Below are 53,688 nucleotides of genomic sequence, written 5' to 3' on the forward strand. Positions count from 1 at the left end.
CGCTGCGCGTGTCGGGCCCCGCGTCCGTCGGGCGCCTCAGCTGCCGACCGGCTCGGTCGGTGGCGTGATGTCCCGGCCGGCGGTGGGCTGTTGGACGGTGGCCGGTGCCGGGTCCTCGGAGGGAAGGCGCAGGAAGAGGGCGAGGACCGCGCTGACGACGTAGAGGGTCACGAAGATCCACATGATGCCGGCGACGCCGAACGGGCCGATGGCCAGACCGACGATGGCCGGGCCGATGAAGGTGCTGAGCCCCGCACCGAGGTTGAGCACGGCCATCGCCGCGCCCTTGTGCTCCGGGGAGAGCGACGGCATCAGCGCGGACAGCGGGACGTATCCGGCGAGGGTGGCGCCGTAGAGCACGCTCACGAGGATCGCGACGCCCATGTGGGCCCCGGTGGCCAGGGGTACGTAGTAGAGCAGCAGGGTGCTGACGGCGCAGCCGAGGCCGCCGCAGTACGCCACGGTGCGGCGCCAGCCGAGCTTGTCGCCGATCACGCCGAACAGCAGGTTCCAGATGATGTTGCTGGTGAACATCGCGCTGAGAATGGTCAGCCAGGAGCCCAGTGAGAAGCCGATGGTCTTGGTGAAGAAGAGGGGGAGGAAGACCAGGAAGCCGAACTCGGGGGCGGTGTTGATGGCGCGTACGACGCCTCCGATGCCGATCTTGGGCTGCTGCCAGATGATGGTGATGCTCTTCAGCAGGGTGGCGACGGGGCGCCCTTCGGTGCGCATCGTGCCGTGCGGTTCGCGGACACCCATGAGGGCGATGGCGCCGCCGAGGACGACGAGGCCGAGGGAGAGCCACAGGGTGACGTACTGGCCGACGACGGGGATGGTCGCCTTGGCGAACAGGGAGCCGAGGGTGGGCAGGCCGCCGGTGAAGGCGAACCAGAACCACCCCACGGCGGCGCCCAGCCGGCGCTGGGGTGTTGAGGATGTGATCCAGACCAGGAATCCGAAGGCGAAGAGGGGGTAGCCGAAGCCGCGGAGCGTATAGGTGGCGAGCATGACCGGGTAGTTGAAGGCCACCACGCCGAAGGCGAGGAAGAGCACCTGACACACGCCCCAGATGCCGAGTCCGGTCCACATCACCCGGCGCGGCCCCCACAGCTCGGACAGCGCGCCGGAGGCCCACGCGGCGACGGCGGCGGTGATGCCGTACGCGGACAGCAGCAGGGCGACCCGCTGTGTGGAAAGTCCGTGGTCGGTCAGATACGGCGAGAGGTAGCCGGACTCGACACCGTCACCGATCATGAAGAGCAGCAGGCCCAGAAAACCCCAGGCCAGGGGGTGCGGTATGCCGAGCCGGTCGGTCAGCTTGGGTGATGGCCCGCTGCGGGTGGGGGACGTGGAACCCACGGGTGCCTCCTTGCGGTAGGTGTCCGGACGGCCGGGTGGCCGTGAGTGAAGCCCGAAGTTCCACGTGAACCTCGTCGGCGCCTACAGCGTCAGCATCTCCATGGGAAATATCAAGAGTCGCGTTAAAATTATCAGTCGGAGTGTTGCCCGGGTGTGGCGTGGCCGGTTCCGGTCAGGCGGTGTCGACCACCCGGACATCGGTCAGTTTGCCCATGGACGCCAGCAGACCGGACTCGACCGGGCCGGTCAACAGCACATGGTCGAAGGCTTCCACGCCGGCCAGCCGGTGCAGGGCGCTGCGGCCGACCTTGCTCTGGTCCATGAGCAGCACGCGGCGCGCACCGGCGTCCCGCATCGCCCGCTTGACCGCGACGATCTCCTGTTCCTGGTGGAAGGTCATGGTGGCCGTCATCGCCGAGGTGGAGAGCACGGTGAGGTCCACCGAGAATCCCGCGACCATCTCCAGCGCGGGCAGCCCGATCCATGAGTCGTGGGTACGGGAGTACTCCCCGCCGATGCACATCAGCCGGATGTTCTCCGCGTCCCGCAACTCCTCAGTGATCAGGCGGTAGTTGGTCACCACGGTCAGCGGCCCCACCTGCGGCAGCAGTCTGGCCAGTGCCAGGGCACTGGTCGAGTCGTCGAGCATCAGGGACATGCCCGGCGTGATGAACTTCAGCGCCTCCTTGGCCAGGGCGTTCTTGTCCGCCACATGGGAGTGGAGCCGGTAGTCGGAGCTGGACTCGAAGACCGTGGACGGCTGCGCGGAGACGCCGCCGTGGTACTTGCGCAGGACACCGCGTTCCACCAGTTCGGTGATGTCGCGGTGCACGGTCATCAGGCTGACGCCGGTCAGCTCGGCCAGGTCGGCCGCGGTCGCGTCTCCGTGCGCCACGACGTGGTCGACGATCTGCTGCTGGCGCTGCTGGCGGGTGGCGCGTTTCCCCTGATTGGTCATGCCGTTCATCCTGCCCCGTCCGGTCGGATGTGACGTCACCGGCCCAAGTTTTTATCACGCGACTAGTGACAGCTAACTCCATGGACGTTAATTTACCGGTACCGCGATGGTAAGGAGTACCGGCCGTGGCCGAAGCAGTGGTATTTGACATGGACGGCGTGCTCGTCGAGAGCGAGCACCTCTGGGAGGAGCTGTGGACGGCCTTCGCAGCCGAACGCGGCGCGGCATGGGGGCCCGAGCAGACCAGGAGCTGCCAGGGCATGAGCGCTCCCGAGTGGGCCGCCTACCTCACCGCGTTCGCCGGTGGCGGCGAGAGCCCGCACGCCACCGAGCAGGCCGTGGTCGACGGTATGGTCCACGCCCTGGAACAGGGCCGGATCGACCTGCTGCACGGCGCCCGTGCGATGGTGGCCGAAGCCGCGGCCTGCGCGCCGATCGCGCTCGCTTCCTCCGCGCCGCGCCGGATGATCGACGGAGTACTGGTGCACCATGGCATCGACCACCACTTCAAAGCGACGGTCTCCAGCGCCGAGGTGGCCCGCGGCAAACCCAGCCCCGATGTGTATCTGGCCGCCGCGGCGAAGCTCGGCGTGCCCGCCGAGGGCTGCCTGGCCGTCGAGGACTCCAGCAACGGCCTGCGCGCCGCCGCCGCGGCGGGGATGACCGTGGTGGCCATCCCCAACCCCCAGTACCCGCCGGCCGCCGACGCGCTCGCCGCGGCCCGGTTCACCGCCGCCGACCATGACGCCGTACGCCGCTACCTGATCAGCCGGCTGAAGGAAGGTGACCGGGCATGACCCAGGTCCTCGCAGCGGGTGATGAATTCGTCGCCCCGGAACTGTTCGTCGACGCCCTGCGGGACGCCGCCCCCGGCACCGACCTCGCCTTCCGCTCGCTGCGCTCGCCCTGGCCGGTCACCCCCTTCGGCCCGGTCGGCGGTGTCGACGAGGCCAGCGGCACCGAGGACGACGTCCTGGCCGCCCTGGGCAACGCCGAGATCGCCCTCACCCAGATGGCGCCGTTCACCGCCCAGGTCATCGAGCAGGCGCCCGCGCTCCAGCTGATCAGTGTCTGCCGGGGCGGCCCCGTCAACGTCGATCTCGCCGCCGCCACCAAGGCCGGCGTCGTGGTCTCCTACGCCCCGGGCCGCAACGCCGCCGCGGCCGCCGAATTCGCCATCGGCCTGATGCTCGCCGCCCTGCGCCGTATCCCGGCCGCCGACGCCGAGCTGAAGAAGGGGGTCTGGCGCGGCGACTACTACGCCTACGACAACGCCGGCACCGAACTCGACGGCACCACCGTCGGACTGGTCGGCTACGGCGCCATCGGCTCGATCGTCGCCCGCGTGCTGCGCGCCTTCGGCTCCCACGTCCTGGTCGCCGACCCGTACACCGACCCGGCCCGGGCCGCCGCCGACGGGGTCGAACTGGTCGCCCTCGACGCACTCCTCCGCCGCAGCGCCGTGGTGAGCCTCCATGCGCGGCTCACCCCTGAGACCCGGCACCTGCTCAACGCCGACAACCTCGGTCTCCTGCCCGAGGGCGCGGTCCTGGTCAACTCCGCGCGCGGCGGCCTCCTCGACTACGCACCGCTGCCCGCCCTCCTGGAGAGCGGCCGCCTCGGCGCCCTCGCCCTCGACGTCTACGACCTCGAACCGCCGCCCGCCGACTGGCCGTTGCACCGCTCCCCCCACGTCATCACCACCCCGCACCTGGCCGGCGCCACCCGCCAGACCGCCCATCGCGCCGCCGCCATCAGCGCCGGTGAGGCGGCCCGCTTCCTGCGCGGTGAGCCGCTGAAGTTCGTCGCCAACCCGGAAGTGCTGCCAGGGGGTGCCCGATGATCGTCGGAGTCGATGTCGGCACCTCCGTCACCAAGGCCCAGCTGATCGGCAGGGACGGGCACACCACCCCCGCCCACGAGGCCCGCAGCACCGTCTACACCCTGCCGGGAAACCGCGTCGAGCAGGACCTGGACGAGGTCATCGGCACCGTGATCACCGTGGTTCGGGCGGTGGTCGCCGATGCCCGGCGGCTCGGCGAACCCGTCGAAGCGCTGGCCCTGACCGGTCAGGGCGACGGGCTGTGGCTGCGCGACGCCGGAGGAGCGAGCGTCGGCCGTGCCCTCTCCTGGATGGACGGCCGCGCCGCCGGCATCCTGGACGGCTGGACGGCCGACGGCGTCGCCCACCACGTCCACCAGCGCACCGGCGCCGGCATGTTCCCCGGCTCCGCCGCCCCGCTCCTCGCGCACCTGGCCAAGCACGAGCCCGAGCGCCTGGCCGACGCCGCCGTCGCCGGATACTGCGTGGACGCCATCGTCCAGCGCTTCACCGGCCAGATCACCGTCGACGCCTCCGACGCCTCCCAGCCGTTCCTGAACGTCGCCACCCGCACCTACGACGAACCGGCCCTCGACCTCTGCGGCCTGAGCTCCTACCGGCGACTGCTCGCCGAGCCCGCGCCGCCCGGCACCCTCTTCCCCCTCCTGCCGGACGTGGCCGCACAGCTCGGCCTGCCGCCCGGACTGCCCGTCTCCGCGGGCCCGTTCGACATCCCCGCCTGCGGATTCGGCTCGGGCCTGGCCCGGCCGGGCGACGGCAACCTGATCATCGGGACCACACTGGCCAGCCAGGTGCTCACCGACGACCCGGCCCCGGTGACCGGCGACGAGCCCGCCGGCATGCTGCTCGCCACCCCCTACGAGCGGCGCTATCTGCGGGTGATGCCCGCCATGATCGGTACCGCGGGGCTCGACTGGCTGCTGAAGCTGCTGGGGGTGCGGATCGCCGAACTCGACGCCCTGCTGACCACCTCGCCCCTGGGCGCCGACGGGGTGAGTGCCCTGCCGTTCCTGTCGGCCAGCGGCGAGCGGGCCCCGTTCGTCGACGCCCGCGCGCGGGGCCGGCTGGACGGCCTGTCCCCGCTGACCTCCCGCGCCGATGTCATCCGCGCCCTGTGCGAGTCCGTGGCGTACTCCGCCCGGCACTGCATGGAGACGCTGGGCGTCACCGGAGCCGTCACCGCCTGCGGCGGCGGCGCCCGGTCCGCCGAATGGGCCCGCGTCTTCGCCGGCGTCCTCGGCACCGACCTGTACGTCTGCGACGACGCGGTCGGCATCCGCGGCGCCGCCCAGGTCGCCTGGCAAGCCCTCGGGCAGCCCGTCGACGCCGGCCGGTGGCACGCCCAGCGCCGCACCGTCACCGCCGACCCCGCCGCGATCGAGTTCTACGCCCAGGGCTACGCCGACTACCGGCACAGCCTGGCCGCCGCCCGCGAGGGCTGGTCCCGGTGACCGCGTCCGGCCCGTGCACCCCCAGGAGCCTTGTATGACCCGCCTGTTCAACGATCCGGCACGCTTCGCCGACGACATGGTCACCGGCTTCGCCGCCGCCCACCCCGAGTACGTCACCGCGGTCCCCGGCGGAGTCATACGGACGGCGCGCCCGCGGCCCGGTAAGGTCGCCGTCCTCACCGGCGGCGGCAGCGGCCACTACCCCGCCTTCTGCGGCGTCGTCGGCCCCGGTTTCGCCGACGGCTCGGTGATCGGGAACATCTTCACCTCACCGTCCGCCGACCGCGCCCGTGCGGTGGCCGTCGAGGCCGAATCCGGCGGTGGGGTCCTCTTCCTCTTCGGCAACTACGCCGGGGACGTGCTGAACTTCGGCCTCGCCGCCCAGCAGCTGACCGCGGACGGCATCCCCGCGCGATGCTTCGCGGTCACCGACGACATCGCCTCCGCACCCGCCGGCGACCTCGCACGGCGGCGCGGCATAGCGGGCGGCTTCGCGGTGTTCAAGACCGCGAGCGCCGCCGCCGAGGAAGGCGCCTCGCTGGACGAGGTCGTCACGATCGCGGAACGCACCAATGCCCGCACCCGCTCCCTCGGCGTCGCCTTCGCGGGCTGCACCCTGCCGGGCCGGTCCGAGCCGCTGTTCACCGTCCCCGCCGGCAAACTCGGCCTGGGCCTCGGCATCCACGGCGAACCCGGCGTCAGTGAAGGCGAGTTGACCTCCGCGGACGATCTGGCCCGCACCCTGGTCGAGGGACTGCTGGCCGAACGCCCCGCGCACACCGGGTCCCGCGTCGCCGTCCTCCTCAACGGTCTCGGCAGCACCAAACACGAGGAGCTGTACATCCTGTGGGCCGCCGTGTCCCGCCTCCTGGCCGAGGAGGGGCTCGAACCCGTACGACCCGAGGTCGGCGAGCTCGTCACCAGCCTCGACATGGCGGGCTGCTCCCTCACCCTGACCTGGCTGGATGACGAGCTGGAACGCCTGTGGCTCGCCCCCGTCGACACGCCCGCCCACCGCCGCGGAACCGTGCACCCCGCCGGACCGGCCACGGAGGCACGGCACCCGCGCCCCGACCCCGGTCGCCGTGCCTCCGCGGCCTCCCCTCTCCCCACCGCCACCGGCGCCGCCGGACGGACCACGGACCGCGCGGTACGGGCCCTGCGCGCCGCCTGCGAGGTCCTGCACGAGCAGGAGGAAGCCCTCGGCCGTCTCGACGCGGTGGCCGGGGACGGCGACCACGGGCGCGGTATGTGCAAGGGCGTGGACGCGGCCCTCGCCGTCGCCGAGCGGGCCCACGAGGAGCACGCCGCCCCCGCCGCGCTGCTCGGCGCCGCCGGTGACGCCTGGGCGGCCGACGCGGGCGGCACCTCCGGCGCCCTGTGGGGTGCCGCGCTGCGGGCACTGGGCTCCGCGCTTCCCGCCGACCGGGCCCCCGAACCCCAGGAGTTGGCGGCCGGGGCCGCGGCCGCACTGGCCGCCGTCACCTCCCTCGGCAAGGCGGAGCCGGGCGACAAGACCCTCGTCGACGCGCTCCAGCCGTTCGCCGCCTCGTTCACCCGGCGCCTCACGGACGGCGGCCCGGTGACCAGTGCCTTCGCCGAGGCCGCCGCCGACGCCCGTACCGCCGCCGAGGCCACCGCCGGACTGCGCCCCCGGCTCGGCCGTGCCCGCCCCCTGGCCGAGCGCAGCCTCGGCACCCCCGACCCCGGGGCCATATCCCTCGCCATGGTGCTCGAAGCCGTGGCCGCCCACCGGAAGCGTTAAGGAACCACGATGACCATCGCGCCCCCTCCCCCACCGCTCCGCCTCGTCGTGGGCAGTGACGACGCCGGGCTGGAGTACAAGGAAGCCCTCAAGCGCGACCTCGCCGCCGACCCCCGGGTCGCCGAGGTCACCGACGTCGGCGTCCGCGGGGACGAGCACACCGCCTACCCGCATGTGGCCGTCGACGCGGCCCGCCGCGTCGCCGAGGGCGACGCCGACCGCGCGCTGCTCGTCTGCGGCACCGGACTCGGCGTGGCCATCAGCGCCAACAAGGTCCCCGGCATCCGCGCCGTCACCGCCCACGACAGCTACTCCGTACGCCGCTCGGTGCTCAGCAACAACGCCCAGATCCTCTGCTTCGGCCAGCGCGTCATCGGCCTGGAACTGGCCCGCACCCTCGTCGACGAATGGCTCGGCCAGCACTTCGACGAGCAGTCCACCTCCGCCGAGAAGGTCGCCGCGATCGGCGCCTACGAGCTGGCCCGCTTCCAGGACTCCAGGCAGCAGCTCACCGCGGACGTGCGCACCGCGCTGCACGCCGCCGCACTCACCGGAGAGGAACCGCGCGGTCTCTGACCGGCTCTGCCTCACCACCCTGCGCACACTGGCCACGACGCCTTCAGCAGGTCGGCATCGTCGGCTCGCTCACCACTGCCGACCGGTGTTTTGTATCCGGTGGGTATCAGAGAGCGCTTGAGTATCCATCGAATCGGTGGGCCGCGACGCCGAAGCCGTCGCCGCGTTCGGAGTCTGTCGTATCGTTCCGTTCAGGTCGCCGACTGTGCGTGCAGCCGGCTGATGTCCGGGCCATCCGAACTGGGCCATCCGAACAGGAGCCATCCCCCGTGTCCTCATCCGCCCCGGCCGGGGCCTCTCCGTCTGCTGTTCATGTGCTGCTGGTGGAGGACGACGACCTGATGCGGCGGTCGTTCACCGTCGCTCTGGAGCGTTACGGGTATGAGGTGAAGGCCGCCGCCGACGGGCTCGCGGGGCTTGAGCTCTTCCGCGAGGAGAGCTTCGACCTGCTGATCCTGGACGTGATGCTGCCCGGTCTGGACGGGATCGGCCTGTGCCGCAGGGTCCGGGAGACCAGCTTGGTGCCGGTCTTGATGATGTCCGCTCGTGGTGACGGGCTCGATGTGGTCGCCGGTCTGGAGGCCGGAGCGGACGACTACGTGGTCAAGCCCGTGGAGACGTACGTGCTGGTGGCGCGCATCCGCTCGCTGCTGCGGCGGGCGACCTACGCGCCCGCCCCGGGACCCGGGCGCGGCGCGGGCGAGGAGCGGGCGTCCGAGGGGGATGTGCTGGTCTTCGGGGACCTGAGCGTCGACACCGCCGGCATGGAGGTGCGCGTCTCCGGAAGCCCGGTGGCGATGACCCCGACCGAACTGAAGCTGCTGCTGGAGTTCGCCGCCCACCCGGGCGTCGTCCTGGAGCGCCACACCCTGCTGCGCAACGTATGGGAGTACGGCTGGGACGGCGACAGCCGGGTGGTGGACCTGTGCGTGCAGCGGCTGCGCAGAAAGCTGGGGCGGGAGCGGATCGAGACGGTCCGCGGCTTCGGCTACAAGCTCAGGCGCTGAGACCGGTGTTTCGCTTTCGCCGGCTGCGGCCGGACCGCACGTCCCTGCGCTGGAAGATCGCCGCGCTGGCCGCGGTCACCGCGTGCCTGGTCGTGGCGGCGGTGGGCGTGCTGGTGCACCTGTGGACCGCGCACGACATCCGCGACCGGGCCGAAAGGGAAGCCTTCAACGGGGTCTACTCGGCCATGGAGGTCTACCGGCGTACCGGCACGCTGGCGGACGGCGCCGAGCTCGATCCGGCCGACCTGCCCGCCGCACTGCGTGACCCGGCCGACGGCGACCGGCACACGGCCTACGACGAGCGCGTGGACGGAAATATGGGGCCGAGCGTGTGGGCCGCCATGCGGACCGGCGGCCCGGGCAGCCCGGTCCTCGCCGTCCAGGTCAACATGAACGGCGACTTCTACGACCTGCGCCGACTCGACGTGACCATGACGTTGGCCTCACTGGTCACACTCGCGATGGCCACGCCCCTGGCCGTCTATGGGGCCGGGCTGCTCGCCCGCAGGCTGCGGCGGGTCTCCGAGACCGCGGGCCGGATCTCCGCCGGGGACCTCGACGCCCGGACCGGGCCCACCAAGGGCCGCGACGAGGTGGCCGACATCGCCGCCACCGTCGACCTGATGGCCGACAGTCTCGGCCAACGGCTGCGTACCGAGCGGCAGTTCACCGCGGATGTGGCCCACGAGCTGCGCACCCCCGTCGGCGGTCTGCTGGCGTCCGTCGACCTGCTGCCGCCGGGCGAGACGGAGGATCTGCTCCGTGCCCGGGTGCGTGATCTGCGCGGCCTGGTCGAGGACCTCCTTGAGATCTCCCGCCTGGACGCCGGGGCCGAACAGCCCGTCCGTGCCCGGGTGCCGCTCGGCGCCGTCGTCTCCGAGGCCGTGGCGCGCACCGGTCTCGACACCGAGGTCACCGTCGCCGATGCGCAGGGCGCGGGGGACGCCACGACCGTGGAGACCGACCCGCGCCGCCTGGAGCGGATCGTCAGCAACCTCGTCGTCAACGCCCACCGGCACGGGGAGGCCCCGGTCGAGGTCACCGTCGAGGGCCGTACGGTCGTCGTGCGCGACCACGGCCCCGGGTTTCCGGCGGATCTGCTGCGCCACGGTCCGCGCCGGTTCCACACGGGGGCCACCGAGCGCGGCTCGGGCCACGGCCTGGGCCTGACCATCGCCCTGGGACAGGCCCGGCTTCTCGGCGCCGAGCTGCATCTGGACAACGCCCCGGGCGGCGGCGCCGTCGCCACCCTGCGCCTGCCGGACTGACCGCCCGCGGCCCACGCCCTACAGAACCGCTACGAAGCGGCGCGGGCACCGATACACGGTGGCTCAGGCGCCGATACGTTCCCCGGACACCCTTCGGAGTGCACCTTTCCGCACCCGAAGAGGAGTCCGCCGTGACCACCACCCCCCGCTTCCCGACCACGCTGCACACGACGCCCGGGCTCGCGGCCGAAACCACCGATCTGACCAAGGTCTTCGGCAGCGGCGACACCCGCGTCACGGCCCTGGACCGGGTCAGCATCGGCTTCCGGGAGGGCGAGTTCACCGCGATCATGGGCCCCTCCGGCTGTGGCAAGTCCACCCTGATGCACTGCGCCGCCGGGCTCGACACCCCCACCTCCGGCTCCGTGCGCATCGGCACCACCGAACTGAGCACGCTGGGCGACCGGCAGCTCACCCAGCTGCGCCGCGACCGCATCGGCTTCATCTTCCAGGCGTTCAACCTGCTGCCGACGCTGACCGCGCTGGAGAACATCACGCTGCCGCTGAGCATCGCCGGACGCCGGCCCGACCAGCAGGGGCTGGACCGCGTGGTCGCCATGGTCGGCCTCGCCCAGCGCCTCGACCACCGCCCCGCACAGCTGTCCGGCGGGCAGCAGCAGCGCGTCGCGGTCGCCCGCGCCCTGGCCTCCCGCCCCGCGATCATCTTCGGCGACGAGCCCACCGGCAACCTCGACTCCCGCGCCGGGGCCGAGGTCCTCGGCTTTCTGCGCGACTCGGTACGGGAGCTGGGCCAGACCGTGGTCATGGTCACCCACGACCCCGTCGCCGCCGGATACGCCGACCGCGTGATCTTCCTCTCCGACGGCCGCCAGGTCGACGAGATGGCACACCCCACCCCGGACCGGGTCCTCGACGTCATGAAGATCTTCGACGCCGGCTCACGCACCAGCTGACCCTCGCCTGCGCCGCATGTCCTTGTCTCTCCACATCCCTGAAAGCTCCTCATGCTGAGTACAGCCCTGCGCAACGTCCTGGCGCACAAGGCACGTCTGCTGATGACCGTCCTCGCCGTCTGCCTGGGTGTCGCGTTCGTCTCCGGCACTCTCGTCTTCGCGGACTCGACCGCCGCTGCCTACCAGGCCGCCGAGTCGAAGAACTTCGCCGGCATCGCGGTCAGCGTCACCGCGGCCGACCCCCCGCCCGGCACCTCTGCGAACCGGCCGAGCCCCCTCACCGACACGCTCGCGCGGAAACTCACGACCGTGCCCGGCGTCGCCGCCGTACGGCCGTCGGTCGACGGCAGCGCCGCCCTGAACGCGGCGGACGGCACCCCGCTGCGCGTCAAGATGGGCGCGAACCAGGCCGCCGCCTACGTACCGGGCAGCAAAGGCAAGGACTCCCGTTATCCGCTGATCGAGGGCCACGCCCCGACCAAGAGCAGTGAGATCGCCGTCGACCAGGGCACCGCCACCGCGGGCCACTTCCGGCTCGGCGACACGATCACGCTGGCCACCGACGGCCCGGCCATGACCAAACACCTGGTCGGCATCGTCACCACCAAAGACACCCGGGTCACCGCCGGCGGCACCCTCACCCTGTTCGACCAGGCCACCGCCGAGCGCCTGTTCGCCACCCCAGGCCACTACACCAGCATCGACGTGTCCGCCGCGTCCGGCGTCGACGAGTCCGCGCTGACGCAGCAGGTCACCGCGATGCTCCCGGCCGGGGCCGAGGCCACCTCCGGCGCCGCCCAGGCCGCCCAGCAGGCCCTCTTCGTCGGCACGCTGACCCGCGGCTACGCGAAGATGCCGATGGTCTTCGCCGCGGTCGCGCTGTTCATCGGCTCGTTCCTGATCATCAACACCTTCACCATGCTCGTCTCCCGGCGCACCCGTGAGATCGCGCTGCTGCGGGCGATCGGCGCGACGCGCCGTCAGGTGGTGCGCACGCTCCTCGCCGAAGCCTTCCTGGTCGGCCTCGCCGCCTCGGTGGCCGGGTTCCTCGTCGGCCTCGGCATCGCCCAGGTCCTGCCCGGCCTGCTGAGCAGTGACGGGAATCAACTGCCCCAAGGCGGCCTGGTGATCGGCGCTCGCCCGATCGCGGCGGCCTTGTTCGTCGGGATCGGCGTGACCGTCATCGCCGCCTGGCTGCCGTCCCGCAGGGCCGCGAAGATCGCCCCGGTCGAGGCCCTGCGCTCGGCCGCACAGCCCGCCCCCCGCTCCCGCGTGCGCCCGATCGCCGGGGCAGCCCTGCTCGCCCTCAGCGTCGGCACGCTGGCCTCGCTCGCCGCCACCGCGAAGGACGCGTCCCAAGACAACCTCAACAGCGCGATGTTCGGCTGCGGCTTCCTCATCATCGGCCTGATCATGGTCGCGCCCGTGCTCGCGCCCCCGGTGCTCCGGCTGACCGGACGCGTCACCCGCCGGTTCGGCATCACCGGCCGACTCGCCCAGCTGAACGCGCTCCGCGACCCGCGCCGCACCGCCGCGACCGCCGCGACGCTGTTGATCAGCACCGCCCTGGTCAGCGGCCTCGCCATCATCGGCAACTCCACCGGGCAGGCCCTCGACCACCAGGCCGCGGCCGGTCTCAGCGCCGACTACGTGATCAGCACCAGCAACACCATGACCGGCATCGACCCGGCCGCCGTGCGGCGCGTGACCCGAGCGCCGGGCGTGCGGACCGCCGGCGCCGTCGCGGACTCGACCGTGTTCATCGGCGGCAAGGTCCAGGAGATCTCCGGTGTCGACCCGGCCACCGTCAACCAGGTCATGAAGCTCCACTTCCTCAGCGGCTCCGACACCCACCTCGGACCGGGCCGGATCGCCGTCTCCAGCAGCCTCGCCCGGAAGCACGGCCTGACCACCGGCAGCCGGATCAAGATCAGCATCGGCAGGAACCAGACCCTCAAGCTCCACACCGTCGTGGGCGTCTACCAGGACAACCCCACCGCCCGCGACGCGCTGGGCGCACGCACCGAAGTCCAGCAGGACAGCTTCCTGCCCCACTCCGTGCAGCGCATCCTCGTCCGCGCCGATGACGCGACCGGGCACGACCTGCGCACCGCCGTCGGCAACAGCCCCCTGCTCAAGGTGCACAACCGCGCCGAGCTGGTGCGCGAGGCCGCCGGCACCATGAGCAACCTGCTCACCCTGATGTACGGGCTCCTCGCCATCGGCGCCGTCATCTCCTCGCTCGGCATCGTGAACACCCTGGCCATGTCGGTCGCCGAACGCACCCGCGAGATCGGCGCACTGCGCGCCCTCGGCATGGACCGCACCGGCATCCGCCGGATGATCCGCCTGGAAGCGGTGACCGTCGCCGCGTTCGGCACCCTCCTGGGCCTGGCAGGCGGAGTGTTCAGCGCCTGGGCGGCCGGCGCACTCGCCAACGGCGCGATGGCGGAGTACTCCCTGGCACTGCCCTGGGGGACGCTCCTCCTCGTATGCCTGGTGTCCCTCACGATCGGCGCCCTCGCCGCCGCCGTCCCGGCCCGCCGGGCAGCCGCCCTGAGCCCGCTGGAAGCCGTCGCGGAGGCGTGACGCACAGCCTCCGGCCATCTTCCACGGATCCCGCCGGGGTCGCGATCCATAGCAGGAAGCAGGCAACCCGAATCGCCCCCCGGATCGGTTCCCTGAGTACCACTCACCCCACCCACCGTTTCGGGGCGGTTGACCGTCGCCGCCCGGGAGGAAGCTGCTCCATGACGTATCCGCGTAGCCGGCGACGCCGCCGTAGCCGACGGCGAACAGCGCTGGTGACAGCGCCGCTGCCGGCCATCGGCCTGGGCGGGATCGCGGCGCCGGCCCTCGCACCCTCGCGGTGGGCTTCGTGGCCCGTCCGCTCGGCGGCCTGGGCTTCGGGCACTTCGGCGACCGCCTCGGACGCCGCTCCACGCTGGTGGTCTCGCTGCTGCTGATGGGCATGGGCTCCCCCCTCATCGGGCTCGTGCCGGGCTACGGCACCATCGGCCTGTGGGCCCCGTTGCTGCTGGTCGTGCTGCGCGTCGTCCAGGGCACCGGCCTGGGCGGTGAAGGCGCCGGGGCCACCTTGATGTCGATGGAACACGCCCCCGAGGGACGGCGGAACCTGTACGCGGGCTTCCCCCAGATGGGCACGCCGGCCGGTCTGGTGCTGGCGAACCTCGTCTTCCTGGCCACGAACTCCCTGGCCGGGCACGGCACTTTCACCGCCTGGGCCTGGCGCATCCCCTTCCTGCTGAGCATCATCCTCGTCGGGGTCGGCCTGGTCGTGCGCCTGCGCGTCACCGAATCGCCGTCCTTCAACCAGGCCCGCGCACACGACGAAGTGGTCCGCTTCTCCAACTGAACGATGCCCGGGGCCTGTTCCGCCGGAGGTCCTCCAGAGCGCGCCGCTGCCGTTCTCCACCCGCTCCCTGACCGAGGCCCGCGAGACCGGCCACATCTTCGCTGCCCACCTTGGCACCAACCCCCGTACCGCCCCGCCCGAAGCGCTGCTCGCCGCCCAGGCCCGGACCGCCGCCGACCAGCAGCGTCGTACGGGCAGCTTCCTGGCCCCACCGTTCGGCCCGGTGCGCGGCACCGCCCAACTGCCCGGCGACACCGGGCGGCTCACCTTCGGCGACAGCGCCCCGGACGTGCTGTACGGGTGGAACGCCGACGACATGTCCGCCTTCCCCGAGGGCCCGAGCGACAGCGGAGGCGTCGCCGAACGCACCGGCGACCCGGGCCCACTGCCCGCGCCGCTCACCGCGCTCACCGGCTGAGACCTGCGGGATCGGAACGCCGCGAGAACAGGCCGGCGGTCCCACGGCACTGTCGGCCGGCACGGACCAGCCTGCGGGCGCGCCCCGCGAGGACGTCTGGGTCAGCTGCCCCGCCGACAGGTCCTTCGTGCAGGCATCCCATCTGGCTCCAAGGTCGATTGTCAGTGGTGGGTGAGAAGGTAGAAACATCAAGTCGGAAGACACGGGGAGCAGTTATGTCCGGAAACCAGAACTACATCAATCACGTTGCTCTTGTGCTGGATGCCAGTTCGTCCATGTCGCATCTGAACCGTAAGGTCGTCGAAGTCGCCGACCAGCAGATTGCCTATCTGGCCCGCCGGTCGAAGGAACTGGACCAGGAAACCCGCGTGACGGTCTATGTCTTCGCGGACAAGGTGGAGTGCGTCATCTACGACAAGGACGTGCTGCGAATGCCGTCCTTGAAGCAGCTCTACCGGGTCGGTGGAATGACGGCTCTGCTGGCGGCCACTCTCAAGTCGCAGCAGGAGCTGGCGCAGACCGCTCAACTCTACGGCGACCACAGCTTCCTGACGTTCGTTCTGACCGACGGACAGGAGAACGCCAGTCATCGCTGCCTGGATGCCCCTGCCAAGGATCCGCGTGAACTGGTGCAGGCCGTGTCCAAGATGATCGCGACGCAGAAGGACAACTGGACGCTGGCCGTCCTTGTGCCGGACCAGATGGGCAAGCGCGAGGCCATGCAGTGCGGTTTCCCGAAGGACAACATCGCCATCTGGGACGCCACGAGCACACAGGGTCTGGAGGAGGCCGGCCAGGTCATCCAGCAGGCAACCGAAAACTTTATGATGGGCCGCGCCCAGGGCATCCGGGGATCGCGGGCGGTATTCTCCACGGGCGCCGAGGCAGTCAACAAGGACACCATAAAGGCAGCTGGCCTCACCCCGGTGGATCCGTCGGAATACCAGCTGATTCCAGTGGCTCGCGAAGCGGCGATCCGGGACTGGGTCACTGAATGCGGGCACACTTACCGAACCGGTTGTGCGTTCTATCAGCTGAGCAAGTCGGAGAAGATCCAGGCACGGAAGCAGATCGCGGTGCTGGAGAAGAAGACGGACCGGGTGTACACGGGACCGCAGGCCCGAGCCCTCCTCGGCCTGCCCGACCAGGAAGTCCGCATCAAGCCCGACCACAACGACGACTTCACGATCTTCGTGCAAAGCACCAGCGTAAACCGGAAGCTCGTAAAGCACACACGGCTCCTCCTCATGATCTGATGCCTTGAGTGCCCCGCCGGCCCGACCGGCGGGGCACTCTTCACGTTCAACACACCGCGGGGCGGCCGCGCCGACTGCTCGGGCAGGGCAACACGAACCCCGCGGACAAGCCGGACCGAACCTCAAAAACCGACGCACACGCACCGTCCCCCGACAGCCTCCGCCCAACCCCCACTGACGAGCCGACCCCAGCTAAATCGCTCAAGTCGCCGTCCGAGGTACGGCCTTGAGGTGATCTACCTGATTGGTGGCCCTCCGCGGGTGGGCAAGAGCACCCTCGCGTGGATGCTGCTGGACCGGGCGGGCCTTCCGGGATGTCCGACCGATGCTCTGGTGTCAATGCTTCAGCGCGCTGCACCCGAGCACGGTGTGCGGCACGGTACGCATCCGGACAAGGCAGTGCCCGCCCAGCCGCACTCGCTGGGAATAAACCTGTTCCCGTTCGAGTGAATCTGGGTCAAGGTAAGGCGCCGGCAGAGCAGGAGGAAGCCTGCCCGGTCACAGGACGCTGCGGGCTGCGGGCTGCGGGCTGCGGGCTGCGCAGATCTCGCCATCGGGGCTTGGCCGAGACCGGGCTCCGGTGCCACCTCACCGGCGCCGCGATCACCCTCACCGGCATCGATGGCTCAGCTCACCCACGTCCCCGGGCCCTCCCCCGCACCAGCGCGTCGCAGCGCTTCGCCCCGCCGGGCAACAGCTCAACGGGATGCAATAACCGGATGCAGCAACGGGACCCTAATCAACCAACGGCGTCACATCCTGACGGCGGGACATCGCCATGCAGCGACGTCGTTTCTCGTGAACAATCCACCGCCGTAAAAATCGCTGACTGCTGCGCAAACCGGAATCCAAAACGCTGCTGCCGCAAATGTACAAAGCCAATCGGCACCTGTGCGCGGAGCGCCGACTATCGTCGAGTCACATCCCTCTCAGGAGATCCTCATGGACTACTTCGACCTCGGGACCTACACCCGGCCGGTGTCGACACGTTCGCCGGAAGCACAGCTCTGGTTCGGCCGTGGCCTCGTATGGAGCTATGCGTTCAACCATGAGGAGGCGGTCGCCTGCTTCGAATCGGCGGCGGCAGCGGATCCCGGCTGTGCCATGGCGTACTGGGGCATCGCGTACGCCCTGGGCCCCAACTACAACAAGCCCTGGGAGTTCTTCGACGAGTCCGATCTCCAGCGCACGGTGGAACGGGCGCACGCCGCCGTCGAGCGGGCCCACGCGCTGTGTGACGGGGCCACGCCGACCGAGCGCGCGCTCATCGAGGCGCTGCGCGAGCGCTACCCCGCCTCGCAGGCCGTGGAGGACTGTTCCGTCTGGAACGAGCCCTATGCCGAGGCCATGCGCGCCGCCTACGAACTCGCACCCGACGATCTGGACGTCGCCACCCTCTACGCGGACGCGCTGATGAACCTCACCCCGTGGCAGCTGTGGGACCTGCGCACGGGCGAGCCCCCCGGCGGCGCGCGCACGCTGGAGGCGAAGGCCGTGCTGGACCGCGCGTTGCTGACCGCGGTCGGCAGAGATCACCCGGGCACACTCCACATGTACATCCACCTGATGGAGATGTCGCCGACGCCGGAGAAGGCTCTTTCGGTCGCCGACCGGCTGCGAGGGGTGGTCCCGGACGGGGGCCACCTCCAGCACATGCCCTCACATCTCGACGTGCTGTGCGGGGACTACCGACGGGTCGTGTCGGGCAACAGCGACGCGATCAGGGCCGACGAGAAGTACCTGCGGCGAGCCGGCGCGATGAACTTCTACACGCTGTACCGCTCGCACAACTACCACTTCAAGATCTACGGAGCGATGTTCCTCGGCCAGTCCAGGACGGCACTGGAGACGGCCGCGCAGCTTGAGGCGTCCATCCCCGAGGAGCTGCTGCGTGTGGAGAGCCCGCCCATGGCCGACTGGCTGGAGGGCTTCCTCGCCATGCGGGTGCATGTGCTGATCCGCTTCGGCCGGTGGACGGACATCCTCGCGCTGCCGATGCCCGCCGACCCGGAGCTGTACTGCGCCACCACGGCGATGCTGCACTACGCGCGTGCAGTGGCGTACTCGGCCACGGGGGCGACCGTCGAGGCCGAGACCGAACGGGAACTGTTCCGCCGCGCGGTCGAACGGGTTCCCGGGACGCGGATGCTGTTCAACAACACGTGCCGGGACATCCTGGCGATCGCCTCCGCCATGCTCGACGGCGAACTCGCCTACCGCAAGGGCGAGTACGAGGTGGCCTTTGCCGCCCTGGAGCGCTCGATCGAGCTGGACGACAACCTGCCCTACGACGAACCGTGGGGCTGGATGCAGCCGACCCGCCACGCCTACGGGGCGCTCCTGCTGGAACAGGGCCGGGTCGAAGAGGCCGAGGCCGTCTACCGGGCCGACCTCGGACTCGACAACACCCTGCCCAGGCCGTTGCAGCATCCAGGAAACGTCTGGGCCCTCCACGGCTTCCACGAATGCCTCGTGCAGCTCGGCAAGACCGGAGAAGCCCGCATCGTCGCCCAGCAACTCACCCTGGCCACCGCACTCGCGGATGTCCCTGTCGAGGCGTCGTGCTTCTGCCGCCTCGACACCGCCGCCGACGCGAAGAGCGGCTAGCTGCTCCGACGGCGAACGTCATCGTCTGTGAACGGGGTGCGGCGGGTTCGTCAGACGGTCAAGGGTTCCAGCAGCATCACCGGCGCTCAGGGCGCCGCGGCAGGCCACCGCGGCAGGCCGCCGATGGCGCCGCGATGCCGCATCCGTTCGCACTTACCCGTCTTGGCCGGGGCGTTCTCCCTGGCGCGCCAGGGGCGTGGTGGCCCAGCCCTGTTCCAGCAGGGCGAACAAGTCGCGCATGGTCCGGGGCGGGTCTTCGCTTGCTCGGGCGATGCTGGGGGCTTCCAGGGTGAAGCGTGCCAGGCCGGTGACGGCGGGGGCGTCCGGGGCCAGTCCGGTGGCGTCGGCGAGGGTGGCGGTCAGCGTCTTCTCGTGGCGCAACCACATGCGCCGGGCGTAGTCCCGTAGCGCGGGGGTGGATTCGACGAGGACGAAGGTGGGGTCGTCGGTCCGCACGGCGGTACGGGTGTGCACCATGTGGTCGCGCAGGGCGTGCAGCACGGACTGTCCGGGGGCTCGGTCGCGCACGGCGGCGACCAGGGCGCTCTCGACGTCCGCGTCCAGGTCGAAGACGAGCGCCTCCTTGCTGGGGAAGTGCTTGAAGAGCGTGCTCAGCGAGACGTCGGCCGCCTCCGCCACCTCGCGTACGCCGACGTCGTCGAAGCCGCGCTCGGTGAACAGCCGCACTGCGGCATCTGACAGAGCCTGCCGGGTCCGGGCCTTCTTGCGCTCGCGGCGCCCTGTCTTCGTCTCGACCATGCCCCCACCTTACCTCCTTGAGGGGACTCGATCGCAAAGGAGATCGGATGGAAAGTCGGAGCAGTTGTACTTTTGAATCGGCTGTGTTTCTGTAGGCGGGTGCTCCTGGCTGACTGACCGTTAACTGCCGGGCCCCATGGGGCCCGTGTCCCCACACCTGGAACGAACCGATCCACAGGCATACGCCGCACACATGCCGCCCGACCCAATTTCCGGGGCGTCACCAACGACAGCAGCCCCAGCACCACCACCAACCCTGTCTTCTTCCGTAGAACGGAGCATGACCCTCATGTCCACCACCCCTCGCATCGCGATCGTCGGCGCCGGTCTTGGCGGCCTCGTCTGCGCCGGCGTTCTCCAGCAGCACGGCGTGCCGGTCACGGTGTTCGAGCGTGAGAGTGACCCCCACTCCCGCTCGCAGGGCGGCACCCTCGACATCCACGAAGACACCGGGCAGGTCGCCCTGCGCGCTGCCGGGCTGTTCGACCAGTTCCTCGCCCTGGCTCGGCCCGAAAGTCAGGAGTGGCGCCTGTACGACCGCCACGCGACCCTGATACGCCACGACCAGGCCGGCGAGGGCGATGTGAGCAGGCCCGAGATCGACCGCGGCCAGCTGCGCACGCTCCTGCTGGACTCCCTCGCCCCTGGCACGGTCCGCTGGAACCGCCCCGTAAGGACCGTCACCCCGCTCCCCCACGACACTGCACGCGTACACCACCACGACGGCACCACCGAGGACTTCGGCCTGGTCGTCGGCGCCGACGGAGCCTGGTCCCGGGTGCGCCCCGCGCTCTCCGACGGCCAACCCTCCTACGCCGGTGTCACGATGGTGGAAGCCCGCTTCGACGACGTCGACCACCGTCACCCCGGCATCGCCCACCTGGTCGGCCGCGGCACCATGTCGGCCAAGGCAGGCGGTCGCAGCCTGGTGATGCAGCGCAACAGCAACGGACACGTCCGCGTCTACATCACCTTCCGCGGCCCCCAGGACTGGCACGCCGGCCTCGACCTCGCAGACACCGAAGCAGTACGCGCCCGCCTCCTCACCCAATACCAGGGCTGGCACGAGAGCCTGTTGGACATCCTGCGCGACAACGAGGGCGGGTTCATCAACCGACCCATGTTCGTCCTTCCCGTCCCCCACTCCTGGCAGCGCGTCCCCGGCATCACGCTGCTCGGCGACGCCGCCCACCTGATGCCGCCCGTCGGCGTCGGTGCCAACCTCGCCCTGCTCGACGGCGCCGAACTCGCCCAGGCGGTGATCGAGCACTCCACCATCGACGAGGCCCTCGACGCCTACGAGAGCGTCATGCTGCCCCGCGCCCTCGACAACGCGAAGACCGCCCAGCAGATGCTCGCCACGCTCATGCCCGACACCGGCACCGACACCGACGACGCCGCGTTTCCCGATGCCCTCTGGCCGGCCGGCGCCCTCCACGACTCCTCCGCCGCTCACACCAGTTGAAGGCGAGAGCCCCGACGAATTTAAAGGCTGCGCCGTAATTGTGAGCCGGCCTTAGGCTGAGCCGACCACCTTGGTTCCGACCTTGTAGAGGAGGCGAGTGCGCCTATGGACATCACTCTGCGCGAGCTTGCGGACAGCGATCTGCCGGTCTTCTGGGAGCAGTTGACGGATCCCGAGTTACAGCGAATGGCGGCTGTGACCAGGAAGTACCACTACGACCGTGGCCACTTCGACCAGCACTGGGCAAAGGTGCGCTCGGACCCGTCCGTCATCTTGCGGACCGTTCTCGCCGACGGTGCGGTGGCAGGGCACGCCGCCGTCTTCGGACCGCGGTCGGAGCGTGAGGTCACGTACGTCATCGGGCCGGCTCATTGGGGCCAGGGCATCGCCACCACGGCGCTCGCCGAACTGCTCAAACTGGAGCCCACTCGGCCACTGACCGCCGAGGCCGCTGCCGACAATGCCGGTTCGCTCCGCGTGCTGGAGAAGTGCGGCTTCCTCGTCACGGGGAAGAGCCGGTGCTTCGCCCGGGCACGTGGCGAGGAGATCGACCTGGTGCGGTTGACGCTGAGCTGAGCTCGGCACCGCGGCCCGGGCGCGCCCCGGCCTCAACACGGCGCCACGGAAGACCCGTTGGTGGGCGTCACCACGTCACTACGTACTCGCCCCTTGTACGGGCCAGGGTGGCGAGCCCGCCCCCTCACGCCCCGGCGGTGCACTCAGGGCACAACCCCCGATAGGTCACCTCGGCGGCCACGACGGTGAAGCCGAAGCGTTCGTGGGTGGGGAGGGCGGAGAGGGGGTCGTCGGTGGGGTGGACGTCTCGGATGGTGCCGCAGTGGGAGCAGATCAGGTGCTGGTGGGGGCGGTGGGCGTTCGGGTCGTAGCGCTTGGCGCGGGCGTCGGTGGCGACCTCGAGCACCTCGCCGAGGGCGACCAGTTCACCCAGGGTGTTGTAGACGGTCGCGCGAGAGATTTCCGGCAGTCGTGCGGTGGCGCGTACGAGCACTTCGTCCGCGGTGAGGTGGATGTGCTCGCCGTCGAGTACCTCGGCGACCACCCGGCGCTGGGCGGTCATCCGCCAGCCGCGCCCGCGGAGCCGGTCCAGCAGGTCACTCATGCCCACCAGCCTAACTGTGCGTCGTTGGATGAACGATTCCGTACGGATCTGACTGTTGTATTGACTTGGACTTGGTCCATCGTAAGATCGGCTCCGGCGACAGCCAAGGGTCAGGACAACAGCAGGGACACGCCCGTGATGCACGAAACGGGTCCGCTCACCACCGCATCCGGTGCCCTGGTCGCGGACAGTCGGAACAGCGAGCAGGTCGGCGTCGCAGCCACCCCGGTACCGAAGAGCGCCCGCCGTGCGCGCGGCCGTACCGGTCCGACCCGCCGTGCGCACGGACGTACCGGCCTGATCCGCCGTCGCGCCGCGCAGGCCGGGCATGCCGCCGGATATGCCGCCCTCCGCCGAGCCGCGTAGGTCGCGTATGAGGCTCTGTGCAAGCGCTCACCGCGCGGCGGGATGCGTCCGCCACCCTCGCCTACCACCCCACGAGGCCGCGCCCCAGCGGGCCCGTGCCCGGCCGTTGACCGTACGCAGTTCCTGAGCAATGTGATCCGCCCAGCCCGGAAGGATTCCCATGTCTGAGAACCACGACGCCATCGTCACCGACCCCAAGCCCGAGGAGGCCGGCGGCTGCCCGGTCGCTCATGGGCGCGCTCTCCATCCGACCCAGGGCGGTGGAAACCGTCAGTGGTGGCCGGAGCGGCTCAACCTCAAGATCCTTGCCAAGAACCCTGCCGTGGCGAACCCGCTGGGCGAGGAGTTCGACTACGCCGAGGCGTTCAAGAGCCTGGACCTGCCGGCCGTGAAGCGGGACCTCGCCGAGGTGCTGACCACCTCCCAGGACTGGTGGCCGGCCGACTTCGGTCACTATGGCCCGTTCATCATCCGGATGGCCTGGCACAGCGCGGGCACCTACCGCATCAGCGACGGCCGCGGCGGCGCCGGAGCCGGCCAGCAGCGCTTCGCCCCGCTCAACAGCTGGCCGGACAACGCCAACCTCGACAAGGCCCGCCGTCTGCTGTGGCCGGTCAAGAAGAAGTACGGCCAGAGCCTGTCGTGGGCCGACCTGATGATCCTGGCCGGCAATGTCGCGCTGGAGACCATGGGCTTCAAGACCTTCGGTTTCGGCGGCGGCCGGGAGGACGTCTGGGAGCCGGAGGAGGACGTCTACTGGGGTCCCGAGACCACCTGGCTCGACGACCAGCGCTACAGCGGTGACCGCCAGCTGGAGAACCCGCTCGGCGCCGTCCAGATGGGTCTGATCTACGTCAACCCGGAAGGCCCGAACGGCACCCCCGACCCGCTCGCCGCGGCCCGCGACATCCGTGAGACGTTCCGCCGGATGGCGATGAACGACGAGGAGACCGTCGCCCTCGTCGCCGGCGGCCACACCTTCGGCAAGACCCACGGCGCAGGCCCCGCCGAGCACGTCGGCCCCGACCCGGAGGCCGCCTCGCTCGAGGAGCAGGGCCTGGGCTGGAAGAACACCTACGGCACCGGCAAGGGCGGCGACGCCATCACCAGCGGCCTCGAGGGCATCTGGACGAACACCCCGACAGCCTGGGACAACAGCTTCTTCGAGATCCTCTTCGGCTACGAATGGGAACTGTTCAAGAGCCCGGCCGGCGCGCACCAGTGGCGGCCCAAGGACGGCGGCGGAGCCGACACCGTCCCCGATGCCCACGACCCCGCCAAGCAGCACGCCCCCACGATGCTGACCACCGACCTCGCGCTGCGGACCGACCCGGCCTACGAGCAGATCTCGCGTCGCTTCCTGGCGAACCCCGATGAGTTCGCCGATGCCTTCGCCCGCGCCTGGTACAAGCTCACCCACCGCGACATGGGCCCGGCCGTCCGTTACCTGGGCCCCGAGGTCCCCGCCGAGACACTGCTGTGGCAGGACCCGCTGCCCCCGGTGACGCACCCCCTCGTCGGTGCCGAGGACATCGCGGCCCTCAAGGGCCAGATCCTGGCCTCGGACCTGTCGGTGTCCCAGCTGGTCTCCACCGCCTGGGCCTCGGCCTCGACCTTCCGCGGCAGTGACAAGCGCGGCGGCGCCAACGGTGCACGCCTCCGTCTCCAGCCGCAGAACGGCTGGGAGGTCAACGACCCCGACCAGCTGGCCGTGGTCCTGCGCACCCTGGAAGGCATCCAGCAGTCCTTCAACAGCGCTCACCAGGGCGTCGTCCAGATTTCCCTCGCCGACCTGATCGTGCTCGCCGGCGGCGTGGCCATCGAGCAGGCTTCCAAGAGCGCCGGCCTCGACATCGAGGTCCCCTTCACCCCGGGCCGTACCGACGCCTCCCAGGACCAGACCGATGTGGAGTCCTTCACGGCTCTGGAACCCGCCGCTGACGGCTTCCGGAACTACGTCGCCAAGGGCAACCGCCTGCCCGCCGAACACCTTCTGCTGGACAAGGCCAATCTGCTGACCCTCAGCGCCCCCGAGATGACCGTTCTCGTCGGCGGCCTGCGCGTCCTGGGCGCCAACCACCAGCAGTCCTCGCTCGGCGTTTTCACCACCGCCCCCGGGACCCTGACCAACGACTTCTTCGTCAACCTTCTCGATCTGAACACGACGTGGAAGGCGACCTCCGAAGACTCCAACACCTTCGAAGGCCGCGACGCCGCCACCGGCGCGGTCAAGTGGACCGGCACCCGCGCCGACCTCGTCTTCGGCTCCAACTCCGAACTCCGCGCCCTCGCCGAGGTCTACGGCAGCGATGACGCCAAGGAGAAGTTCGTGCACGACTTCGTGGCGGCATGGAGCAAGGTGATGGACCTGGACCGCTTTGACCTGGCCTGAAGGTGATGTCGGGCCGGCCGGTGCGGTGCCGTGCCGGCCGGCCCGGACGCCCCCGGCCGGGGAACCTCCGGCGCCGGACCCGACGCCCAGCGATCAGCGAACACTGGGCAACCACGGTGCGGCGTGGCACGATCTCGTGAGTGACCAGCAAAGCCGACCCGGCGCAGCAGCGGCGCGATCTCGCGCGGCTGCGCCGGGTCCGTGACCGGATCGACCGTGAGTACGCGCAGCCGCTCGACGTCGAGGCCCTGGCGCGCGGCGTGAACATGTCAGCGGGGCACCTCAGCCGCCAGTTCAAGCGCGCCTACGGCGAGTCGCCCTACGGCTACCTGATGACCCGGCGCATCGAACGCGCGATGGCGCTGCTGCGGCGCGGCGACCTGAGCGTCACCGACGTCTGCTTCACCGTCGGCTGCTCCTCACTGGGCACCTTCAGCAGCCGCTTCACCGAACTGGTCGGCGTGCCGCCCAGCGTCTACCGGCGCGAGGCCGCGCAGGCGACCGCGGGCATGCCGTCCTGCGTGGCGAAGCAGATCACCAGACCCGTCAGGAATCGAGAAGCGCCGGCCTCGCCCCGGCTCTAGCGTGACTGCCATGGACATCACCATTCACGCAAGCTTCCTCCCGCACGACGACCCGGACGCCGCCCTCGGCTTCTACCGCGACACCCTCGGCTTCGAGGTCCGCAACGATGTCGGCTACCAGGGGATGCGCTGGATCACCGTCGGCCCCGCCGGCCAGCCCGGCACCTCCATCGTGCTGACCCCGCCGGCCGCCGACCCCGGCGTCACCGACGAGGAACGCCGCACGATCACCGAGATGATGGCCAAGGGCACCTACGGCGCCATCCTGCTGGCCACCCCCGACCTCGACGACACCTTCACACGACTGCAAGCCGGCGACACCGAGATCGTCCAGGAACCCACCCAGCAGCCCTACGGCATCCGCGACTGCGCCGTCCGCGACCCCGCGGGCAACCTCATCCGCATCCAGGAACGACCCGAAGCCGGCTAGTCGCACGAGCGCTGACCGGCCCCCGCGAGCCGGGGTGTGGGCGCGGACGAGGTAGCCGTGGGCGCGGGCAGCGGCACCGACTCCCCCACCCCCGGCGACGGGCCCGCCCCCACCGAGCCCCCACAAGCTCCACCAGCCGCAACGTAAGAAAACCTCACCACCCCTGCACGGCCGCGCACCGCAAGCCAAGTCCCGCCGACAACCACCCCCGCAGCGGCCCCGCGTAACAGATGGAGACACGATGAGCATGGCCCCGAGGACGGACGCGCAGTCGCCTGCGGCCCACGTCGCCGACCGCCACGATCTGATCCGCGTGCACGGCGCGCGGGTGAACAACCTCAGGGACGTCAGCATCGAGATCCCGAAGCGCCGGCTGACGGTGTTCACCGGCGTCTCCGGCTCGGGCAAGAGCTCGCTGGTGTTCCATACCATCGCCGCGGAGTCGCAGCGGCTGATCAACGAAACGTACAGCGCGTTCGTGCAGGGCTTCATGCCGACGCTGGCGCGGCCCGAGGTCGACGTCCTCGAAGGGCTGACCACGGCGATCATCGTGGACCAGCAGCGGATGGGTGCCGACCCCCGTTCCACGGTCGGCACCGCCACCGATGCCAACGCCATGCTGCGCATCCTCTTCAGCAGGCTGGGAAAGCCGCACATCGGCCCGCCCAGCGCCTACGCCTTCAACGTCCCCTCGGTCCGGGCGAGCGGTGCGATCACCGTCGAGCGCGGTGCCAAGAAGGCGGTGAAGGCGACCTTCTCCCGCACCGGTGGCATGTGTGTGCGGTGCGAGGGCCGCGGCACGGTCTCCGACATCGATCTGACCCAGCTCTACGACGACTCCAAGTCGATCGCCGAGGGCGCGTTCACCATTCCCGGCTGGAAGTCCGACAGCTTCTGGACCGTGCGGGTCTACGCCGAGTCGGGTCTCCTCGACCCGGACAAGCCGATCCGCGAGTTCACCAAGAAGGAGATGCAGGACTTCCTCCACCGGGAGCCGACCAAGGTGAAGGTCGAGGGGGTGAACCTCACCTATGAGGGGCTGATCCCCAAGATCCAGAAGTCGTTCCTGTCCAAGGACAAGGAGGCGATGCAGCCGCACATCCGGGCGTTCGTGGAGCGGGCGGTCACCTTCGCCACCTGCCCCGAGTGCGAGGGCACCCGGCTCAGCGAGGGGGCACGGTCGTCGAAGATCAAGCGGATCAGTATCGCGGACGCCTGCGCGATGGAGATCAGGGACCTGGCCGCATGGGTCGGCGGGCTCTCCGAGCCCTCGGTGGCGCCGCTGCTCACGACGCTGCATCAGACCCTTGAGTCGTTCGTCGAGATCGGCCTCGGCTATCTCTCGCTCGACCGGGCGGCGGGCACGCTGTCCGGCGGCGAGGCGCAGCGCGTCAAGATGGTCCGCCACCTCGGCTCCTCGCTCACCGACACCACCTATGTCTTCGACGAGCCCACCGCGGGCCTCCACCCCCATGACATCCAGCGGATGAACGGCCTGCTGCTGCGGCTGCGGGACAAGGGCAACACGGTGCTCGTCGTGGAGCACAAGCCGCAGACGATCGCGATCGCCGACCATGTCGTCGATCTCGGCCCCGGTGCCGGTACGGCGGGCGGCACCGTCTGCTTTGAAGGCACCGTCGAGGGGCTGCGGGCCGGCGGCACCATCACCGGCCGCCATCTCGACGACCGGGCCGGCCTCAAGGAGACGGTGCGGACGCCCACCGGCACGCTGGAGATCCGCGGCGCGACCGCGCACAACCTGCGCAATGTCGACGTCGACGTCCCGCTCGGGGTGCTCTGCGTGGTCACCGGTGTGGCGGGCTCCGGCAAGAGCTCGCTGCTCCACGGTTCCCTTCCGTCCTCGGCAGGGGTGGTGTCGGTGGACCAGGCGCCGATCCGTGGCTCGCGACGGAGCAACCCGGCGACGTACACCGGGGTGCTCGACCCGATCCGCAAGGCGTTCGCCAAGGTCAACGGGGTGAAGCCGGGGATGTTCAGCGCCAACTCCGAGGGCGCCTGCCCCACCTGCAACGGCGCCGGCGTCCTCTACACCGACCTGGCGATGATGGCCGGTGTCGCCACCACCTGCGAGGACTGTGAGGGGAAGCGGTTTCAGTCAGCGGTGCTGGAGTACCGTCTCGGCGGGCGCGACATCAGCGAGGTGCTGGCGATGTCGGTGGCCGAGGCCGAGGAGTTCTTCGGTGACGGCGAGGCGGGCACACCGGCGGCGCACCGGATCCTGAAGCGGCTCGACGACGTCGGGCTCGGCTACCTCAAGCTCGGCCAGCCGCTCACCACGCTGTCCGGGGGCGAGCGGCAGCGGCTCAAGCTGGCCACCCACATGGCCGAGAAGGGCGGCGTCTACGTGCTCGATGAGCCGACCGCCGGCCTGCATCTCGCCGATGTCGAGCAGCTGCTCGGTCTGCTCGACCGGCTCGTCGACTCCGGCAAGTCGGTCCTGGTCATCGAGCACCACCAGGCGGTCATGGCCCGCGCCGACTGGATCATCGACCTCGGCCCCGGCGCCGGCCACGACGGCGGCCGAATCGTCTTCGAGGGCACGCCCGCCGACCTCGTCGCCGCCCGCTCCACGCTCACCGGCGAGCACCTCGCGGCCTACGTCGGCAGCTGACCGGGGCCCGCGGCTCTCGCGTCAGCACGGCGCCGCGGCGTCTGAGGCCCGCCCATGGGGGTGGGCCTCAGTGCGCAGGTTTCATGATCATCAAGTGCTCGGGGTCCGGGACCGTCACGAAGCCGACCTTGGCGTAGACCTCGTGGGCGTCGAGGGTGGCCAGCAGTGTCCGCTTGAGTTTGTAGGGGGCCAGGTGGTCGCGGACCGCGGCGGCGAGCCAGGTGCCCAGACCCTTGCCACGGTGCGTGGGGGCGACATAGACATCGCAGAGCCAGGCGAACGTCGCCAGGTCGGTGACGACACGTGCGTAGGCGACCTGGGCGCCGCCGGCGTCGTAGAGGCCGAAGTTGAGCGAGCCCCGGATGGACTGTTCCACCGTTTCGCGGCTGCGGCCCAGAGCCCAGAACGCGTCGGTCGATAGCCAGTGGTGCACCAGGTCGATGTCGAGCCGGTCCGGGTCGGTGGCGACCTCGTAGCCGTCTTCCCTGCGAGTGATCATGCTCGTGGATGGTAGAGCGGAGAGGTGCCGCGCAGCCATCGGTTTTGTGGCCTGCGCAGGTTGTGCCGGTGTGGTGCCGGTCGTGATTCCGGGGCGGGCCGGCGCGACGTGGCAACCCCGCCCCGACGCTCGCGGTGACATCTCCAGCCCGATACGGAGCCGTGGAGGTGGCAGCGGCAGCAGGGCGGGGGGCCGGCGTCGGTTCAGCGGCCGACGGCTTTGCGGAGCTGCTCCTTGTTCATGTGGGAGCGGCCGTCGATGTTCTTCTTCTTGGCCTCTTCGTACAGCTGGTCCTTGGTGGGTCCCTGGGGCCCCTGGTGGGAGCGCTCGCCGCCACGCTGGGGGGCGGATTTCGGGTCCCGGAGGGAGGTCCTGCTCGCCGACCTCGCCTCGCCGGAACGGGCCCGTTCCTTGTTGACGGTGCGCGCGGCGATCTCCTTCGCCCGCTTCTGGGATGTGCCCCGTTCCTCGGCCTGTTCCTTGATGTGCTCGTACTGCCGCTCACGTTTCTTGCTCGAACCCGCAGGCATGATGCAGCCTCTCGTTCGCCGTCCGGTGGATGTCGTCTCCACGGCCGGGCGGATCCATGCGCCGCGGCCGTGCCTCTACCAGTTCACGCCCAAAGCGCGCGGCGCGCGACATCTGGCGGTCCTTGCCTCAGCGCCCGGGTCCGGCGATCGCCATCGGACTCGTACGGCGTCTGCACGGCTTCTGCTCGGCTTCTTAAACGACGACGGACTCGACGAGCTTCGCCATGGCCTCCACGGCCGTCTGTTCATCGTGCCCGTTGGCGACGATGACGATCTCCTTGCCGTGGCTCATCTCCAGCATCTGTAGGCTGAACAGGCTCTTCGCGCTGGCTTCCTTGCCATCGACCAGGAACCTGATGTCCGAGACGTAGCCCTTTGCTTCCTGCGCGATCCGCGACGCCGGGCGCACCCGCAGGCCGCCCGGCGAAGCGATGGTCACGGTCGTCTCCGCCATGAACTGACTCCTCAAACCGACAGCCGCGTGGGCCGGCGACGCGATCTGGTCTCCCCCGGTCCGGGCGTACGCCGCGTCCGGAGGATGGTCGCCCACCGGGCTCACCCTGGTACGAGGTCGACGGTAGGGCAACTCCGGTGTCGCTGCGCGAGGTTCCGTTGAAAAGGCAAGCAGAAAGGCCGTGGCGCGGCGGGCGGGCAGTGGGGTGCCCGGTGTCGCCGGCGTATCCGGCGAGATGGCCGTTCTCTTCGTGGGCGCAGACGGTTCAGACGTTGTCGGCGAGGTCGGAATGGCCCTGGATGCGTGCGCAATGAGCGCAGCAGAAGAACTTGCCGCCGGCTTGGAGGCCGTGGCCGAGCATGCGGCAGCCGCAGTTGTCACAGATGGGCGCGAGCTGGTGAGCGGCGCACTCGAAGCTGTCGAAGGTGTGAACGGCTCCCGCCGCGTGGACCTCGAAGGCCATCTCATAGTCGTTTCCGCAGACCTCACAAACAGCCATCAGGCACTCCTTCGTTGACTGGCTTCGACGGCTCCCGCGCACAGGCGGCTTTCCCATCACCTCATGGGGCCGGGCTCCCTGCGCGCCGCGAGAGCCAGATGGCGCAGTGCGGGCACCGGATGCGGACGGCGGTCAGTGCGCCGCCAGGACTTCGCGGGCCGCCCGTTCGCCGGAGCGCACCGCGCCTTCCATCAGCCCGTGCATCAAAGTCGCCGATTCCGTGCCCGCCCAGTGGATCCGGCCCACGGGCTCGCGCAGCGCGCTGCCGTAATTGGTGAGTGCGCCCGGCGGGAAGTGGGCGACCATACCCCCCAGCGACCAGGGTTGCCCGGACCAGTCGGTCTCCAGATACGCGGTGGGACGGCGCGCCTCCGGGCCGAAACGCTCGGCGAGCGCGTCCAGCCAGATGTCCCGCCGCTCCTTGGGATCCAGCCGGCCCAGCCGTACGGCCCCGGCCCCGAACGCGTAGCTGCTCAGCACACCCGGCTTCCCCGAGCGGGGAGTCTGGTCGATGGTGATCGGGACGGGCGACTGGGGCGCGAGCGTCTGGCCCGACAGCCTCTGGCCCCGCCAAAACGGCTCGGCGTACTGCGTGTGCACCCGGATGATCGCCCCGGGCACCAGGCGTTGCCGCAGGTGGCTGTGGTCGGCGGGCAACGGCGGATCGTAGAAGATCCGGCCGGCGAGCACGGGCGGAGTGGCCACGATGACCCGTCGTGCCCGTACGGCAAACGCGTCGGAGGCGACCTCTACGTCGGTCGTGTTCTGGACGATCCGGCGGACCGGGCTGGACAGATGGACCGCCGCGCCCAGGCGCGCGGCCATCCGCCGGGCCAGTTCGGGGGCTCCGCCGTCCACGAGGTGGGATTCCGTCTTACGGGTGTCGGTGTAGTAGCCGAAGCCGCTGCCCCCACCGCCACGTGCCAGGACGAGCGCGCCCAGCAGTGAGACTTCCGCCGGATCGGTGCAGAACAGCAGATTCATCGTCGACTTGAGGAGGGTGTGGGCGGTGGCCGAGGGCACGTTGAGCGGGTGGGAGAGCCACTGCCCGAGCGTGCGGGCATCCCAGGCCCGTGCGCGCCGGGCCTGCCAGGGAGCGTCCTTCGGAAGCCGCCGCGTCATCAGGTTCAGGCGCAGGAACGCCCACCCGAGGGTGGCGAGTGCCGCCGGGCCGGCCTTGGGGATGCCGCGGTGACGGCGGTTGCGCCCGCCGAGGCAGACCAGGTGATCGCCGTCGTCGTACTGCGGGTAGACCTCGAGCCCCAGCTCGCGGCAGAGCTGGAACATCCGTTCCTGGCCCTTTCCCAGCCAGGTCCCGCCCGCGGACACCACGGTGCCGTCGGGCAGCTCCCGGTTCCAGACCCGGCCGCCCACCCGGTCCCTGGCCTCCAGCACCACGACCTCACGCCCGGCCTCGGCGAGCTGCCGCGCGGCCGCCAGCCCGGCGAATCCGGCGCCCACGACGCACACGTCCGCTGTCACCTGTTCCATGACCTACCTCCAGGGAGCAGCCTCGCTTGCCGGGGCCCGCGGCGCCCGGTGGGTGACTCGGCCGGGCGGCGTCGGGGGCCGGTCGGGTGATCTGCGGGGTCGGGGGGCGGCCTTGCGCTTGGGGGCTCAGTGAGGTCGGTGCGGACCGGTGGGGGCTCGGTGGACGGAAGCGCGCGGGCGTACGGGGCAGGGTGCGGCAACGGGCTGCGCGGGCCGGCCGCGGGCGGGTCAGCCCTGGAAGAACGGGATGAGGTGGTCGAGGAGGGCGTCGGCCCGGCTGTAGTCGTGCCCTACTGGCAAGCAAAGAGCCCGGACCGAGCTCCCACTCACGGTCCGGGCACCTTCACCTGCTCACCGACCACGACACCGCCGCCGGGCACCGGCTACCGCCACCACTCCGGCCACCGCTACGGCTCCAGAAGAATCCTCATCCCGCCATTGCGCTCGATCGCCTGCTCGCTGTACAGCAGCGGGAAGTACTCCCCCGCGCTCCACTTGGCGTGGAGGTCGCTGTAGTGCTTGCTGCGCTGATCGCCCGACTGGCCCGGGGCGTTGATGACGCGCGAGTTGTCCCATCCGCCGACGTCGATGGCCATCTTGAAGGTCGCGCCGACGACTTCCGCGTACGGGTAGTCGGGGTAGTGGAAGTACGAGGCGCAGACCGTGTCGAAGGTGCCGCCTCTCTCGGTGGGGCCCACGTTCGGGCCGCCGAGCGGGTGGATGAAGACGTGAATGTGCATCGCGCCCCACCGCCACGCGCTCTCGTCGGCGCCAAGTTTCGAGGCGACCTCGGTGTATGCCTTCGGGAGCGTGCCGAGCAGCAGTTCGTCCCGCTTCCGCGCGCCGTTGGCGCCGAACCAGTCGTCGGGGCGGACGAATGAGTCGTTCACGAGGCGCAGATCGAGATCGATACTGAAGCCCACCAGCTGATCGGCGGCCGGCTTCGGCAGCAGGAGCCGGGCCCACGCGGGATACAGGAACCGCATGACCCATGTCTCGAACAGGGCCGCTGCCGCCGAGTCCTTATCGGCGACGCCGTCATAACCGGACAGCAGCCGCAGCGCCTTGGCCGTCGTCGGGTCGGTCGAAGTCAGCTTCTTCACATACGGCAGGAACTGCCGGGCCACTCCCGATTGCACGTCGTTCTGGAGCGCCAGGGTGTCAGCGAGGGAGGTACGTCGCTGCTGGGAAAGGACCTCGTGGATCCGGTCCTTCCGATAGGCCGGCTGCCACTCGTACGTGGGCATCGGATAGCCGGCGGGGAAGTTGTACTCATTGGCCGACACGAAGAAACCCGACCGCGGATTGTGCGAGGCGGGCAACTGGGCGTTCGTGTAGAAACCGTCCCATTCGAAACGCCCGTCACCAGGCACCGGAAGCCGGCCGTCGTAACCCCGGCCGCTGCGCTTCGGAATGATCGCTCCGGGAACCCAGCCGATGTCGCCCTTGGCATCGGCGTAGACCAGATTCGAGCCGGGAGTCTTCCATGTGCTGATCGCCTCGACGAACTCGCGCGAGTCCGCGGCACGCTGGTAGTTGAGGCTGCCGAGATAGGGCGAGGTGCCGGGTTCCGTCCAGACGGTGCGTACCGCGTAGGCCCGGTGGTTCTTTTCGTCCATCTTGACGACCGGGCCGTGCCGGGTGAACGAGAGCTGAGCCTTGCGGGGTTCACCACCGGCCACCGGTATTTCCTCGGTGGCGGTGGTCAGCTTTTCCCAGCCGTCGCGGTAGCGGTATCTGCTGTGGTCGTGCGGATCGAGCTCGTAGACGTAGAGATCCGCCTGGTCGGCAGGGAGATTGGTGAGACCGAACGCGACATTGCCGTTGTGCCCCATGCTGATGCCGGGATTCCACGGTTCACCGGCACCGATGATGTTCAGTCCGGGAGCGCTGAGATGGGCGATATAGCGGTTGGCGGGCAGTGTGTAGTCCTCCCGGTGCGGATCGCCCGCGAGGATCGGCCGGCCGGTCGCCGTACGCGTCGGCGCCACTGCCCAGGCATTGCTGCCGGTCGCGGTCTCCCGCAGGGCGTTCTGTCCCTCCGACATCCTGCGTAAGGTGCCGTTCGCGAACACCATGGGGGACGTGGCCAGGCTGTAGACCCCGAGGACATCGGCGGGAATGAGGTCCAGATCGAGTCCCTCGGGCACCTGGACCGTGTGGTCGGGCTCCAGCTTGCGGAAGTAGCCGCTCGCCTTGTTTCCTCCGACGCTCATCAGCCGGGCACGGGCGACCTGCGAATTCAGGTTGTTCCCGATGCCGTGGGTACGGATGCGCACCACGTCCTCCGGACTCCAACGCGCGGGCCGGTAGCCCAGCTTCTGGAATTCGGCCGGCATCGCACCGGGGTGGTCATCGAGCCAGTCGAGGTAGCCGTTGATCCCGGCGACGAAGCGCGTTGCCGCCTCGCGTGCCTCGGGACCATAACTCGCCCACTCCGCCGCCATCTCACCGCGGTAGAGAAACAACCGTGCGGCCCGGTCCTGTTCGACGTAGGAGGCACCCAGCACCTCGCTGAAACGGCCCAGACCGCGCCGCCGCCAGGTGTCGATCTGGAAAAGCCGTTCCCGGGCGACATGGAAACCCTGCGCCTGGAAGAGATCACCGACATTTTCGGCGAAAATATGCGGCACACCCCAGACATCAACCGTCACCCGCACCGGCCGCTTCAGCCCGGGCACGGAATATCTCTGTCCCTCGTCCTCCTTCCACCCAGTACCCAATGGCTGGGCGGCCGCCGTACCGGTCGGCAGCGTGCCGGTCAGCGCGGCAGCAGCGCCGACGAGCCCGGTACCCAGCAGGGCCCGGCGGGAAGGAGGACGTGACATGGCATTCCTCGAAACGAGTTCGGCGAACGGTCAGTGATTCGCAGCGGCATCACACACACGGACATCACGCCCCTTCCTCCGGGGAGTCGAGGCCAATGCCCCCGCACGGGAAAGCTATCCGGCCCCCCAGCGCCCTCACACCCGTAACCTCCCCCTAATCTCCGGGGGTTGTTTCACTCCCCCTAGAGACTGTCCCGAATTTCCGTGAGGTTCAGGTGCGGCAGCTGAGACAGCTCGGTAGCGGCCGCGCTCATGGCGGCGCCGTAGCGCGGGGTGTCCAGGAGCGCCGTCAGGGCGTCGGCGATCTCGCCGCGTCCCGCCGTGACGTCCAGCGCCCGGCCCAGGCCGCTGCGGGCGAACGCGGCGGCGTTGTCGGGCTGATCGGCGAGTACACCCAGGCCCAGGACGGGCGTTGCTCCCTGCACCGCGTCGAGCAGGGATGCCCGGCCGCCGTGCGTCACGAACAGGTCGGCCCGGTGCAGGAGTGCGGGCTGCGGGGCGTGCTCGACGACCTTGAGGTGAGGGCTCGTGTTCGGCAGGTGCTGCGCGAGGTCTCCCGCGGACACGATCGCCTCGCAGTCGAGCGCGCGGAGTGCGGCCATGATCTCCCGGTAGACGTTCTCGACGGCGGTCCGCAGACCGGACATCGCGGTGGTCAGGGTGCCGAGGCTCACGTAGACGAGCGGGCGCGACGGGCGGAAGGAGGAGGCGCGGTCCAGCCACTCGGGGAGGGCGGTGCGGAAGGCCGCGACGGTGCGTCGGACCGCGCGTGCCGAGGGCGGGGGCGTCTCGTAGAACCAGTGGAGCGGCGCGGGGGTGAGCATCGGGGGGAGCGTGGGGGTGTCCTGCTCGTGCTGCTTGTAGAGGGGACGCAGCGTGGGCGCGATGTCGGTGTCCCAGAGATCCAGGAGCACCGGCCCGAGGCCGTTGTCCGCTGCGAGCAGGGGCAGTTGCAAGGCCCTGGCCGCGAGGTGCGCGCCGAGGTCGCTGCACTCGGCGATCACCAGATCGGGCCGCTCCTGTGTCCACGCGGTGAGCAGGTCATGGGCCTTCGCCTCGGCCTGTTCGGGCCAGAGGTGGCCGAAGACGTACCGGTTGAAGGGGGCGTTTCCGTACTTCTGCCAGACCTCGCTCGCCGCCCGCTGGACGCCGGGATCGCACGTCCAGTTCGTACCGGCGCCGGAGAGCTCCACCCCGCGTCGCCGGGCTTCGCGGCGGAACATGAGGGGGGCGTGCAGCGTGACCTGGTGGCCCTGTTCAAGAGCCGGGCAGGTGACGTAGTCCAGCGCGGACACATGTGAAGGTATCGGTTCAGCGGTGATCGCTATCCGTAAGGCCACCAAGGCACTCCAAGCTCTTTCCATCGGGTCAACGCCCTGGGCGGGGCAGCAGCCTTCGGCCGCTTCGACCGTGCTGCGCTGTTACCTGCCTCGGTGGTCCGGCTGTTGCGTCACCGAGGCGGCTCGATGTGAGCCTGCGGCATGATCCGTCCCGGCCGCCACCAGCGACGGGCAGTACGGGACACGGGAACGTCTGAACCAGCCCTGACCAGCAGATATACGCATCACCTGGAACGCTGAAAAGGAACGCCGGGCAGCTTCGGGCGCCCTTGGCGCCGAGTGACGGGCGAACGCCCCACTCCGCCGCGGCGCCGGCGCCCGCACGGCCCGGGGAACCTTCTTCCGCCTCTTCTCGTCAGTCACCACGTGTTTGGACCTTGGAGTGACATTGACGAATTCACCAGCCGGATCGAGAACATCATCGGCGGCTACCCGACCGGGGACCCGTGGGCGACGATTGCGCTGTGCATAGGCCAGCTGGAGACCGATGTGGACAGTGATGCCACTGTCTACTGGGTGCTCGGAGTCACTGCGGTCGGGCCGTGGATGGAGTGGTGTGACGAGCGGCCGGATCTCGTCCGGCGGGCGGAGAAGGCGCTGGAGGAGGCGGTTGCGGCCCTTCGCCGACGCGAGGACGACTGTACGCATGACACGCATCCGTGGGATGGAGGGCCGTTCGTCGTCCCGGACGATCTCACGGGGTTCATGTACGAGATTCAGGAAGCGGACGAGTGGCAGCCCGATCCGGAGGACCCGGACGACGAGGCTCCGTACGGCGCGGACTTCGGCACCCGCATGCGGTGCCCGCGCAATGTGGCCGCGTTCGCGAGGAACCCGGCCGCCCTCTCGGGGATGGCACCTGACCTCGACTGACCGGACCGTGACGCTTGCGGACCGGACGGCAGGCGAGTCAGTGGATGGGGCCGCCGCCGAACGAACCCTCTCAGAAGCTGCCGCTGCGACAACCGCAAGCCCCGGTTTCCATGGGCAAGGTAGCCACACCCGTCCGGCCGGTCGGGAGCCAACCGCGTTACGCGACCTCCCCGTTCGGGGCCGGGGCCGCCGGTCGGATGCCTTCGGGGACGCGCCGGGGCGACAGCGCGTGCAGCAGTCCGGTGGCCGGCAGGTCCGGGTGGAGGTAGACGTGTTCGCGGCGCAGCTCGACCGCGGCGGCGAGTCTGCCGAAGGTCCCCGCGGCGGCCTCGGGGTCGCCGGCCAGGTACTCGGCCTGGCCGAGGAGGCCGAGGTGGAGCGGCAGGCGGAAGTGGGTCCGGGAACGGCCCAGTTCGCCGAGGGCGGAGCGCATCTGGGCGAGGCCGTCCTCCGTATGGCCGGAGTGCGTCCGGGCCCAGCCCTCGGGGAGGCTGAGCATCGCCTTCCAGTAGAGCAGCCCGTGGTCCTCGGCCAGGCCGGTGCCCTCGGCGCCGGACCGCCCGGCGGTGTCCACGTCGCCCTCCCAGGCCGCGATGACCGCGTCCACGTACAGGGCGAAGGCCCGGTCGGAGGGCCGGCTGTCGAACTCCGTCAGCAGCAGCAGTTCGCGGCGGCGCTCGGCGGCGGCGGCACGGTCGCCGACGAGCCAGTGGGTGAACGCGTCGTAGGAGCGGCAGGAGACCCGGGGGTCGTGCTGGAAGGTGCGGGCGAGCGTGAGGGCCTGGTGCGCGAAGCGGTCCGCCGTCGTCACGGCCTCCTCCAGCTTCGCCAGCGCCTCGGGCAGCCGGCCCCGGACGTGCAGGACGATGCCCGAGCCGTAGGCGGCACCGAGCAGGGCGACCGGATCGCCGGTTCGTCCGCCGATCTCGCGCAGCAGACCCGAGTACCGCAGGGACCCGTCGTACCGGCCGGTGACCAGCTGCGCCGCGCACAGGGCCCAGAGCACCGAGGGGTCCTCGGGGGCGGCGAGCGCGGTGCCGAGCGCCCGACCCCGGTTGAGCGCGGCCTCCGCCTCGGCCGCGCCGTAGCCGCGGGTCGTCGCCAGCACCTGGCCGAGCTGGATGTGCAGCCGCTGTTCCAGGCGCAGCGTCTCCTGGTCGTCGGGCGGGAGGGCGCCGACCAGATGCACGGCCCGGCGCAGCCAGATCTCCACCTGCTCGTAGGCGAGTTGGTGTTCGGCGTCCTCGGCCGCGCGCAGCAGGCGGGGCAGCACCCGGTCGGCCGGGAGCTCGGACCGGCCGTGCCAGGAGTGGTGGGCGACGCGCTCGGCCTCCGCTCCCCCGGCTTCGCCTCCCGGGCGCCGGATGGCCAGCGCCTCGGCGACCCTGGCGTGCAGCCGGTGGCGTGCCTGCCGGTCCAGTTCGTCGGTGAGGGTCTCCCGCACCAGCGCATGGGCGAAGTACAGGCGGTCGGGGTGGTGCGGGTCCTCGGTCAGCAGTCCCGCGGCGATCGCCGGCTCCAGGGCGGCGCTGACGGGCTCGTCGGGGCCGGCCGTGCGCGCCAGGAGGTGGGTGTCGACCTCGGTGCCGATGACGGCGCACAGGTGCAGTACGCGGAGGACCGGTTCGGGCAGGACCGTGAAGCGCTGCCGCAGCGCGTCCCGGACCCCGGCCGGAACGCTCGCGAGGAGCACCTCGGTGGCTCCCGGTTCGTGCAGCCGGCGCACATCGCCGAGCAGGGTCAGCAGCTGTGTGACGAAGTACGGGTTGCCGCCGCTGCGCTCGTGGAGCACCTCGATGACCTCGGCGCCGACCCCGGGCCCGGCCTGGGCCTCGACGAGGGAGGCGACGGCCTGCCGGCAGAGTCCGTCCAGCCGCAGGGTCTCGGTGCGGGGTCCGCGCAGCACCTCCGAGAGCGCCCGGCGCAGGGACGCGTGGGACTCCATCTCGGGCTGACGGGTCGTCAGTACGATGCTCAGCGGACGGTCGTGGCGCCGGGTGACGAGCAGCCTGAGCAGGTCCAGCGAGGCGGCGTCGGCCCAGTGCAGATCCTCCAGGAGCAGGACCAGGGGGCGGGCGGCGGCCAGTTCCAGCAGGACCTCGCAGACCGCGTCATGGGTGAGGAAGCGGGCATGGCCCCAGTCGCCGTCGGGCGCCAGCCGCTCCACGGTGCCGGCCGGATGGCGCGGCATCACCGGGGCCAGTAACGCCTCGAACGGCGCGCAGGCGGCACGGAAGGCGTCCGGCCGGGTGGCCGACAGCCCGCGCAGGACCTGGGCCCAGAGCCAGTACGGCGGTACGCCCTCCCCCGGGAAGCAGTGACTCCACACCACGTCGGGGGCGTCGCCGGACGCGTTCAGGGACGTGGCGAGCTCGGTCAGCAAGCGGGTCTTGCCGACCCCGGCGGGGCCGAGGACACAGGCGACATGCCCGTGTCCGTCGCGGGCCGCGGCGGCGGCCCGGGTCACCAGGCGCAGTTCGCGGGCCCGGCCGGCGAACGGGGACGGCCCGGCGGCCTCCGCCGTTTCGCCGCCCGCACCGGGCGGGCCCGGCCGCTCGGCGTCGTCCGGGTCGGGCGCGGGCGGGGACACCGCCACAGCAGGCCGGACGGCGGGAGGCAGGGCCGGTTCGGCGGCCGGGCCGTCGTCGAATTCCTGGCGGAGGATGGCGGTGCGTATCCGCTGGAGTTCGGCCGCGGTGTCGACGCCGAACTCCTCCGCGAGATGGCCACGGGTCCGCTCGTACAGCTCCAGCGCCTCGGCCTGCCTGCCCAGCTGCGACAGGGCCGTCATCAGGTGACCGATGAGCCGTTCCCGGGCGGGATGGCGGCGTGCCTCCTGCGCCAGCGCGGCCGCCACTTCCTCGGCCGCGCCGAGGGCGAGCCGGGCCTCGGCGCCGGTCTCGACGGCCGTGAGCCGTAACTGTTCGAGCCGGGCGCGCTCGTCCAGGAGCACCGGGTGGGCGGAGAACTCGGTGTACGGGGAGCCCTGCCACAGGGCGAGTGCCTCGGCGATCCGGTCGCGTGCCGCCGCCGCGTCCCGCCGCCGCAGCAGCCGCCGTCCCTCCGTCACCAGGTGCTCGAAGCGGTGGGCGTCGCTCTGCTCCGGGGCCAGGCCCAGTACGTAGCCGGACGCGCGGTGGCGCACCAAGGACGGTTCGCCCGGCCCCTTCGCGACGTCCAGTGCCCGGCGCAGGTGGGAGAGGTGGCTCTGGAGCGCGCCCACCGGCCGGCGGGGCGGCTCGTCCCGCCAGAGTTCCTCGACGAGCACCTCGGTGGGTACGACCCGGCCCAGCCGGATGAGCAGCAGGGCGAGCACGGCCCGGCGGCGGGGCGGACCGAGCGGCAGGTCCCGTCCGTCGTACCGCGCCGTCATGGGCCCCAGGACGCGCAGAAGAGGACCGGAGGCTTCCGCTGGCTGGTGCGGGCCGGGCAGGGCAGGTGCGGACATCAGGAGCCTCAATCGTTCTCACATGTGCCGGCCACGGTCTGCGGCCCGAAAGGGACGATGCCGTCCCGAAAACGTGATCTTGGCACAGCGGGCCGGGCTCCCTCCAGACCTCGAAATCAGCCATCGGCAAGGTTCCGGCAAGGAGCACCCAGCCCTCGGCAAGGGCAGGTCAGCGGCCGGAGCAGGATGCCGCAAGGGCGACACCGCAGGATGGGTCCGCGGGACCTCATGCCGATGACCCCTACCGAGCGGAAACTACATGCACGGACAGGGCAACACTCCTCTCGCCCCACCTCCTTGCCCGGTGCCTGCCGACGCCCCCGCACTGCCCGTGACGGGCTGTCAGGACCCCCGCAACCCGGGAGGCGGCGCATGACCGGCACGGCTTCCCCGTCCGCACCGCTGCGCCTCGTGGTGGGCATCACCGGCGCGACCGGCGCCGTGCTGGGCGTACGGCTGCTGGAGCGGCTGCGGGATCACGGCGGGGTCGAGGTGCATCTGGTCATGAGCCGCTGGGCACGCAGCACCCTGGAATGGGAGACCTCGCTCCACACCCGGGATGTCGCCGCGCTCGCGGACGTCATCCACCCCCCGGAGGACCTGGGCGCGACCATATCCTCCGACGCCTTTCCCGTGCACGGCATGGTGATCATCCCGTGCAGCATGACGACACTGGCCCTGATCCGCGCCGGCTGCACGGACGGCCTGATCTCCCGCGCGGCCGACATCACGCTCCGGCAGCGCCGCAAGCTGGTCCTGGTGCCCCGCAAGACGCCGTTGAACGACATCCACCTGGAGAACATGCTGGCGCTCTCCCGGAGGGGTGCGGTCATCCAGCCGCCGATGCCGGCCTTCTCCCAGCGCCCGGAGACCGTCGACGGCCTCGTCGGCCACACGGTGGACCGGGTGCTCGACCAGTTCGGCCTCGAAGCCCCCGGGGCCCGCCGCAGGCCGGGCCTGCGTACGGCACCCCAGGCGGCGTCCTTCCGGTAAACGGTGACGCGGTCAGCGTACGGACAGTCCTCCGCTGCCCCCGGGGACCGAGGGGATGTAGTGGTCGATCACACCCGCGTGCTGGTCGGCCCGGCCGGCCCGGTGCGAGTCGGGGTGATCGAGTCGCGGCCGGCGCCCGTGCAGCAGGAAAGACGTGGCACGGGAGGCCAGACGACCGAGGGTGGCTTTCATCGGTCCTCCGTTCGAAGTAGTTCGGTATGGCGAGCATACGGAACGCCGGCCGCGCGCAGGGGAAATCTCAGCCAGATCTGAGCATCCGGTTTCACCTGGGCACCAACGGCCGTGACAGGAAGCGCTGTTGGGTCCGGTGGACGGCACCCGGGGAACAAAACGAATGGTGCCCGGCACATACGGCGAGGAACATGGACGCCATGGCCAAGGAGATCCGACGGCAGCTGCAAGAGGCCGCCGAGAAGCACCAGTTCACGCGTCTCGTGCGCGCCCTTCCGGACAGCGACGAGATCGAGGGGTTCGTGATCGAGGTGACCCCCTCATGGACACTGATCGCGGAGTGCGGCCGCCTCGCCCCGGACGGTTTCGTGGCGCTCAGAACCCGCGACATCGTGCAGGTCCGGCGCCGGGGCTCGCGCGATCTGACGGTGCGCTGGCTCCAGCGGAACGGCCCCTGGCCGCCGCCGGAGCCGCGTGGTGAACTCGCGCTGCCGGACGTCCGGTCCCTGGTCGAGTCGGTGAGCAGGCACTACCACCTGATAGCGGTCTTCGAAGAGGACCTGAACCCCGGCGCGGTGTACATCGGCGCACCGGTGCGCACGGGTAAGAAGCGGCTCAAGCTGCTGGAGGTCAACCCGAGAGCCCGCTGGGCCGCCGCACCGTCGTCCTTCCGCTACGACGACATCACCCGGATCGACTTCGACGACCGGTACAACACCGTCCTCCACGCCCTGGCCGGCCCGCCGCCGCGGTAGCGAGCGGGCGGCGGCCATGACGCGTCAGACCGGCGGGAGCCTCGCCGCCGGCCCTGCATCCGGCCGGAACATCGGCTCTGCCCAAAGGCGTTGAGCCGTTCCCCTGCCCTCACCCCTTGCTCATGCGCACCGTGTCGCCCGTCGGGCCGCCCGCGAGGACCTCGATGCGGGCTCCGGTGGCCGGGTCGGTGAAGGTCTGGCCGGGGGTGTGGGCGGCCAGGTCCAGTGGGGTGCAGCCGGTGGGCGGATCGGTGGCCGGGTGGGCGTTGATGATCCGCACCGGGCCTTCGCCGGTCAGGGCGGCGGAATCGACCTTGTAGAGGAGGACGCCGGTGGAGCAGGCGGCTCGGTCGGCGCCCTCGGCGCGGCGGGATTCGGCGACATACGCCGTGGTCTCGCCGGTGCGCAGTACGGCGATCTTGGTTCCGCCGGGGCGCTCCACCGGGGAGAGCCGTACGGTACGGCGTCCGGTCCGCGGCAGACAGGCGACCTGGTCGTCGCGGGTCCAGCCGAGCTTCCACGAGTGCCAGCCGAGGTAGTGCGGCGCGGGGCCGGCGATGTTGCCCATGACGTCCCAGCCGCCGGCGTATTGATGGGTGGCGCCGGTGAAGGAGTACAGATCGGGAAGGCCGAAGGTGTGGCCGGTCTCGTGGGCCGCGACCTTGTGTCCCCAACGCCACATGTCCTGGCCGAAGGTGACGGCCCATTTGATGCGGCGGCCGTCGGCGGTGACGCCGGGGGTGGCGGGGTCGTAGAGGTAGGTCGGGGAGAAGGAGATCGCGGCTGCCGCCTTCGTGGGGACGACGTAGACCATGTCGTACCAGGAGAGGTCCGCGAAGGGGTCGGCGGCGGTGACCGCGTCGCGCAGGTACTTCTCGTGGGCCTCGAAGGTGAGGTCGCGGGTGAATCCGTACGAGGTGGAGTCCGCGGGCATCCGGATCCAGCGGTGCAGTGAGCGGAGGGTGAGCCGGGAGCGGCCGTAGCTGGCGCGGTTCATCCAGGCGGCGGCCGGGGCGAGGTGGGCGGCGTAGGCGTCCGTGGAATCGGTGGCCGGGGCGTCGGGGAAGTCCACGAAGAGGGTCAGCACGCGGTGGGTGCCGCCGGCGCGCTGGAACCGGGTGCGGTCGGTGTCGTGGCCCTCGTCGGTCCAGCCGGTCTTGCCGGGGAGCGCGCAATCGGCGGCGGGAGCCGGTGAGTTGGGGTGGAGCGCGGCGCTCGCCGTGGCCGGGGTCGCGAGGCCGGCGAGGAGGGTTAAGGCCGCGACGAGGGGGCGCAGGCGGGTCGGCAGGGCGGGCATGACTCTCCCATCGGAGGCGGTGGCAGGAGAAGGAGGGTGGCAGCGGACGGGCGCGAGGGGTTATGCGCGGCCCGCGGCCAGGTCCATCAGCCGGGCCAGTACCCGGCCCCCGGAGGCGGTGACGCCGTCGTGCTCCCACTCATTGGTGACCCAGACGCGGGTGGCGCCGACCTCGCGCGCGGTGCGCAGGGAGAGTTCCGCGTCGACGTACATGTCGTCGTGGTAGACGATCGCGGCGAGGGGGACCTCGTTGGCGGCGAGGCGCCGGGGGTCGTACAGCGGGGGCCAGTCGGGGCGTGCGGCCAGCAGGTCGGCGGCGTCCGCGAAGGGCCGCAGACCGGTGATCTCCCGGAACATCCAGGGGTAGATCATTTCTCCGGTGAGGAGCAGGGGGTCCGCCTCCTCGGCGAATTCGGCGAAACCGTCGAGTGCCCGGGAGGCCGCCCAGCCGGTCGGGCCGGCGCCCTGCCCGTAGAGCGTCTCCTGAAGCACGGCGTACAGCGGATTGTCGGTGAAGCCGGTCAGGTTGCGCACCTGGTGGAGGAAGGTGTCGGTCAACTCACCGTCGGTGTCCAGGGATTCGTCGAGCAGCCAGTGGAGCCGCTCGAAACCGTCGCCCATGCCGAGGGCGAGGCCGAGGGTGCGCAGCCGGCGGGTGGTGAGGCGGTCCCCGTCGGGCAGCCGGACCTCGGTGGCCGTCAGGAGATCGGCGATCCGGCGGAGGCGGCGGGCGTCGTCGGGGTAGCGGGCGTAGAAGTCGCGGACGCGGTCCCGCACGCGCGGGTAGGTGCGGGCGTAGACCTCGTCGGCGGTGGCGGTGAGACCGGGCAGACCACCGGTCACGTAGCAGGCCCGGAGGCCCTCGGGGGCCCGGGAGAGGTAGGTGAGGGTGAGGAAGCCGCCGTAGCTCTGGCCGAGGGTCTCCCAGGGTTCGTCCCGGCAGAGTTTCCGGCGGATCAGTTCGGCGTCGGCCACTATCGAGTCGGCGCGGAAGTGGCCCAGATATGCGGCGAGTTGGGCGGGGGAAGCGAAGCGGGCGGCGGCTCGGGCGGTGACGGGGGTGGAACGGCCGGTGCCGCGCTGGTCGAGCAGCAGCACCCGGTGGGTCCGGAGCGCCTGGTCCAGCCAGCCGGGTGAACCGGCCGACGGACGGGGGGACTTGCCGCCCGGACCCCCTTGCAGAAACAGCATCCAGGGCAGCCGCTCGCCCGCGCGGGCCGGGTCGACGACCTCGCGGGCGAAGACCTGTATGTGTTCCCCGTCGGGGGCGGAGTGGTCCAGGGGGACGGTGCAGACATGGTCGACGGTGGTGTAGGCGGGGTTCATGGGTCCCTTCCACAGCCCGGGGGCAGCATGGAGTGTGACATTGCATGAAACGGCGGGAGGGCGGACGGCACCGTTGTCCGCGGTGGGACAGGGCCCGCTGCCGCCGGCCCGCTACGAGCCGGACTTCGCCGCGGTCCCGCTCCTGGCCCAGAGCGAGCGGACATGGCCGAGGTGCTTGGCCATGCACTTCTCGGCGGCCTTCGCCTCGCCCGCCAGCATCAGGTCGAGGAGTTCGAGGTGTTCCTCGGCCGACGGGATCAGCTCGCCCCGCTCGTCCAGGGCGGTGAGCCCGTAGAGCCGTGAGCGCTTGCGCAGGTCTCCGACGGTCTCGACGAGGCGGTCATTGCCGCTGAGGCCGAGCAGTTCGAGGTGGAACTGCCGGTCGGCCTCCAGGTAGCCGATGAGGTCGTGGTCGCGCGCGGCACGCACGATCTCCTCGGCGACCGGCCGCAGCGCCTCCAGCTCCGCACGGTCGGCGGAGCGGGTGATCCGGCCGATCATGGGAATCTCGATGAGTGCGCGGATCTCGGTGTACTGGTCGAGGTCGCGCTCATTGACTTCGGTGACCCGGAAGCCCTTGTTGCGGACGGGCTCGACCAGGCCCTCGCGCGCCAGGTCGAGCATCGCCTCGCGCACCGGCGTGGCCGAGATCCCGAAGTCCTCGGCCAGGACCGGCGCGGAGTACACCTCTCCCGGCCGCAGTTCACCGGAGATCAGGGCGGCTCGCAGGGCGTGGGCGACCTGGTCGCGCAGCCGCTCCCGGGTGGCGTTGAGATCGCGGTGCTTCAGGTGCCCCATGGCGGTGGTGATCCCTTCCTGGCGGAGCGGATCACCAGCATACAATTTCACATTGTTCCCGCGGTGGAGAGGGTGTATGTACGGCTGGAGGTGTAGAAGTCCAGGGCGGCGCGGCCCTGTTCCCGCGGTCCGTGGCCGGATTCCTTGGCGCCGCCGAACGGCAGATGGAAGTCGACTCCGGTGGACGGGGCGTTGACTCTGATCATTCCGGTGTCGAGCTGGTCGAGCCCGTGCAGGACCGGGTCCAGGCCGGCCGAGTGGACCGAGGTGACCAGGCCGTACGGGACCGAGTTGGTGATCCGGACCGCGTGGGCCAGATCGTCGGCGGGCAGCAGTGCCGCGACCGGTCCGAAGACCTCCTCGCGTAGCAGCTGGTGTCCCGGGGGGACCTTCTCGACCAGCGTCGGGGCCGCGTACCAGCCGGGGAGGCCGGGTGCGGTGCCGCCCGCGAGGACCGGGAGCCCGTCCCGGGCGCGGCTGACCCGGTCGCGGGCCTGCTCGTTGATGAGGGGCCCGCACACGGTGGCGGGGTCGGCCGGGTCACCGACCGGCACCGCACGCAGGGCTTCCGTGAGCGCTTCCCGCAGGGGGCCGAGGGCCGCTCCGACCGCGATCACGCGCCGGGTGGCGGTGCACTTCTGGCCCGCGTATCCGGCGATCGCGGCGGCGATATGGCGCGCGGCCTGCTCGATGTCCGCGTCCGGGAGGACCAGGGCCGCGTTCAGACCGCCCATCTCGGCCTGGACCGGGATGCCCCGGGCCGTGGCGGCGTGTACGACCGTGCGGCCGACGGTCGTCGAGCCGGTGAAGGAGACGATATCGGCGACGGAGACGAGTGCGTTGCCCTCGGTCGCTCCGCCGGGCAGCACGGTGCACACCCCGGCCGGCAGGGCCTGCTCGACGAGGGCGGCGAGGCGCCGGGCACAGGCCGTCGCCTCGGGGGCGGGCTTGAGGACCACCGTGTTGCCCGCGGCGAGGGCCGGGGCCGCCTTCCAGCTCGGAATGGCGAACGGGAAGTTCCAGGGGGTGAGGAGGCCGGCGACCCCGTACGGACGGCGGCGGGTCAGCAGCAGTCCCGGGCCGACGGCGGTTTCGTGCACGGCGCCGAGGGGTTCGTAGGGGGCCTGGGCGTAGTAGCGCCAGATCGCGACGCTTCTGGCGATCTCGGCGCGCGCCTCGGTGAGCGGCTTGCCCACTTCGCGTACGGCGAGCGCGGCCAGTTCGTCCGCGGCGTCCTCAAGGGCGGTGGCGACCGCGCCCAGGGCGGCCGAGCGGGCGGCGGCACCGGCGGCCAGCCAGCCGGGCTGGGCGGCGCGGGCCCGCTCGACGGCATCCGCCGCGGCGAAGGCTCCGGGGGCCGGAACCGACACCAGGACATCGGACGGATCGGCCGGATTGCGGGAGGTGACGGAGGAGACGGTGGTGGTCACAGGAGGAAGCCTCCGGGGAAGGGGTCGTCCGGGTCGAGGAAGTACTGGGCGGTGCCGGTGATCCAGGCGCGGCCGGTGACGGTCGGCACCACGGCGGGCCGCCCGCCGACCTCGGTCTCGGCGACCAGCCGGCCGGTGAAGCGGGTGCCGATGAAGGACTCGTTGACGAAGTCACGGTCCAGGGGCAGTTCGCCGCGGGCGTGCAGCTGCGCCATCCGCGCCGAGGTGCCGGTGCCGCAGGGCGAGCGGTCGAACCAGCCCGGGTGGATCGCCATCGCATGCCGCGAGTGCCGGGCGTCCGAGCCGGGAGCGGCCAGGTAGACATGCTTGACCCCGGCGATCTCCGGCTGCTCGGGGTGCACCGGCCGGTCCGGCGAGGCGTTGATCGCCGCCATGACGGCCAGTCCGGCGGCCAGCAGGTCGTCCTTGCGGGCACGGTCGAACGGCAGCCCCAGCGCGTCGAGTTCGACGAAGGCGTAGAAGTTGCCGCCGAAGGCGAGGTCGTAAGTGACCCTCCCGTATCCCGGGACCTCCACGGTCCGGTCCAGTCCGGCGCAGAAGGCGGGCACATTGGTGAGGGTGACCGACTTCGCCACCCCGTCCGCCACGTGCACGTCGACGGCGACCAGACCGGCCGGGGTGTCCAGCCGCACCGGGGTGACCGGCTCGGTCACCGGCACCATGCCCGACTCGACGAGGACGGTGGCGACCCCGATGGTGCCGTGCCCGCACATCGGCAGCAGGCCGGAGACCTCGATGTAGAGCACGCCGTAGTCGGCGTCGGCGCGGGTGGGCGGCTGGAGGATGGCGCCGCTCATGGCGGAGTGCCCGCGCGGCTCGTACATCAGGAGCGTCCGGAGAGGGTCGAGGTGCTCGATGAAGTGGAGTCTGCGCTCGGCCATGGTGGCGCCGGGAATCACCCCGACGCCACCGGTGATCACGCGCGTGGGCATGCCCTCGGTGTGCGAATCGACGGCGTGGAAGACATGACGCGTACGCACCATGAGTCCTTTCGAAGCGGCACGGATGCGGTCAGTGGTGTCCGGCGGCGACGGCCTTTTCGGTGGCGGCCCGGACTTCGGCCTCGATCTCTCCCGTGAGCGGGGAGCGCGGCGGACGGGCGGGGCCGCCGTGACGGCCGACGAGGTCCATGGACAGCTTGATGCACTGGACGAACTCCGTCTTCGAGTCCCAGCGCAGCAGCGGGTGCAGGGACTTGTAGAGCGGCAGGGCGGTGTCCAGGTCACCGGCGACGGCGGCGTGGTAGAGCGCGGCGCAGGTGGCGGGGAAGGCGTTGGGGTAGCCGGCGACCCAGCCGACCGCACCGGCCACGGCGAGTTCGAGCAGGACATCGTCCGCGCCGATCAACAGGTCCAGGTCCGGGGCGAGTTCGGCGATCTCGTAGGCCCGCCGCACATCGCCGGAGAATTCCTTGACCGCGACGATGCTGCCGTCCTGGTGCAGCCGGGCCAGCAGCCCGGGGGTCAGGTCCACCTTGGTGTCGAGGGGGTTGTTGTACGCGACGACCGGCACGCCTGCTTTGGCGGCCTCGGCGTAGTGGGCGCGGACGGCCGGTTCGTCGGCGCGGTAGGCGTTCGGGGGCAGCAGGAGCACCGAGCCGCAGCCCGCCTCGCCCGCCTGCTCCGCCCAGCGCCGGGACTCGGCGCTGCCGTAGGCGGCGACGCCGGGCATCACCCGCGCGCCGTCGCCCGCCGCCTCGACCGCGGTGCGCACCACGCGGGCCCGCTCCTCGTCGGTGAGGGTCTGGTACTCGCCGAGCGAGCCGTTCGGTACGACGCCGTCGCAGCCCTGCTCGATCAGCCAGCGGACGTGCTGGGCGTAGGCGTCGTGGTCGACGGACAGGTCGTCGCGCAGCGGCAGCGCCGTGGCGACCATGATTCCGCGCCAGGGGCGGGTGCTGTTCCAGGTGTGGGCGGTCATGCCGGTGAACCCTTCTGTAGCGTGTGACATTTTATTGAGTCGTCCGTGGCCGCCACAAGGGCGACCGGCGGGTCAGTCGTCGACGGCCGGGGCGGCGTCCGGCCGGCTTTCGGCCGGGTCGTCGGACGCGGCGAGCGCCGAGAGCGGAACGGGTACCGCGAACGGGCGGCGCTCGGCGGGTGGTTCCGGCGGACCGTCGCCTGCCGCCAGGCACGCCGCAGCCGTTCCGCACATCCGCCCCTGGCACCAGCCCATCCCGGCCCGGGTCAGGAGTTTGACGGTGCGGGCGTCACGGGCGCCGAGGCCGGTGACGGCCTCGCGGATCGTTCCGGCGGTCACTTCCTCGCAGCGGCAGACCTCCGTGTCGTCGGTCAGCCAGCCCGTCCAGCCCGCCGCCGGTGCATGGCCGGCGGCCATCGCCTCGGCGAAGGCACGCATCCGGTCCCGCCGACGCCGCAGCGCCCGTACGCGCCCTTCGCCGGCGGGGCGCCCGTGGAGTCGGGCGGCCGCCGCGAGCCCGGCCAGTTCCCCTTCCGCGCGGGCGAGCGGGGCGCCGCCCACTCCCCCGGTCTCCCCCGCCGCCCACAGCCCGCGTACGGAGGTTTCCTGAAGGGCGTCCAGGGCCAGGGCCGAGGTCCCGTCCACCGTGCGGCGGGTGGCGCAGCCGAGTGCGGTGGCCAGTTCGATCTGCGGGACCAGGCCGTGCCCCACCGCGAGCGCGTCGCACGCGATCCGCCGGCCCGTCCCCCGTACGGGCCGCCAGTCGCGGTCGAGCCGGGTGACCGTGACGGCCGCCACCCGGTCGGTGCCGTGCACCTCGGTGACCGCACTGCGGGTGCGCAGCCGGACCCGGTGCCGCAGCAGGGCGGCGCCGTGGACCGCCGCCTCGACGAGCTTGTGCGGATTGGCGGCGAGCACACCGGGATGCCGTGCGTACCCCAGATAGCCGGACGCCTCGATCACGGCGGGGACCTGCGCGCCGGCGGCGGCCAGTGACGAGGCGACCGCGAGCAGCAGGGGTCCGCTGCCCGCCACGACGATCCGCTTGCCGGGCAGCACCAGACCGGACTTGAGCATGGCCTGTGCTCCGCCGGCGCCCACGACTCCCGGCACGGTCCAGCCGGGAAAGGGGAGTTGGCGTTCGTAGGAACCGGTCGCGAGCAGGACCATACGGGCCCGCACGCGCGCCGCCTGCTCCCCGGTGCCGTCGGGCCCGGTGACGGCGTGCACCGCCCACAGGTCGCCGTTCTCCTTCGTGACGGCCCAGACATGGTGCCCGGACAGGTGACGGACGTCGCTCCGCTCCAGGCGCCGGCGCAGCGCGGCGAAGGCCGCCCAGTCATGGTGCAGCGCCTCGGGCCGGGCCGCGCCGACGGCCGGCGCCGGATGCCGGTAGAACTGCCCGCCGGTCTGCGGTGCGGCGTCCAACAGGGCGACGGACAGGCCGAGTTCGGCTGCCGTGACGGCGCCGGCGAGACCGGCCGGCCCCGCGCCGATCACCGCGAGGTCGTACGGGTCAGACGCCGATGCGGGCATGGCCGTGTCCCTCCTGGGTGGTGATCACGTCGCCGGGGTGTGCGGGCACCAGACAGGCCCGGCGGTTGGGCTCCCCGTTGATGGTGGCAAGGCAGTCGTAGCACTGCCCGATGCCACAGAAGGCACCCCGCGGGCGGCCGGTGGTGCGGGTGGTGCGCCAGGCGAGGATGCCGGCGGACCACAGGGCCGCGGCGACGGACTGGCCGGGCAGGGCGGGGACCGGGCGGCCGTCCATCGTGATCTCGAACGATGCGCCGGGGTTCGCCCCTGCCAGTTCGGCGGGGGTACGGGCCACTGCGGGCCTCCTCTCGTAGCGGACGGGTCAGACGGCGGCTTCGAAGCGGTCGGGGCGGAACGGGCCCGGGTCCAGGGGCGGTTCGGCCCCGGACAGGGACCGCGCGATGAGCAGCCCGGTGGCCGGGGCGAGGCCGATCCCCGCGCCTTCGTGACCGCAGGCGTGCAGCAGACCGGGCACCCGCGGATCGGGGCCGATGGCCGGCAGATGGTCGGGCAGGTACGGGCGGAACCCCACATACGTCCGCATCGCGCGGACCCCGGCGAGAACCGGAAAGAGTGCGGTGGCCTGGGCCGCCAGGCGGCGCAGCACCCCGGTCGACAGCGTCCGGTCGAAGCCGACCCGTTCCCGGCTGGCGCCGATCAGGACGGGACCGGCCGCGGTCCCCTCGACCACCGCCGAGGTCTGGAGTGCCGCCGAGCCGCTGGCGACGTCGGCCACGTAGTCGGCCGCGTAGACCTTGCGCCGCACCACCCGCGGCAGCGGTTCCGTGACGAGCACGAAGCCGCGGCGCGGCAGCACCGGGAGTTCGACGCCCGCGCGCCGGGCGAACTCGCCGCCCCAGGTGCCGGCCGCATTGACCACGTACGGGGCAGACACCTCGCCGGCCGCCGTACGCACCCCCCGCACCGCTCCGTCCGCCGTGGTCAGCAGGCCGGTGACGTCCGCACCGAGCCGCAGGCGCACCCGGTCCCCGCCGGCGCGCAGCAGATGGGCGGCTGCCAGGGCCGGCATCACCTGGGCGTCCTGCGGGTAGTGAAAGCCCCCTGCCAGGCCGGGAGTCAGATGCGGTTCCAGCTCCGGCAACCGGTCCGCGGGAATCTCGTCCGCCCGCACCCCGGCCTTTCGCTGGCCGGCCGCGAAGTCGCGCAGGGGCCGCATCCCGGTCTCGTCGGCGGCGACCACGAGACCGCCCTTGGGCTCGTACTCGATCTCCGGCGGGAGCAGTTCCGCCAGCTCCTGCCACAACCCGGTGGACAGCAGCGCGAGATCGAGTTCGGGTCCGGGCTCCTTGTCGGAGACCAGGAGGTTGCCCTCACCGGCGCCCGTGGTGCCGCCCGCGACGGGGCCGCGGTCGAGCACGGTGACGGAGAGACCGGCGCGGGCCGCGTAGTAGGCACAGGCCGCGCCGACCACGCCCGCTCCGACGACGATGACATCCGAGCTTCTTCTCGTGGGCACGTCAGTAATATTTCACATTGCACTGACGCTGCCAAGGGTGCCGCGTGATCCGGTCACAACTTCCCCCGGGCCGGCGCCCGTCGTCGGGTCCGGATTCTTCACGACTCCCCGGACGCGGGTAAGTAACGGACGCGCCAACCGGACCGAGGCGCCGCTGCTGCGGATCGCGGCACCAGGAGAGCCGCGAAGGCCGCCTGGCACTTCCCCGAGACGGCCGGAACACGCCGGTGCCCCGGATCCGCTCACGGGAGCCGGGGCACCCACTCCGTCAGGTCACCGTCTGGACGGTGGTTCCGGCGGACGGCGCAAAACTGACGTCACCGTTGTAGTTGCCGGTGACCAAGTGGGACCCCTTCTGGAGCGGGTTGAAGCTCGCACTGGCCGTGCCGCCGACGAGAGGCACGGTCAGGGGGCTGCGTCCGGTGATGGCGAGGGTGACGGTTCCGGTGGGCGTGCCCGTTGCGGGCGCGACGGGAATCACGGTCGCGGTGACCGTGATCCGGTCACCCGTGGTGGCGGGGTTGGGCGTGGAGACCACGGTGGTGGAGGTCGAGGCGCGGGTGACGGTCTGGGTGTCGGTCCCGGTGGAGCCGTTGAAGCTGGCGTCCCCGCCGTAGGTGGCCGTGAGGGTGAACGGGCTCCCGGTGGTGGTCGTGTAGGGATGGGTGACGGTGGCGACGCCGCCGGAGAGGGTCGCGGTGGCGGTGCTGGTGCCGTCACCGAAACTGAAGGTGACCGTGCCGGTCGGCGCACCGGCCGCGGAAGAGACCGTCGCCCGGACGGTCACCGTCCCACCGGACACCGAGGGGTCGGGAGTGGAGGTCACCGTGGTGGTGGTCGCGTTCTTGGTGAGCGTCTGGGTGTCATTGCCCGTGGAGCCCGCGAAGTTGGCGTCCCCGTTGTAGGTGGCCGTGACCGGGAAGGGGCTGCCGGACCTGGTGGCGTAGGTGTGGGTGAGGGTCGCCGTGCCGCCGGAGAGGGTGGCGGTGCCGGCGCTGGTCCCATCACCGAAACCGAAGGTGACCGTACCCGTCGGGGTACCGGCCCCCGGCGCCACCGCCGACACCGTCGCCGTCAACGTCACCGCCTGCCCCGCCACCGACGGATCCGGCGAAGAAACCACCGCCGTCGTCGTCGCCGCCCTCCCCACCGTCTGCGACTCACTGCCGCTCGACGACGTGAAGCCGGCGTCCCCGTTGTAGATCGCCGTGACGGTGTACGGGCTGCCGCCGGCCCCGGCGAACGTATGCGTCACGGTCGCGGTACCGCCGGAGAGGGTCGCGGTGCCGGCACTGGTCCCATCACCGAAACTGAAGGTCACCGTACCCGTCGGAGTACCCGCCCCCGGCGCCACCGCCGACACCGTCGCCGTCAACGTCACCGCCTGCCCCGCCACCGACGGATCCGGCGAAGAAACCACCGCCGTCGTCGTCGC

46 protein-coding genes and 1 pseudogene are annotated in these 53,688 nt (G+C 71.1%); 24 read left to right on the top strand and 23 right to left on the bottom strand.

The window, feature by feature from the left end; all coding sequences use genetic code 11:
- Positions 1-36: 36 nt before the first annotated feature.
- Both ACFWJW_RS04500 and ACFWJW_RS04505 read right to left on the bottom strand, forming a co-directional pair.
- On the bottom strand, positions 37-1,359 hold the full coding sequence (locus tag ACFWJW_RS04500; protein WP_387234737.1) for an MFS transporter: 1,323 nt from the start codon (positions 1,357-1,359) through the stop codon (positions 37-39).
- Positions 1,360-1,531: 172 nt separating this feature from the next.
- Positions 1,532-2,317, bottom strand: a complete 786-nt coding sequence (locus tag ACFWJW_RS04505; RefSeq protein WP_387234740.1) for a DeoR/GlpR family DNA-binding transcription regulator — start codon at positions 2,315-2,317, stop codon at positions 1,532-1,534.
- 125 nt (positions 2,318-2,442) lie between these two features.
- On the opposite strand from ACFWJW_RS04505, the gene ACFWJW_RS04510 reads away from it, so the two are divergent.
- The 14 genes and pseudogenes from ACFWJW_RS04510 (at position 2,443) to ACFWJW_RS04575 (ending at position 18,798) form a co-directional block, all read left to right on the top strand.
- Entirely contained in the window at positions 2,443-3,114 is a 672-nt protein-coding gene (locus ACFWJW_RS04510) for an HAD family hydrolase (RefSeq protein WP_387234743.1), read from the top strand.
- Entirely contained in the window at positions 3,111-4,160 is a 1,050-nt protein-coding gene (locus tag ACFWJW_RS04515; protein WP_387234746.1) for a 2-hydroxyacid dehydrogenase, read from the top strand. The genes ACFWJW_RS04510 and ACFWJW_RS04515 overlap by 4 nt, the downstream gene beginning before the upstream one ends.
- Positions 4,157-5,611: an FGGY family carbohydrate kinase gene (locus ACFWJW_RS04520; protein WP_387234749.1), complete on the top strand. Its 1,455-nt coding sequence runs from the start codon at positions 4,157-4,159 to the stop codon at positions 5,609-5,611. The genes ACFWJW_RS04515 and ACFWJW_RS04520 overlap by 4 nt, the downstream gene beginning before the upstream one ends.
- A 34-nt stretch (positions 5,612-5,645) precedes the next feature.
- Entirely contained in the window at positions 5,646-7,376 is a 1,731-nt protein-coding gene (locus tag ACFWJW_RS04525) for a dihydroxyacetone kinase family protein (RefSeq protein ID WP_387234752.1), read from the top strand.
- A 9-nt stretch (positions 7,377-7,385) separates the two neighbouring features.
- Positions 7,386-7,952, top strand: a complete 567-nt coding sequence (locus ACFWJW_RS04530; RefSeq protein ID WP_387234755.1) for a ribose-5-phosphate isomerase — start codon at positions 7,386-7,388, stop codon at positions 7,950-7,952.
- Positions 7,953-8,221: 269 nt separating this feature from the next.
- Entirely contained in the window at positions 8,222-8,959 is a 738-nt protein-coding gene (gene cseB, locus ACFWJW_RS04535; RefSeq protein WP_387234758.1) for a two-component system response regulator CseB, read from the top strand.
- 5 nt (positions 8,960-8,964) lie between these two features.
- The gene (locus tag ACFWJW_RS04540; protein ID WP_387234761.1) at positions 8,965-10,227 is read left to right on the top strand and encodes a sensor histidine kinase; all 1,263 of its coding nucleotides are present in this window, start codon (positions 8,965-8,967) and stop codon (positions 10,225-10,227) included.
- A 161-nt stretch (positions 10,228-10,388) separates the two neighbouring features.
- On the top strand, positions 10,389-11,141 hold the full coding sequence (locus ACFWJW_RS04545; protein ID WP_387235111.1) for an ABC transporter ATP-binding protein: 753 nt from the start codon (positions 10,389-10,391) through the stop codon (positions 11,139-11,141).
- Between the two features lie 51 nt (positions 11,142-11,192).
- Positions 11,193-13,730: an ABC transporter permease gene (locus ACFWJW_RS04550; protein WP_387234763.1), complete on the top strand. Its 2,538-nt coding sequence runs from the start codon at positions 11,193-11,195 to the stop codon at positions 13,728-13,730.
- Positions 13,731-14,001: 271 nt separating this feature from the next.
- Positions 14,002-14,508: pseudogene (locus tag ACFWJW_RS04555) on the top strand (MFS transporter); the annotation flags it as partial.
- A gap of 232 nt (positions 14,509-14,740) precedes the next feature.
- Positions 14,741-14,935: a hypothetical protein gene (locus tag ACFWJW_RS04560; RefSeq protein ID WP_387234765.1), complete on the top strand. Its 195-nt coding sequence runs from the start codon at positions 14,741-14,743 to the stop codon at positions 14,933-14,935.
- Between the two features lie 215 nt (positions 14,936-15,150).
- Entirely contained in the window at positions 15,151-16,191 is a 1,041-nt protein-coding gene (locus ACFWJW_RS04565; RefSeq protein ID WP_387234767.1) for a vWA domain-containing protein, read from the top strand.
- Between the two features lie 231 nt (positions 16,192-16,422).
- A complete protein-coding gene (locus tag ACFWJW_RS04570) occupies positions 16,423-16,641 on the top strand; it encodes a hypothetical protein (RefSeq protein ID WP_387234770.1) in 219 nt (72 codons plus the stop codon).
- A 492-nt stretch (positions 16,642-17,133) separates the two neighbouring features.
- The gene (locus ACFWJW_RS04575; RefSeq protein ID WP_387234772.1) at positions 17,134-18,798 is read left to right on the top strand and encodes a hypothetical protein; all 1,665 of its coding nucleotides are present in this window, start codon (positions 17,134-17,136) and stop codon (positions 18,796-18,798) included.
- A gap of 153 nt (positions 18,799-18,951) precedes the next feature.
- On the opposite strand, the gene ACFWJW_RS04580 is transcribed toward ACFWJW_RS04575, so the two are convergent.
- Complete coding sequence (locus ACFWJW_RS04580) at positions 18,952-19,557, bottom strand: TetR/AcrR family transcriptional regulator (RefSeq protein WP_387234776.1); 606 nt, start codon at positions 19,555-19,557, stop codon at positions 18,952-18,954.
- Between the two features lie 289 nt (positions 19,558-19,846).
- Between ACFWJW_RS04580 and ACFWJW_RS04585 the strand changes: the two genes are divergently transcribed.
- Positions 19,847-21,022, top strand: coding sequence for an FAD-dependent oxidoreductase (locus tag ACFWJW_RS04585; protein ID WP_387234779.1), 1,176 nt, complete (start codon positions 19,847-19,849; stop codon positions 21,020-21,022).
- Between the two features lie 105 nt (positions 21,023-21,127).
- The gene (locus ACFWJW_RS04590) at positions 21,128-21,598 is read left to right on the top strand and encodes a GNAT family N-acetyltransferase (protein WP_387234782.1); all 471 of its coding nucleotides are present in this window, start codon (positions 21,128-21,130) and stop codon (positions 21,596-21,598) included.
- Between the two features lie 124 nt (positions 21,599-21,722).
- On the opposite strand, the gene ACFWJW_RS04595 is transcribed toward ACFWJW_RS04590, so the two are convergent.
- On the bottom strand, positions 21,723-22,142 hold the full coding sequence (locus ACFWJW_RS04595) for a Fur family transcriptional regulator (protein ID WP_387234785.1): 420 nt from the start codon (positions 22,140-22,142) through the stop codon (positions 21,723-21,725).
- Between the two features lie 135 nt (positions 22,143-22,277).
- On the opposite strand from ACFWJW_RS04595, the gene ACFWJW_RS04600 reads away from it, so the two are divergent.
- The 5 genes from ACFWJW_RS04600 to ACFWJW_RS04620 all read left to right on the top strand — a co-directional run bounded on the left by ACFWJW_RS04600 (position 22,278) and on the right by ACFWJW_RS04620 (position 28,546).
- On the top strand, positions 22,278-22,508 hold the full coding sequence (locus tag ACFWJW_RS04600) for a hypothetical protein (RefSeq protein WP_387234788.1): 231 nt from the start codon (positions 22,278-22,280) through the stop codon (positions 22,506-22,508).
- Positions 22,509-22,668: 160 nt separating this feature from the next.
- Positions 22,669-24,900: a catalase/peroxidase HPI gene (gene katG, locus ACFWJW_RS04605; RefSeq protein WP_387234791.1), complete on the top strand. Its 2,232-nt coding sequence runs from the start codon at positions 22,669-22,671 to the stop codon at positions 24,898-24,900.
- 140 nt (positions 24,901-25,040) lie between these two features.
- Positions 25,041-25,484: a helix-turn-helix transcriptional regulator gene (locus tag ACFWJW_RS04610; RefSeq protein ID WP_387234794.1), complete on the top strand. Its 444-nt coding sequence runs from the start codon at positions 25,041-25,043 to the stop codon at positions 25,482-25,484.
- A gap of 10 nt (positions 25,485-25,494) precedes the next feature.
- Positions 25,495-25,914 carry a VOC family protein gene (locus ACFWJW_RS04615; protein WP_387234797.1) on the top strand — a complete coding sequence of 140 codons (420 nt, stop codon included), beginning with the start codon at positions 25,495-25,497 and terminating at the stop codon, positions 25,912-25,914.
- Between the two features lie 241 nt (positions 25,915-26,155).
- A complete protein-coding gene (locus ACFWJW_RS04620; RefSeq protein ID WP_387234800.1) occupies positions 26,156-28,546 on the top strand; it encodes an ATP-binding cassette domain-containing protein in 2,391 nt (796 codons plus the stop codon).
- Positions 28,547-28,613: 67 nt separating this feature from the next.
- Here ACFWJW_RS04620 and ACFWJW_RS04625 read toward each other — a convergent pair whose 3' ends face one another.
- The 7 genes from ACFWJW_RS04625 to ACFWJW_RS04655 form a co-directional block, all read right to left on the bottom strand.
- Positions 28,614-29,045, bottom strand: a complete 432-nt coding sequence (locus tag ACFWJW_RS04625; RefSeq protein ID WP_387234803.1) for a GNAT family N-acetyltransferase — start codon at positions 29,043-29,045, stop codon at positions 28,614-28,616.
- 203 nt (positions 29,046-29,248) lie between these two features.
- Positions 29,249-29,575, bottom strand: a complete 327-nt coding sequence (locus tag ACFWJW_RS04630; protein ID WP_387234806.1) for a plasmid stabilization protein — start codon at positions 29,573-29,575, stop codon at positions 29,249-29,251.
- Positions 29,576-29,768: 193 nt separating this feature from the next.
- A complete protein-coding gene (locus ACFWJW_RS04635) occupies positions 29,769-30,029 on the bottom strand; it encodes an HPr family phosphocarrier protein (protein ID WP_168483338.1) in 261 nt (86 codons plus the stop codon).
- Positions 30,030-30,294: 265 nt separating this feature from the next.
- Entirely contained in the window at positions 30,295-30,528 is a 234-nt protein-coding gene (locus tag ACFWJW_RS04640) for a hypothetical protein (protein WP_042158656.1), read from the bottom strand.
- Positions 30,529-30,660: 132 nt separating this feature from the next.
- Complete coding sequence (locus ACFWJW_RS04645; RefSeq protein ID WP_387234810.1) at positions 30,661-32,019, bottom strand: flavin monoamine oxidase family protein; 1,359 nt, start codon at positions 32,017-32,019, stop codon at positions 30,661-30,663.
- Positions 32,020-32,426: 407 nt separating this feature from the next.
- Entirely contained in the window at positions 32,427-34,847 is a 2,421-nt protein-coding gene (locus tag ACFWJW_RS04650) for a penicillin acylase family protein (RefSeq protein ID WP_387234813.1), read from the bottom strand.
- A 182-nt stretch (positions 34,848-35,029) separates the two neighbouring features.
- Positions 35,030-36,142, bottom strand: coding sequence for a glycosyltransferase (locus ACFWJW_RS04655; protein ID WP_387234816.1), 1,113 nt, complete (start codon positions 36,140-36,142; stop codon positions 35,030-35,032).
- Between the two features lie 411 nt (positions 36,143-36,553).
- Between ACFWJW_RS04655 and ACFWJW_RS04660 the strand changes: the two genes are divergently transcribed.
- Complete coding sequence (locus ACFWJW_RS04660) at positions 36,554-37,060, top strand: hypothetical protein (protein ID WP_387234819.1); 507 nt, start codon at positions 36,554-36,556, stop codon at positions 37,058-37,060.
- Between the two features lie 157 nt (positions 37,061-37,217).
- Here ACFWJW_RS04660 and ACFWJW_RS04665 read toward each other — a convergent pair whose 3' ends face one another.
- Entirely contained in the window at positions 37,218-40,508 is a 3,291-nt protein-coding gene (locus tag ACFWJW_RS04665; RefSeq protein WP_387234821.1) for a BTAD domain-containing putative transcriptional regulator, read from the bottom strand.
- A 402-nt stretch (positions 40,509-40,910) separates the two neighbouring features.
- Here ACFWJW_RS04665 and ACFWJW_RS04670 point away from each other — a divergent pair, with 402 nt between their 5' ends.
- Positions 40,911-41,501 carry a UbiX family flavin prenyltransferase gene (locus tag ACFWJW_RS04670; RefSeq protein WP_387235113.1) on the top strand — a complete coding sequence of 197 codons (591 nt, stop codon included), beginning with the start codon at positions 40,911-40,913 and terminating at the stop codon, positions 41,499-41,501.
- 12 nt (positions 41,502-41,513) lie between these two features.
- On the opposite strand, the gene ACFWJW_RS04675 is transcribed toward ACFWJW_RS04670, so the two are convergent.
- A complete protein-coding gene (locus ACFWJW_RS04675) occupies positions 41,514-41,693 on the bottom strand; it encodes a hypothetical protein (RefSeq protein WP_387234824.1) in 180 nt (59 codons plus the stop codon).
- Positions 41,694-41,893: 200 nt separating this feature from the next.
- On the opposite strand from ACFWJW_RS04675, the gene ACFWJW_RS04680 reads away from it, so the two are divergent.
- The gene (locus ACFWJW_RS04680) at positions 41,894-42,448 is read left to right on the top strand and encodes a hypothetical protein (protein WP_387234827.1); all 555 of its coding nucleotides are present in this window, start codon (positions 41,894-41,896) and stop codon (positions 42,446-42,448) included.
- 109 nt (positions 42,449-42,557) lie between these two features.
- Here ACFWJW_RS04680 and ACFWJW_RS04685 read toward each other — a convergent pair whose 3' ends face one another.
- From ACFWJW_RS04685 to ACFWJW_RS04730, 10 genes are all read right to left on the bottom strand, one after another.
- A complete protein-coding gene (locus ACFWJW_RS04685; RefSeq protein ID WP_387234830.1) occupies positions 42,558-43,745 on the bottom strand; it encodes a M6 family metalloprotease domain-containing protein in 1,188 nt (395 codons plus the stop codon).
- A 60-nt stretch (positions 43,746-43,805) separates the two neighbouring features.
- The gene (locus ACFWJW_RS04690) at positions 43,806-45,071 is read right to left on the bottom strand and encodes an alpha/beta fold hydrolase (protein ID WP_387234833.1); all 1,266 of its coding nucleotides are present in this window, start codon (positions 45,069-45,071) and stop codon (positions 43,806-43,808) included.
- 111 nt (positions 45,072-45,182) lie between these two features.
- Positions 45,183-45,869 (bottom strand): GntR family transcriptional regulator, encoded by a 687-nt coding sequence (locus ACFWJW_RS04695; RefSeq protein WP_387234835.1) that lies wholly within the window; start codon positions 45,867-45,869, stop codon positions 45,183-45,185.
- A gap of 47 nt (positions 45,870-45,916) precedes the next feature.
- Entirely contained in the window at positions 45,917-47,299 is a 1,383-nt protein-coding gene (locus ACFWJW_RS04700) for an aldehyde dehydrogenase family protein (RefSeq protein ID WP_387234838.1), read from the bottom strand.
- Positions 47,296-48,300 carry a proline racemase family protein gene (locus ACFWJW_RS04705; protein WP_387235116.1) on the bottom strand — a complete coding sequence of 335 codons (1,005 nt, stop codon included), beginning with the start codon at positions 48,298-48,300 and terminating at the stop codon, positions 47,296-47,298. The genes ACFWJW_RS04700 and ACFWJW_RS04705 overlap by 4 nt, the downstream gene beginning before the upstream one ends.
- 31 nt (positions 48,301-48,331) lie before the next feature.
- On the bottom strand, positions 48,332-49,240 hold the full coding sequence (locus tag ACFWJW_RS04710) for a dihydrodipicolinate synthase family protein (protein WP_387234841.1): 909 nt from the start codon (positions 49,238-49,240) through the stop codon (positions 48,332-48,334).
- A gap of 72 nt (positions 49,241-49,312) precedes the next feature.
- Positions 49,313-50,776, bottom strand: a complete 1,464-nt coding sequence (locus ACFWJW_RS04715; protein ID WP_387234844.1) for an FAD-dependent oxidoreductase — start codon at positions 50,774-50,776, stop codon at positions 49,313-49,315.
- Positions 50,757-51,071: a (2Fe-2S)-binding protein gene (locus ACFWJW_RS04720; protein ID WP_387234847.1), complete on the bottom strand. Its 315-nt coding sequence runs from the start codon at positions 51,069-51,071 to the stop codon at positions 50,757-50,759. The genes ACFWJW_RS04715 and ACFWJW_RS04720 overlap by 20 nt, the downstream gene beginning before the upstream one ends.
- Before the next feature lie 27 nt (positions 51,072-51,098).
- Positions 51,099-52,253 (bottom strand): NAD(P)/FAD-dependent oxidoreductase, encoded by a 1,155-nt coding sequence (locus ACFWJW_RS04725; protein ID WP_387234849.1) that lies wholly within the window; start codon positions 52,251-52,253, stop codon positions 51,099-51,101.
- 268 nt (positions 52,254-52,521) lie between these two features.
- On the bottom strand, positions 52,522-53,673 hold the full coding sequence (locus ACFWJW_RS04730; protein ID WP_387235119.1) for an Ig-like domain repeat protein: 1,152 nt from the start codon (positions 53,671-53,673) through the stop codon (positions 52,522-52,524).
- Positions 53,674-53,688: the final 15 nt, after the last annotated feature.

Origin of the sequence: Streptomyces sp. NPDC127097 (assembly GCF_042724075.1) — a bacterium.
GTDB lineage: Bacteria > Actinomycetota > Actinomycetes > Streptomycetales > Streptomycetaceae > Streptomyces.

Bases quoted from the DNA above. Each gene is read 5' to 3' on its own strand.
- ACFWJW_RS04505 (WP_387234740.1), bottom strand. From the start codon at position 2,317: ATGACCAATCAGGGGAAACGCGCCACCCGCCAGCAGCGCCAGCAGCAG.
- ACFWJW_RS04515 (WP_387234746.1), top strand. From the start codon at position 3,111: ATGACCCAGGTCCTCGCAGCGGGTGATGAATTCGTCGCCCCGGAACTG.
- ACFWJW_RS04520 (WP_387234749.1), top strand. From the start codon at position 4,157: ATGATCGTCGGAGTCGATGTCGGCACCTCCGTCACCAAGGCCCAGCTG.
- ACFWJW_RS04525 (WP_387234752.1), top strand. From the start codon at position 5,646: ATGACCCGCCTGTTCAACGATCCGGCACGCTTCGCCGACGACATGGTC.
- ACFWJW_RS04530 (WP_387234755.1), top strand. From the start codon at position 7,386: ATGACCATCGCGCCCCCTCCCCCACCGCTCCGCCTCGTCGTGGGCAGT.
- ACFWJW_RS04550 (WP_387234763.1), top strand. From the start codon at position 11,193: ATGCTGAGTACAGCCCTGCGCAACGTCCTGGCGCACAAGGCACGTCTG.
- ACFWJW_RS04565 (WP_387234767.1), top strand. From the start codon at position 15,151: ATGTCCGGAAACCAGAACTACATCAATCACGTTGCTCTTGTGCTGGAT.
- ACFWJW_RS04575 (WP_387234772.1), top strand. From the start codon at position 17,134: ATGGACTACTTCGACCTCGGGACCTACACCCGGCCGGTGTCGACACGT.
- ACFWJW_RS04580 (WP_387234776.1), bottom strand. From the start codon at position 19,557: ATGGTCGAGACGAAGACAGGGCGCCGCGAGCGCAAGAAGGCCCGGACC.
- ACFWJW_RS04585 (WP_387234779.1), top strand. From the start codon at position 19,847: ATGTCCACCACCCCTCGCATCGCGATCGTCGGCGCCGGTCTTGGCGGC.
- ACFWJW_RS04590 (WP_387234782.1), top strand. From the start codon at position 21,128: ATGGACATCACTCTGCGCGAGCTTGCGGACAGCGATCTGCCGGTCTTC.
- ACFWJW_RS04595 (WP_387234785.1), bottom strand. From the start codon at position 22,142: ATGAGTGACCTGCTGGACCGGCTCCGCGGGCGCGGCTGGCGGATGACC.
- katG (WP_387234791.1), top strand. From the start codon at position 22,669: ATGTCTGAGAACCACGACGCCATCGTCACCGACCCCAAGCCCGAGGAG.
- ACFWJW_RS04615 (WP_387234797.1), top strand. From the start codon at position 25,495: ATGGACATCACCATTCACGCAAGCTTCCTCCCGCACGACGACCCGGAC.
- ACFWJW_RS04620 (WP_387234800.1), top strand. From the start codon at position 26,156: ATGAGCATGGCCCCGAGGACGGACGCGCAGTCGCCTGCGGCCCACGTC.
- ACFWJW_RS04625 (WP_387234803.1), bottom strand. From the start codon at position 29,045: ATGATCACTCGCAGGGAAGACGGCTACGAGGTCGCCACCGACCCGGAC.
- ACFWJW_RS04630 (WP_387234806.1), bottom strand. From the start codon at position 29,575: ATGCCTGCGGGTTCGAGCAAGAAACGTGAGCGGCAGTACGAGCACATC.
- ACFWJW_RS04635 (WP_168483338.1), bottom strand. From the start codon at position 30,029: ATGGCGGAGACGACCGTGACCATCGCTTCGCCGGGCGGCCTGCGGGTG.
- ACFWJW_RS04640 (WP_042158656.1), bottom strand. From the start codon at position 30,528: ATGGCTGTTTGTGAGGTCTGCGGAAACGACTATGAGATGGCCTTCGAG.
- ACFWJW_RS04645 (WP_387234810.1), bottom strand. From the start codon at position 32,019: ATGGAACAGGTGACAGCGGACGTGTGCGTCGTGGGCGCCGGATTCGCC.
- ACFWJW_RS04650 (WP_387234813.1), bottom strand. From the start codon at position 34,847: ATGTCACGTCCTCCTTCCCGCCGGGCCCTGCTGGGTACCGGGCTCGTC.
- ACFWJW_RS04665 (WP_387234821.1), bottom strand. From the start codon at position 40,508: ATGTCCGCACCTGCCCTGCCCGGCCCGCACCAGCCAGCGGAAGCCTCC.
- ACFWJW_RS04675 (WP_387234824.1), bottom strand. From the start codon at position 41,693: ATGAAAGCCACCCTCGGTCGTCTGGCCTCCCGTGCCACGTCTTTCCTG.
- ACFWJW_RS04680 (WP_387234827.1), top strand. From the start codon at position 41,894: ATGGCCAAGGAGATCCGACGGCAGCTGCAAGAGGCCGCCGAGAAGCAC.
- ACFWJW_RS04685 (WP_387234830.1), bottom strand. From the start codon at position 43,745: ATGCCCGCCCTGCCGACCCGCCTGCGCCCCCTCGTCGCGGCCTTAACC.
- ACFWJW_RS04690 (WP_387234833.1), bottom strand. From the start codon at position 45,071: ATGAACCCCGCCTACACCACCGTCGACCATGTCTGCACCGTCCCCCTG.
- ACFWJW_RS04695 (WP_387234835.1), bottom strand. From the start codon at position 45,869: ATGGGGCACCTGAAGCACCGCGATCTCAACGCCACCCGGGAGCGGCTG.
- ACFWJW_RS04710 (WP_387234841.1), bottom strand. From the start codon at position 49,240: ATGACCGCCCACACCTGGAACAGCACCCGCCCCTGGCGCGGAATCATG.
- ACFWJW_RS04715 (WP_387234844.1), bottom strand. From the start codon at position 50,776: ATGCCCGCATCGGCGTCTGACCCGTACGACCTCGCGGTGATCGGCGCG.